Annotated in this window: 48 protein-coding genes and 1 pseudogene (1 of these 49 running past the window's edge); 41 read left to right on the plus strand and 8 right to left on the minus strand. The window is 42.8% G+C overall.

The window, feature by feature from the left end:
- Both L5M17_RS14505 and L5M17_RS14510 read left to right on the plus strand, forming a co-directional pair.
- Positions 1–231 (plus strand): annotated as a pseudogene (locus L5M17_RS14505) (IS4 family transposase); the annotation flags it as partial.
- Between the two features lie 261 nt (positions 232–492).
- Positions 493–1,257: a tRNA-uridine aminocarboxypropyltransferase gene (locus L5M17_RS14510; protein ID WP_105253122.1), complete on the plus strand. Its 765-nt coding sequence runs from the start codon at positions 493–495 to the stop codon at positions 1,255–1,257.
- A 148-nt stretch (positions 1,258–1,405) separates the two neighbouring features.
- Here the strand turns inward: L5M17_RS14510 and L5M17_RS14515 are convergent, their stop codons facing one another.
- Both L5M17_RS14515 and L5M17_RS14520 read right to left on the minus strand, forming a co-directional pair.
- Positions 1,406–3,463, minus strand: coding sequence for a PhoX family protein (locus L5M17_RS14515; RefSeq protein WP_263148237.1), 2,058 nt, complete (start codon positions 3,461–3,463; stop codon positions 1,406–1,408).
- A 421-nt stretch (positions 3,464–3,884) separates the two neighbouring features.
- On the minus strand, positions 3,885–5,000 hold the full coding sequence (locus tag L5M17_RS14520; protein ID WP_105252541.1) for a tyrosine-type recombinase/integrase: 1,116 nt from the start codon (positions 4,998–5,000) through the stop codon (positions 3,885–3,887).
- A gap of 590 nt (positions 5,001–5,590) precedes the next feature.
- Between L5M17_RS14520 and L5M17_RS14525 the strand changes: the two genes are divergently transcribed.
- The 4 genes from L5M17_RS14525 to L5M17_RS14540 all read left to right on the plus strand — a co-directional run bounded on the left by L5M17_RS14525 (position 5,591) and on the right by L5M17_RS14540 (position 9,228).
- Positions 5,591–6,118, plus strand: a complete 528-nt coding sequence (locus tag L5M17_RS14525; protein ID WP_263148238.1) for a hypothetical protein — start codon at positions 5,591–5,593, stop codon at positions 6,116–6,118.
- A 167-nt stretch (positions 6,119–6,285) separates the two neighbouring features.
- A complete protein-coding gene (locus tag L5M17_RS14530; RefSeq protein WP_105252539.1) occupies positions 6,286–6,624 on the plus strand; it encodes a hypothetical protein in 339 nt (112 codons plus the stop codon).
- A 347-nt stretch (positions 6,625–6,971) separates the two neighbouring features.
- Entirely contained in the window at positions 6,972–8,960 is a 1,989-nt protein-coding gene (locus tag L5M17_RS14535) for an ATP-dependent DNA helicase RecQ (RefSeq protein ID WP_263148240.1), read from the plus strand.
- Positions 8,953–9,228: a hypothetical protein gene (locus tag L5M17_RS14540; RefSeq protein ID WP_028759892.1), complete on the plus strand. Its 276-nt coding sequence runs from the start codon at positions 8,953–8,955 to the stop codon at positions 9,226–9,228. The genes L5M17_RS14535 and L5M17_RS14540 overlap by 8 nt, the downstream gene beginning before the upstream one ends.
- Positions 9,229–9,314: 86 nt before the next feature.
- On the opposite strand, the gene eco is transcribed toward L5M17_RS14540, so the two are convergent.
- Positions 9,315–9,866, minus strand: a complete 552-nt coding sequence (gene eco, locus L5M17_RS14545) for a serine protease inhibitor ecotin (protein ID WP_028759893.1) — start codon at positions 9,864–9,866, stop codon at positions 9,315–9,317.
- A 641-nt stretch (positions 9,867–10,507) separates the two neighbouring features.
- Between eco and L5M17_RS14550 the strand changes: the two genes are divergently transcribed.
- From L5M17_RS14550 to L5M17_RS14570, 5 genes are all read left to right on the plus strand, one after another.
- Positions 10,508–11,818: a cation diffusion facilitator family transporter gene (locus L5M17_RS14550; RefSeq protein ID WP_263148243.1), complete on the plus strand. Its 1,311-nt coding sequence runs from the start codon at positions 10,508–10,510 to the stop codon at positions 11,816–11,818.
- Complete coding sequence (locus L5M17_RS14555; protein ID WP_173244777.1) at positions 11,819–12,298, plus strand: MarR family winged helix-turn-helix transcriptional regulator; 480 nt, start codon at positions 11,819–11,821, stop codon at positions 12,296–12,298.
- A gap of 211 nt (positions 12,299–12,509) precedes the next feature.
- The gene (locus L5M17_RS14560; protein WP_263148244.1) at positions 12,510–14,603 is read left to right on the plus strand and encodes a prolyl oligopeptidase family serine peptidase; all 2,094 of its coding nucleotides are present in this window, start codon (positions 12,510–12,512) and stop codon (positions 14,601–14,603) included.
- A 268-nt stretch (positions 14,604–14,871) separates the two neighbouring features.
- Positions 14,872–16,497 carry a phosphoethanolamine transferase gene (locus tag L5M17_RS14565; protein WP_219234141.1) on the plus strand — a complete coding sequence of 542 codons (1,626 nt, stop codon included), beginning with the start codon at positions 14,872–14,874 and terminating at the stop codon, positions 16,495–16,497.
- 188 nt (positions 16,498–16,685) lie between these two features.
- On the plus strand, positions 16,686–17,714 hold the full coding sequence (locus L5M17_RS14570; protein WP_263148247.1) for a GGDEF domain-containing protein: 1,029 nt from the start codon (positions 16,686–16,688) through the stop codon (positions 17,712–17,714).
- 131 nt (positions 17,715–17,845) lie between these two features.
- Here the strand turns inward: L5M17_RS14570 and L5M17_RS14575 are convergent, their stop codons facing one another.
- Entirely contained in the window at positions 17,846–20,551 is a 2,706-nt protein-coding gene (locus L5M17_RS14575; RefSeq protein WP_263148267.1) for an acetate--CoA ligase family protein, read from the minus strand.
- A 276-nt stretch (positions 20,552–20,827) separates the two neighbouring features.
- Between L5M17_RS14575 and L5M17_RS14580 the strand changes: the two genes are divergently transcribed.
- Genes L5M17_RS14580 through L5M17_RS14625 form a run of 10 tightly spaced genes read left to right on the plus strand, consistent with a single transcriptional unit; the run spans position 20,828 to position 31,583 of the window.
- Complete coding sequence (locus L5M17_RS14580; protein ID WP_263148268.1) at positions 20,828–21,970, plus strand: methyl-accepting chemotaxis protein; 1,143 nt, start codon at positions 20,828–20,830, stop codon at positions 21,968–21,970.
- A gap of 14 nt (positions 21,971–21,984) precedes the next feature.
- A complete protein-coding gene (locus L5M17_RS14585) occupies positions 21,985–22,269 on the plus strand; it encodes an STAS domain-containing protein (RefSeq protein WP_028759900.1) in 285 nt (94 codons plus the stop codon).
- 8 nt (positions 22,270–22,277) lie between these two features.
- The gene (locus L5M17_RS14590) at positions 22,278–24,011 is read left to right on the plus strand and encodes a SpoIIE family protein phosphatase (protein ID WP_263148270.1); all 1,734 of its coding nucleotides are present in this window, start codon (positions 22,278–22,280) and stop codon (positions 24,009–24,011) included.
- Positions 24,012–24,014: 3 nt separating this feature from the next.
- Entirely contained in the window at positions 24,015–24,380 is a 366-nt protein-coding gene (locus L5M17_RS14595) for a response regulator (RefSeq protein WP_028759902.1), read from the plus strand.
- 17 nt (positions 24,381–24,397) lie between these two features.
- Positions 24,398–26,551, plus strand: a complete 2,154-nt coding sequence (locus L5M17_RS14600; RefSeq protein ID WP_263148271.1) for a chemotaxis protein CheA — start codon at positions 24,398–24,400, stop codon at positions 26,549–26,551.
- A 10-nt stretch (positions 26,552–26,561) separates the two neighbouring features.
- Entirely contained in the window at positions 26,562–27,074 is a 513-nt protein-coding gene (locus tag L5M17_RS14605; protein ID WP_049821692.1) for a chemotaxis protein CheW, read from the plus strand.
- A gap of 5 nt (positions 27,075–27,079) precedes the next feature.
- Positions 27,080–29,077 carry a methyl-accepting chemotaxis protein gene (locus L5M17_RS14610; protein WP_263148272.1) on the plus strand — a complete coding sequence of 666 codons (1,998 nt, stop codon included), beginning with the start codon at positions 27,080–27,082 and terminating at the stop codon, positions 29,075–29,077.
- A complete protein-coding gene (locus L5M17_RS14615; protein ID WP_263148273.1) occupies positions 29,078–29,923 on the plus strand; it encodes a CheR family methyltransferase in 846 nt (281 codons plus the stop codon).
- On the plus strand, positions 29,910–30,530 hold the full coding sequence (gene cheD, locus L5M17_RS14620) for a chemoreceptor glutamine deamidase CheD (RefSeq protein WP_219234147.1): 621 nt from the start codon (positions 29,910–29,912) through the stop codon (positions 30,528–30,530). The genes L5M17_RS14615 and cheD overlap by 14 nt, the downstream gene beginning before the upstream one ends.
- A gap of 3 nt (positions 30,531–30,533) precedes the next feature.
- Positions 30,534–31,583, plus strand: coding sequence for a chemotaxis response regulator protein-glutamate methylesterase (locus tag L5M17_RS14625; protein ID WP_263148274.1), 1,050 nt, complete (start codon positions 30,534–30,536; stop codon positions 31,581–31,583).
- 108 nt (positions 31,584–31,691) lie between these two features.
- On the opposite strand, the gene L5M17_RS14630 is transcribed toward L5M17_RS14625, so the two are convergent.
- Positions 31,692–33,326, minus strand: a complete 1,635-nt coding sequence (locus L5M17_RS14630) for a diguanylate cyclase (RefSeq protein ID WP_263148276.1) — start codon at positions 33,324–33,326, stop codon at positions 31,692–31,694.
- A gap of 391 nt (positions 33,327–33,717) precedes the next feature.
- Between L5M17_RS14630 and L5M17_RS14635 the strand changes: the two genes are divergently transcribed.
- The 5 genes from L5M17_RS14635 (at position 33,718) to L5M17_RS14655 (ending at position 37,511) form a co-directional block, all read left to right on the plus strand.
- The gene (locus L5M17_RS14635; protein WP_263148277.1) at positions 33,718–34,398 is read left to right on the plus strand and encodes a class I SAM-dependent methyltransferase; all 681 of its coding nucleotides are present in this window, start codon (positions 33,718–33,720) and stop codon (positions 34,396–34,398) included.
- Complete coding sequence (locus tag L5M17_RS14640) at positions 34,388–35,449, plus strand: HNH endonuclease (RefSeq protein WP_263148278.1); 1,062 nt, start codon at positions 34,388–34,390, stop codon at positions 35,447–35,449. The genes L5M17_RS14635 and L5M17_RS14640 overlap by 11 nt, the downstream gene beginning before the upstream one ends.
- A gap of 281 nt (positions 35,450–35,730) precedes the next feature.
- Positions 35,731–36,159: a hypothetical protein gene (locus L5M17_RS14645; protein ID WP_219250807.1), complete on the plus strand. Its 429-nt coding sequence runs from the start codon at positions 35,731–35,733 to the stop codon at positions 36,157–36,159.
- 21 nt (positions 36,160–36,180) lie between these two features.
- The gene (locus tag L5M17_RS14650; RefSeq protein WP_263148280.1) at positions 36,181–36,765 is read left to right on the plus strand and encodes a hypothetical protein; all 585 of its coding nucleotides are present in this window, start codon (positions 36,181–36,183) and stop codon (positions 36,763–36,765) included.
- A 119-nt stretch (positions 36,766–36,884) separates the two neighbouring features.
- Entirely contained in the window at positions 36,885–37,511 is a 627-nt protein-coding gene (locus tag L5M17_RS14655; RefSeq protein WP_263148281.1) for a Fic/DOC family protein, read from the plus strand.
- A 3-nt stretch (positions 37,512–37,514) separates the two neighbouring features.
- Here the strand turns inward: L5M17_RS14655 and L5M17_RS14660 are convergent, their stop codons facing one another.
- Both L5M17_RS14660 and L5M17_RS14665 read right to left on the minus strand, forming a co-directional pair.
- On the minus strand, positions 37,515–37,670 hold the full coding sequence (locus tag L5M17_RS14660) for a hypothetical protein (RefSeq protein WP_173913200.1): 156 nt from the start codon (positions 37,668–37,670) through the stop codon (positions 37,515–37,517).
- A gap of 206 nt (positions 37,671–37,876) precedes the next feature.
- Complete coding sequence (locus L5M17_RS14665) at positions 37,877–39,487, minus strand: ABC-F family ATPase (protein ID WP_131524739.1); 1,611 nt, start codon at positions 39,485–39,487, stop codon at positions 37,877–37,879.
- Between the two features lie 675 nt (positions 39,488–40,162).
- On the opposite strand from L5M17_RS14665, the gene L5M17_RS14670 reads away from it, so the two are divergent.
- The 8 genes from L5M17_RS14670 (at position 40,163) to L5M17_RS14705 (ending at position 48,858) form a co-directional block, all read left to right on the plus strand.
- Positions 40,163–40,771, plus strand: coding sequence for a VF530 family DNA-binding protein (locus L5M17_RS14670; RefSeq protein WP_263148282.1), 609 nt, complete (start codon positions 40,163–40,165; stop codon positions 40,769–40,771).
- Positions 40,772–41,377: 606 nt separating this feature from the next.
- Positions 41,378–41,596: a hypothetical protein gene (locus tag L5M17_RS14675; protein ID WP_263148284.1), complete on the plus strand. Its 219-nt coding sequence runs from the start codon at positions 41,378–41,380 to the stop codon at positions 41,594–41,596.
- A 711-nt stretch (positions 41,597–42,307) separates the two neighbouring features.
- Entirely contained in the window at positions 42,308–43,276 is a 969-nt protein-coding gene (locus L5M17_RS14680; RefSeq protein WP_105253121.1) for a helix-turn-helix transcriptional regulator, read from the plus strand.
- The gene (locus L5M17_RS14685; RefSeq protein ID WP_173496905.1) at positions 43,273–44,466 is read left to right on the plus strand and encodes an EAL domain-containing response regulator; all 1,194 of its coding nucleotides are present in this window, start codon (positions 43,273–43,275) and stop codon (positions 44,464–44,466) included. Before L5M17_RS14680 ends, L5M17_RS14685 begins: the two co-directional genes overlap by 4 nt.
- A 3-nt stretch (positions 44,467–44,469) precedes the next feature.
- A complete protein-coding gene (locus L5M17_RS14690) occupies positions 44,470–44,769 on the plus strand; it encodes a hypothetical protein (protein WP_263148285.1) in 300 nt (99 codons plus the stop codon).
- Positions 44,759–46,663, plus strand: a complete 1,905-nt coding sequence (locus L5M17_RS14695) for a hybrid sensor histidine kinase/response regulator (protein ID WP_263148286.1) — start codon at positions 44,759–44,761, stop codon at positions 46,661–46,663. The genes L5M17_RS14690 and L5M17_RS14695 overlap by 11 nt, the downstream gene beginning before the upstream one ends.
- Positions 46,664–46,850: 187 nt before the next feature.
- Positions 46,851–47,885, plus strand: a complete 1,035-nt coding sequence (locus L5M17_RS14700; RefSeq protein ID WP_263148288.1) for a GGDEF domain-containing protein — start codon at positions 46,851–46,853, stop codon at positions 47,883–47,885.
- 184 nt (positions 47,886–48,069) lie between these two features.
- Positions 48,070–48,858: a CLCA_X family protein gene (locus L5M17_RS14705; RefSeq protein WP_263148289.1), complete on the plus strand. Its 789-nt coding sequence runs from the start codon at positions 48,070–48,072 to the stop codon at positions 48,856–48,858.
- Positions 48,859–48,998: 140 nt separating this feature from the next.
- Here L5M17_RS14705 and L5M17_RS14710 read toward each other — a convergent pair whose 3' ends face one another.
- A complete protein-coding gene (locus L5M17_RS14710; protein ID WP_263148291.1) occupies positions 48,999–49,961 on the minus strand; it encodes a hypothetical protein in 963 nt (320 codons plus the stop codon).
- A gap of 461 nt (positions 49,962–50,422) precedes the next feature.
- Here L5M17_RS14710 and L5M17_RS14715 point away from each other — a divergent pair, with 461 nt between their 5' ends.
- The 7 genes from L5M17_RS14715 to L5M17_RS14745 form a co-directional block, all read left to right on the plus strand.
- Positions 50,423–51,592: a PepSY-associated TM helix domain-containing protein gene (locus L5M17_RS14715; protein ID WP_263148293.1), complete on the plus strand. Its 1,170-nt coding sequence runs from the start codon at positions 50,423–50,425 to the stop codon at positions 51,590–51,592.
- Positions 51,592–52,068: a hypothetical protein gene (locus tag L5M17_RS14720; RefSeq protein ID WP_105252512.1), complete on the plus strand. Its 477-nt coding sequence runs from the start codon at positions 51,592–51,594 to the stop codon at positions 52,066–52,068. Before L5M17_RS14715 ends, L5M17_RS14720 begins: the two co-directional genes overlap by 1 nt.
- Positions 52,069–52,340: 272 nt before the next feature.
- Positions 52,341–54,512 carry a TonB-dependent siderophore receptor gene (locus tag L5M17_RS14725; protein WP_173496912.1) on the plus strand — a complete coding sequence of 724 codons (2,172 nt, stop codon included), beginning with the start codon at positions 52,341–52,343 and terminating at the stop codon, positions 54,510–54,512.
- Positions 54,513–55,149: 637 nt separating this feature from the next.
- Positions 55,150–55,608 carry a hypothetical protein gene (locus tag L5M17_RS14730; protein WP_263148295.1) on the plus strand — a complete coding sequence of 153 codons (459 nt, stop codon included), beginning with the start codon at positions 55,150–55,152 and terminating at the stop codon, positions 55,606–55,608.
- 182 nt (positions 55,609–55,790) lie between these two features.
- Complete coding sequence (locus L5M17_RS14735; protein WP_263148297.1) at positions 55,791–56,420, plus strand: DsbA family protein; 630 nt, start codon at positions 55,791–55,793, stop codon at positions 56,418–56,420.
- An 806-nt stretch (positions 56,421–57,226) separates the two neighbouring features.
- Entirely contained in the window at positions 57,227–57,412 is a 186-nt protein-coding gene (locus L5M17_RS14740; protein WP_028759929.1) for a CsbD family protein, read from the plus strand.
- 142 nt (positions 57,413–57,554) lie between these two features.
- On the plus strand, positions 57,555–57,671 hold the 5' portion of the coding sequence (locus L5M17_RS14745) for a DUF3309 family protein (protein WP_311981184.1). It continues 36 nt past the right edge of the window; 117 of the gene's 153 nt are visible here — the first part of the coding sequence; it begins with the start codon at positions 57,555–57,557; its stop codon lies beyond the right edge, outside the window.

Genomic DNA, 57,671 nt, shown 5'->3' on the forward strand with positions numbered 1-57,671 from the left:
TTCAATGCCTGTTGGTTGTGGCTAGTTGGTTTACACGCACAGCAACAGGGCTGGGATAAGCATTTTCAGGCCAATACCATTGGGCATCGAACGGTACTCTCAACGATTCGCTTGGGATTGGAGGTACTCAGGCGGCCTGATTATCAAATCACGGAGAAAGAATTGCTGGCGGCCTGGGTATTATTCGCCAATCAGTTGCTCAAATATGGCTATGCTATGGCTGATTTATGAGGGGATCCTTCAGTACTAAGTGGTAACACAGATTAATACATTACAGTTGTTTTAAGAGATAATTGCTCTGTGCTCTTAAATTATCTCACTGGCGTTAGGCTGCATATGAAACCATCAACCACTGACACCGGCCTTTTATCACGATAATGTATTACGCGATTGCACCATTGATGGCCAAGGGATAAACTGCGCCACCGCGATAAAAAAGTGCTAAATGATGTGGTCGCGATCCTTAATAAGTTTGATAGAGAATTGGTTTTTATGGCTTTAGCCCCCCATGCAGTGCACCATTTATATCAGTACCGTAAGTCTATTTCGACTAAACCCTTTGGTGCCCGCGGTAAAAAACTGATCCGCTGTCCATTATGCCTCTTAGGTGAGCAGTTCTGTACCTGTGCGCTACGCCGTCAGTTAGATACTCACGCCAGTTTCCTGCTGATTATGTATAACGATGAGGTGTTAAAGCCGACTAATAGCGGACGACTCATAGCGGATCTTATTCCTGATACCCACGCCTATATTTGGTCACGTACAGAACCTGAAGCTGAGTTGCTTGCTTTGCTTAATTCGCCGCAATATCAACCCTATTTAGTGTTTCCTGCCCAGTATGCAGAGCAAGGGCAAACCGTACTGAACCAAGTGCCAATGTCGACATTGGCCGAAGGTAAACGGCCGCTGCTTGTTCTGCTTGATGGCAGTTGGCGTGAAGCGATTAAAATGTTCCGTAAGAGCCCTTACTTACACTCACTGCCGTTGCTTTCCTTCGATCCCGACACGTTTGCGACCTATGCATTGCGTAAAGGTAGTCATGATTTTCAACTTGGTACCGCCGAGGTGGCATCATTGGCTTTAGGAGCGATTGGCGAAGCGGCTAATGGCAAAGCCTTAAGTACTTGGTTTGATTTGTTTGTTGAATCTTCCTTACTTGGCCGCAATCGCCGTTGCCGTGAGGACCTTCTGCCAATTACAGATTTTACCGATGCTTTTGAACTGGCCTTTGAACAAGCAAGTCGTAGTAAGAGTTAATCGATGTTGGATTTAATCTATTTTGAAAAAGGCTAGTTAACTATCTTCTTAAATAAAAAATCCCCTACAGTGAGGGGATTTGTTATGTGTAGCAATTAACTTATAGGAACTTCATATTTAAGAAGATACCTCGCACAAGCATAATTGTTTATACCGCGACTTCTTTACCATCTAACTTACGGATAACGACCGTAGCGGCGCGAGGGCGTAATGTCGTGCCCGCAGGCGTTTTTTCAGCGGCATTGGACGAATAAGGCCAATTACCGGGATGCTGAATGTTAGCAAAAACAGATGTGTAATCAGGGCTAATAGCAAAACCCGTAACCTCACAGTCGTTTGGTCCAACAAAGAAACGCTTTAATTCCATTTGGTTATCAGCCGTTACGCCGAGCTGTTTCTCTTGGCCATCAACAAGCGTTGAAGGCACTATTGCTAGCATCTGATCGTTGGTTTCTTCTGCGACCTCCTTGGCTCCATTGTCGGTTTGAACCCACAAAATACCGCGTTGATCGAAGGCTAAACCGTCTGGGCTGGCAAATTGGTTAAGATCTGTTAGGCCTGATAAGTTTGTCTCTGCGTTACCATCACTTGGTGATCCAAATACGAAGATATCCCATGTAAATTCAGTATCTTTGTCACTTTCATCCCAACGAATAATATGGCCAAAGTGGTTTTTCAATCTTGGGTTCGCTGGATTGGTTTCAGTTCGTTTCGAGTTGTTGGTCAGGGTCAAATAAATTGAACCTGTGAAAGGATCGACAGCACACCATTCAGGGCGATCCATAGGTGTTGCACCAACAAGATCCGCTGCGCCTGCTGTGTTCAAAATAATCTCGGCTAAGCTAGCGAAAGTATTCCCTAGGGTTTTTCCGTCCGTAGTCTGGCTATCTAAGGTTAAAGGCAACCAAACACCACCACCATTTGCATTAAACTTAGCTGCATATAAAGTACCTTCATTCATATACTTATCGCCAGTTTGTATGCGATTGCTGCTGTCAGCATCTTTTGCATCCCACGCCGCGGCCGAGACAAATTTATAGAGGTATTCGAATTGTGAATCGTGGCCAGAATAGAATACTACTGGCTTACCTTCGGTTAACTTGCCAAAGGTACAACCTTCATGGCGGAAACGACCAAGCGCGGTACGTTTTACTGCGCGCGATGTTGGATTGAAAGGGTCAATTTCAACAATATAACCGTGACCATTCGCTTCATTACGATAGTCATCTTGAGCACTTGCACCTTTTGGTGTGACATCAAAACGCGCGAATTCATCGAGACGTTCCTCATCATGACCTGCAAGATCATCCCAGCCATAACGTGTGCTGGTTTTGCTGATCCCAATGCGATTTTGCTCGGCAGTTAACGTACCACGGTTTGCGAAGTAGCCTGGCCAGTTTTCTTCACAGGTTAAATAAGTGCCCCAAGGCGTGTAACCATTGCCGCAGTTATTTAATGTACCGCGAGCCTGACTACCGTCGGGAGAGTAGCGGGTTTCGAGTAGAGAAGAGTAGGCGAGAGGACCGCTAATATCCATTACAGTTGCACCGGTGAATCGGCGGTTATGGTTATCATTGCTAACCACTTCCCATTGATTATTAACCAGTTTTATACGTACAACCGATACGCCATGGGCGTTGATTTCTTTACGTACCTCATCGATAATCGTGCGCAAACCTGAAGTAGGATCAAAAGTTTGTCCTGCAGGATGTAATGCAACTTCATCAATATATTCATGGTTAATGCAAAGTAAACCGTCATTACCCGTATCATTTAATGGAAAGAAATGCATGCCATCGTGGTGCATACCGACTGAGTTCGCTTGGTCATCGGCAGTGTTACTACCATCACTTTTCCATGGTGCTGCTTTTGCATTTAATGGCGTACCCCATGGTGCAAGTACCTGCGCTGTATAGCCTTCTGGCACAACGACGGCATCTAAACGAGAACCCGCAACTGACGTAAAGTTTAGCTTGGCGGTACTTTTTGTTGGTGGCAAAGGTGTCACAGGATCAACAGGTTTTGTAACAGGTGTGTCATCTGATCCGCAAGCAGTTAAACCTACACTGGCAAAAGCTGTCATAGCACTGAGGCCTAAACCACTTTTGACGAAGTTACGGCGAGATAAATGTTTATCCAACACTTGGTTAAATGGCTCGTTATTACTTTTATTATAAAGTGTAGGATCAAAGGTGGCCTTACTCATATATTACTCCGGCTAGTACGATGGATTAAATTTCGTGACTAAGGCTAAAGTATCAATATGACAATAAAGATGATTTTATATTACAATAATACTGCAGTGAGCAATAAACCCGATATGCTATAAAAATGTTAACCAGCAGTTTGCTATGGTCTAAGCTGCTGAGGTCAAAGTAGCTCAATTAGGATTTTTATTCTGCTATGATGTCAAATCTTGTATCCAAGATAAAAATATATAATGTGAAATTATTGTTTTAATTATTTTTAAAATTAAAAATTGGAAATAATTTTAATATAAATTACTGAATATCATTTTTATTCATAAACATGATAGATTTATATTTAACATTAAAATTGCTATTTTATTTTAGGTAAAAGACTAACTGATTCTTATCGAGTCATGATCTAGTTTAGTCTTTTGGGTTTTAGTCTCTTGGTTTTAAATAATGGCGAAGTGAGCGCGGATCGGTATGGCCAGTTCTAGCCATAATGTATAAATGATCTTTATCATTTTCATGGAGTTGAGTGACACAACCACTACGCAAACTGTGGGCACCATAAAACTTTGCAGGTAGGCCCGCTTTTGTGCAATATTTTTTAATGATGCGATAAATATCGTCTCCCGTGAGAAAACCACTATTTTTATGTAAACTTGAATTAGCTTCAGAGTGATGTTCTACTATTTGATAAGGGCGTAAATATTTCCCATCACGGGAAAGCGATCTAAATAAATGTCCATCCTCTATATTGGCGAGTGATAACCAATTTTTTACCGCGTTGAGTGCTGCAAAAGGTTCATGATCCGGCAGGTCTTTCCATTCCCGTTGACCTTGCTGATTACTCTTCGAATAAGGTAGGCGCACTTTTAGCTTATTGCGTAAAAAACTGACATATTGAACTTTTATATCTGCAAGTTCAGAACGGCGAAACCCACCTTGTAATCCTAACTGAATAATGGCTTTGTCTCTTGCTCGGGTTAATGGCTGCACTTGTTCATCGATAGCTTGAATGAGCATTTCCACTTCATCATACATAATCGGTTGTTGATCATAATCACTCACATGGCGAGATTGATTTCTGCTTAAACCGCGCATCACTCTGATCACCAGTGGATGTTCGGTAGGCGAGTGGAATCCTGCTTGAATATGATGGTAGCGAATGGCTGCCAACCTTGTGGTTAATGTTTGCTTTGAAAGTTGAACGCCAGTGCTTTCTTGGATCAGTTCTTTTTGATGACCAATAAATGAAATTACGCTTCTTGGATCTGCGGGCAGGGCCTGCAGTTGGTGTTCGGCACAATAACGGCTAAATAGACTAAAGCTCGTATTATAAACACGGCGGGTGTTGGCTGAAATTTCATATTCAGTTTCTTCGGCAGCACTTAAATAATCACTTCGAACAGATTGTGGCAGGAAAGTCTCTTCAAAAAAACGTGGCTGTTCAGCACGGTTATTATTGTGATGATCTGATCCTGTCACTCTTTCATTCGTTACATTGGTGTTATTTTGAGCATTACTATTTGTCCGGATCATTTTAGACATGCCGTTGAAGTCACCTGATATCGAATTAAGAAGGCGTAATTATACGCAAATCACGCCTACATCTACCAGTGATAATCGCCATTATCACTGGTAGAGTGCTTATTTGTTTAAATAATCTTCTTTTATCAGAGGAGGGGGCATTAAATAACATTTAGCTGGATTATTTAGTTTAAAAAACAGCCAAGATAAACCTATTCTAACAATGGCGATTAATTAAGCGGATATAAAATTAAAGGCAATGATAGTATGAAATTCGTACTTTCTCTATGCAGTGGTTTCGAACTTAGTTAGTCACAGATGCATAATTTTAAAGAATGGTTTAACCATTTTATTGGTTTTCTTGAATGGAATGCCGCTAAACTAGGCTTGCGTGTTGGGTGAAATTTAAGCTAATAACGACAACCGCTTATCGGGTTCTTAGCCTGTTATGAGTTGAGCTATTTCTGCCAAAGGCAAAATGAAGCATAAGGGATCGATTCCCAGTCAATAAAATGGTTGAACCATATATTAATACTTATCGATTTGTACTAGCATGAGGTCCCATTTATTTCATCCGCATTAAACGCATGCTTAACTAAAGAAACGTATTTATGGAACCGCAAGCTTGGATATATCAACAAGACAAACCGACAGCAGGAAGAAAATTATTATTGCTTGAGGAAGCCGAATTAATTTTTGCCTTACCCTTAATTTATCGCCTTATCAATCCTGAAGCTGTGGCATCTAAACCAGATTGGTTTTGTGACGCTGAGTTACAAACGGTTTCCTATACTAAGTTGGTGACACAACTAAATGAATTAGTCCGATTACGCAAAAAGGTACTGCGGATCGACAACGAGCTTACTAATGTAAACAAAATGCTCAATCAGTATTTTACTGATTTTGGCTGGCGTATGGTTCGCAAAGAATTATCTCAAATAAAAAAACGACAAAAAAAGTCTCATATTGAGCTGAGCAGGGATATTATTTTGAGGTTAAAACGTTATATGGCAACTCAAAAGTTAGACAGTTTTGACCAAGCCATTGATACCCTATTGTCAGAGCATAATGAAAATATTTCGCTTAATGTTTTACAGCATACTGATGAGGATGTTGTAGACGATATTGTTGATGAATAGAACAAAAAAACGCGGCTCTATGTTTTGAAGAATATGATTTTACAGTTGTTCTATTGCCTAAAATGGATTATCTAATAAGGGTAAGTTAGCCGTGACTTATCTGTGCAGACACGTAGAATTACTGTTAAGATCTTATGTTTACGACTAGATAACGTGGGGCATTAGAGATGAGTTTAAGTATTGCAAACGATAGGAAAATTGCGGTTTTATGCCGAATTGAACCTGGCTGTCTCGGACCTGATGGCGTAGATCATATTGAGGCTTTTTGTGCTTTAGCCCAGAAAGCGATGCAACATTTTGACGTCGATGTCGGCACTTGGGTGTTGATCCCAAGATATGATAAAACCTTAGAAGAGATGCAATATAGTCTTGCAAATAAGCTGCTTTCGCGTGAGCAGGCAACTAAATATTTAGTCTCTATAGGGCGTGACATTGATGGTTTTGAAGAAAGATTTCAGGACAAACTGACGTCGCTGATCAATCTATATCTTGCTAGAAAACCTTAAATGCTCAATTTATCGGAGATGTATTTTTTGCTGAGATTCATCTGATGTCTTGTTTTTTCATAGAAGATATCGGATCGAATTTTTACAAATCGGTTTTATTTTCATATTTAATTGCTGACTAAAAAATTAAATTAATTATATATTAATCATCGTGTTGCAATGAAATCTGCACCTATAATTACGCTCCTGATAAGCAGTTAAGTTGGCTTGAAAACTCAGTTGTTGCTAATTAACTCCGTAAAGTACGTCAAAATTTGCTAGACTAGTCGACTCACTTAATGCTGAATCTTTTTCTTGCGGTATGCCCGAATTTTGTGGGTGGTAAGGATAAGTGTAAAGGACGGTTGATGTTAAATCCCATTCCGGAAACCAATCCATACGTTAGTTTATTGCAGCAGGATTTCGATTTTTCTGAATTTCGCCCAGGCCAAGCACAAACGATAACACAACTTTTAGCAGGGAAGTCGAGTTTAGCGATTTTCCCGACGGGTTCTGGTAAATCCCTTTGTTATCAATTTACAGCATTGCAGTTACCCCATTTGAGTTTAGTGATTTCGCCTTTACTCGCCTTGATGAAAGATCAGCTGGAATTTTTACAATCTAAGGGAATTCATGCGGCCAGCATAGATTCAACCTTAAGCGCCGAGCAGAGTCAGCAAGTGATGACAGATGCGCGCTCTGGCAAACTGAAAATTTTAATGGTGTCGGTGGAACGTTTCAAAAATGAACGCTTTAGGCAGTTTATTCAATCGGTTCCGTTGTCTATGCTGGTCGTAGATGAGGCACATTGTATTTCAGAATGGGGTCACAATTTTCGGCCTGATTATCTTAAATTACCTGATTATCGGCGCGAGCTTGAGATCCCGCTGGTATTGTTACTAACGGCCACTGCGACACGTAAAGTGAAACTGGATATGGCCAAGCGCTTCGATATCGCGCCCGAACACATAGTACAAACAGGATTTTATCGACCCAATTTAGATTTGACTGTTCTGCCCGTGTCGACTCAAGAGAAAAATGCCTTACTGGTTAACCAGATAACATCATTCTCAGGTGCTGGTATTGTGTATGTGACGTTACAGCAAACCGCCGAAATAGTCGCACGACTCTTGAGCCAACAAGGCATAGTCGCCAGTGCCTATCATGCTGGATTTGAAGATGAAAAACGTCAACAAATTCAAAATGATTTTATGCAGGATAAGCTGCAAGTGGTTGTTGCTACCATCGCCTTTGGTATGGGAATAGATAAGAGCAATATCCGTTTTGTGATCCACTATGATTTGCCTAAATCCATTGAAAACTACAGTCAAGAAATCGGCAGAGCAGGGCGTGATGGTGCCTTATCCCATTGTGTGACTTTAGCCAATCTTGACGGACTCAATACCGTTGAAAATTTTGTGTATGGCGATACGCCTGAGCGAGAAGGTATAGCGCAAGTCATTGAAGCTATTCGACTTGAACAAGATTCTGGTCAGTGGGAATGTCAGCTTAATGGCGTGTCGACGGCGAGTAATATTCGCCAGTTGCCGTTAAAAACGTTACTTGTACAGCTAGAGATTCTAGGTGTGGTTAAGCCGTTATTTGCTTACTACGCCGATGTTAATTACAAATTTTTAGTGGATAAACATGTCATTCTGAGCCGCTTTAATCCAGAGCGGCAGGCGTTTTTGACGCAAATTTTTAATCATACGCAGATGAAGAAAATATGGGGCGCGTTAGATTTTGATGCCTTGTACAGTGCGACGGGCCATGAACGCAGTCGCGTGTTGGCCGCGCTGGAATATTTAGCAGAACATCAGTTAATTGAATTAGAAACCAAACGAATTACCGATGTGTATCGGGTGGATGTTGCCGCATTAGCGCGTCCGGAACTCATCGATGAGCTATACCATTATTTTATCGATAAAGAGCAGAAAGAAATTGCGCGAATAGCGCAGTTAGTCCGCTTTTTTGAGCTTGAGACGTGCTTAAGCCACAATTTATCCCGTTATTTTGATGATAATGAGACGCCGGCTGTCTGCGGTCATTGCAGTGTCTGCCGCGGTTATTTCGCTAAGTTGAGTTATTCAACGGAACCGACTTGGCCGACAGATCAGCAGATATTGGCTGATTTACATGAGTTGAAGCACCATTTAACGGCCAAAGGCATAGATGCTTTATCACTTGATACCTATTGTCGTTGCCTCGCTGGCATGTCAGTTCCTTTGGTGAGTCGTTTTCAAGTGCGTAAGTTGAGTGGTTTCGGCCGCTGTGAAAAATTGAGATATGCTGAAATTAAACAGAAAGTTGAGTCACTGTTGTCGCAACTAGATGATAAAAGAGTTGAACATGAATAAGGCCGTAAAAAAGATGTTAGCCACCCATGAACATTTGGTTCACTCTGAAGGTGTGACTGTGGTTTCGCATATGCAAAGGGAAAAGGCGGAGTGGATACAACATACTGTTATGATTGAAGATTGTGACGTGCCGTTTAAATTTAGACGGGTCAAAAAGTATCGTAATCTGCAAGGGCAAAAGATCAATGTCATCTATTACCCAGAGACAGAAACTGTGGCAGGTTTTGAAATAGAAATTATGCAAGTCGTTAGAATTAAACGATTCTAGTTAATGCGCTTCGAGTCTTTGCTTTTATCAATCAGCAAAGACTCGAAGCGCATTTGATTGATGACGCAAGAGTTAAATTTGGCTATTTACTTGGAATATTGATAGGTTGAATCTACTTTCCAAGTTCTGAAACGCAGTTCAGCGCCTTCTGGTAGATAAAACACCTTAGGCAAGCGACTGTCATAGCGCATTTTTAGTTCACCCGGAATACGTACAAAAGCTTCTTTCTTCGCCAATTCGAAACAGGCCATCATAGTGCTTGGGCCTTCAGCGATTTCATCCACTTGATAGTAGTTATAACCCCAACCTTGCACTGTCAGTTCCTTCAATTCCCCGTTTAATCCATGCTTATTGCAATCAACCATTTGAGTCTGACCAATTTGGATTTCGACCATGTAGTCATCTTCGTTTTCTAATTTAGGTAAACTTAAAATGTGCTGCACCATACCTGCTGCCGGAGCAGGGAACATCTTAGTGGCTTCCTGTGCGCTGTAATCTTTTGGATCGAAACGTTGAATACTGATCATAGGCGCATTTAACCCTGTTGGATGTGGTGGGCTCACCGCCGCGGCATTGAATGACAATAGTGCAAATGCAAGGGGAACAGTGCTAACGCTAAATAAGGTCTTCAATTTCATTTTGTTTCTCCTAATCGAACTGAATTGATGTCGATAAATTTGTCTGTGTTCTGCTCCCTATAAACGCAGCAGAGGTAAAAAAGGGTTAAATTATTCAATAAAAAATCGATTTTTTATTCAAATAATCTTTATCAATCTGAATAATAAGGGTTAATTACACTTTCCAATGACTTATTTTGTTAAGTTCGCAGCTATTTCAATTCTTTGCTGTGGCTGTTTTATGACTCATATCATGCGAAAAATATACGAAATAGCCTAGATAAAAACCTTAAAACTTGGATTTCAACTTGCACTGAAAAGCCACCGCTGTGTCTGTCTATAACTGCATAAGGCTGTAATAAAGCCAATCTAACTCAGCTATGTGAGCTGTTTTTACTCATAAATCAAGCGCTAATCCATTAAACCTTGCCTGATATCCTTTGCCTAGTCTAGCTGCCTATCTTAATTTACATATCAGTGTCTCGACTGATGGCAGGAGAGCAGATGCATTATGGGGATTCAAATACACGTTTAAAAGTTTGAAAACAGTATATCTTGATAAATAGTTAATTTGATCTTCATATATTTTGATTTTCAAACTATAATTCAAGCGACGAGTTTTTCACCATTAATAGCGATAGAAATGGAGCAGGGGCCATACAATGAAATCAATGACAGCCGAGCAAGCGACAGGGCATCAAGCTACTACGGGAAGCCGCCAAGGGCACTCACTCGCCCAGTGGCAGCACGCCCATGAGTTTTCGAGTCATAACCGCGATGGCGAGAAGAACACTCGCTATGTACTGTATTTAACCGTGATCACTATGGTGGCTGAAATTGCTGCCGGAACCATCTACGGTTCTATGGCACTGCTCGCCGACGGTTGGCACATGGGAACCCATGCCGCGGCCTTTATGATCACGTTATTCGCCTATTCGTATGCCCGTAAACATGCTAACGATCCTGCATTTGCTTTCGGTACTGGCAAAGTGAGTGTGCTTGGCGGTTATACCAGCGCAATAGCGCTAGGACTTGTGGCACTGGTGATGTTAATTGAATCGGGAATGCGACTGATTAACCCTGAGCAAATCCATTTTAACGAAGCCATATTTGTGGCTGTCATAGGTTTGAGCGTTAATGTGCTGAGTGTATTTTTACTCAAAGATCACCATACCCACGACCATGGGCATCACCACGGGCACGCTCATGGTCATAGTCACGATCATGGACATCAAGATGATCATGAAGACGAGCATGCTCATCACAGCTGCGAAGCACACTCCTCCCATGACGATCACGTCCATACGGCTCATTCACATGGTGCGGGTCCACATTCACATGATGACTCACATGCACACGATGAAAGTCATCAAGATCATAACCATTGCCATCATAAACAGGAGCACCATGCTGCTGAGCATGAGCATGAGCATGAGCATGAGCATGAGCATGAGCATGAGCATGAGCATGAGCATGAGCATGAGCATAAGCATGAGCATGAGAGTCAGAAGGCACACGGTGGTCATGATCACAACCTACGCGCCGCCTATTTTCACGTATTAGCAGATGCGTTAACGTCAGTGCTCGCCATTGCGGCCTTGTTGTTTGGTAAATACATGGGACTGACTTGGCTCGATCCAGTTATGGGTATCGTGGGTGCTGTGATTATTAGTCGTTGGTCATGGGGTCTCATTCAGCAAACGAGTCCTATCTTACTTGACGGTGGTGTTAAAGCGTCATTGCAGCGTAAGGTCGTGGAAACTCTTGAGGCCGTACCGGATCATCAAGTGGCCGATTTACATCTTTGGCGAGTGAGTGCCGATCACCATGCTATTATGGTGTCTATCGTGTCCCATTCACCGAAAGATGTCAGTTATTTTAATCTGTTACTGTCACAATTTCCTGAATTGGCCCATATCACTATTGAACTCCATACTTGTCGTCAGCGCGAGTGTATGGCTAAGGAAGCCTAAATGACTGTTGAACATCATCATTCATCAAACCTGAATTTAACGACTGCTCATTCAACGGCCGCACATTCAACAGATCATGCATTAAATCATGTGATTATTGAATTTTATGAAAAGCTGTCGTCTTGGGAACACGCCATTGTGCGTGACAAAGGTTTTAGCCTATCGCAGGTGCACACCATTGAGTTACTCGGCGTGCACGGCGCTATGAGGATGAAAGAACTGGCGGATAAAATTGGTGTCACAACAGGCACACTAACGGTCCAAATCGACAAAATGGTAGAAGCTGAGTGGGTTGTACGTCGTCCCCATGAAACCGATCGTCGTTCGATTCTGGTGGAGTTAACCGAAAAGGGCCAAACTTTGTTCCTCGAACATGATGCATTACATCTACAACTCACTACAGATCTCACCGCTAAAATGAGCAGTGAGGAACGAATCGTACTGCTCAATTTGTTGTCTCGTATGAATAACGAGTTTTAATTTACCCTATTTCATCCACTAAAAAGCGTCCCTCGTGGACGCTTTTTTATAGCATGACATTTTTAAAAACGCGATTCATTCTAGATTAATCATCTGCTATTACAGTACCTTACCTTTTGTTACATTCTTGTTGGATTAATAGTTGAACTGGATATTAATTAAGGTAATGTAAGGGCAGATCTCAAGATGGACTTTGTTTAAAAGGAATAGAATGAATAATAAATTACTGCCTTGGTGCATTGCAGGAGTGCTCGGTATGAGCGGTCAACTTCACGCAGAAGAAGATAAATACATTTGGTTAGAAGATGTTGAAGGCGCAAAGCCGATGGAATGGGTGAAAACCCAAAATGCTGCATCTGCCGCCGAAATTAAAGCGTTTAAAGGTTTTGATAGCTTAGTGACGAACAGTCTCGCCATCCTGAACGATAAAGAACGCATTCCCTACGCGACCCACATTGGCGACAAGTTATACAACTTTTGGAAGGATGACACCCATGTGCGCGGTATTTACCGCCGTACTACCATGGAAGAATATGCTAAACCCGATCCCAAATGGGAAACCGTGCTTGATATCGATGCCCTAGGTAAAGCTGAATCCGTCAATTGGGTATTTAAGGATATTAGCTGTCAGTATCCCGAAAATGAGCGCTGTTTTGTCTCACTTTCCCGCGGCGGTGCCGATGCGGTGGAAGTGCGAGAATTTAACTTAAATACTAAATCCTTTGTTGCCACCAAAGATAAGCCATTCTTTTTGAAAGAAGCCAAATCAAGTCTGAGCTGGATAGATAAAGACCACGCCTTTGTCGGTACTGATTTTGGTGATGGTCAAAGCATGACTGACTCAGGTTATCCACGGGAGGTGAAACTCTGGCAACGTGGTACAGCACTCGAGCAAGCGAAACCGATTTTCACTGGCGACAAAACCTCAGTTGCTGTATCAGGCTGGGTTTTATTCGATGATAAAACGCCGCTGAGTTTAGTCACTGAGGCACATACTTTTTATACCGCCAGCCAATATGTCTATCAAGATGGCAAACTCATTGGGTTGCCATTACCTCAAGATGCTGAGATTAAAGGTTATTTTAAAGGTAAGTTATTTATTGAGTTAAAGAGCGATTTAACCAACAAAGACGGTAACTTTAAGCAAGGCGCGGTCGTGTATGCCGATGTGGCGGATCTTATCGCCCAAAAAGCCAAATTCAGTTTATTTGTGAGCCCGACTCAGACCGCATCGATAGCGCAGCTTAGTTTTAGTCAGAGTGCGATTTTCGTGAATTGGCTCGATAATGTGAAAAGCAAATTAGTGCGGTATGAGCAAGACGAAAAGGGCGCTTGGCAAAGCACCCAAGTCCCATTCGAAGCGAATGGCGCCCTGACGGTAATGGACGTTGAGCAAGACAGTGATGATTTTTTCGTGAATTACACCAGTTTTCTTGAGCCTTCAAGCCTCTATACGGTTAATGCAAAAACCTTAAATCCGAAGAAAATTAAAGGTATGCCGCAACAGTTTGCTGCGGATAAGTTTAAAACTGAGCAATACTTTGCGACGTCTAAAGATGGCACTAAAGTACCGTACTTTGTGGTGATGGCTAAGGATCTTAAGTTAGATGGCACTAATCCTACGCTACTTTATGGCTATGGTGGGTTTGAAGTCTCACTGCGTCCATCCTATTCGGCCACCATTGGCAAGAATTGGTTAGAGCAGGGCGGCGTATATGTGTTATCTAACATTCGTGGCGGTGGCGAATATGGCCCAGCTTGGCATCAAGCGGCGTTAAAGCAAAATCGACATAAAGCCTATGAGGATTTCGAGGCAATAGCGGAAGATTTGATTGCCCGTAAAATCACGTCAAGCAAACATTTAGGCATCCAAGGTGGCAGCAACGGTGGCCTGTTAATGGGGGCGGCATTTACCCGCAGGCCTGATCTGTACAACGCTGTCGTGTGCCAAGTACCTCTGCTTGACATGTTTAGATTCAATAAGTTACTCGCCGGTGCCAGCTGGATGGGCGAATATGGTAATCCGGATATTCCTGAGGAATGGGCTTACATTAAAACGTACTCTCCGTACCATAATCTGCATAAAGACGTGCATTATCCAAAGGTCTTTTTCACCACATCGACCCGTGATGATAGGGTTCACCCAGGTCACGCCCGTAAGATGGTTGCTAAGATGAAAGACATGGGAATTGATGTCTTGTACTACGAAAATATTGAAGGTGGCCACGCCGGCGCTGCAGATAATAATCAAGCTGCGGAACTTAATTCAATGGCGTTTGCCTACTTATTACAGCAATTAAGATAATTACCGCTGGGTTAGCATGAATTGTTAACTCTTCACTGGTAAAACCGAGCAAGACCCTAATAGGTTGGGGAGCAGAAAACGGTCGAACTTATTGAGGTTCGGCCGTTTTTTTAAGTTTATTATTTAATGTTAACAATACCCACAGATAATTTGAGCCATTGCCAAGAGCTTGCTACTATTGCGAAAAATTTCACTGTCAAAGGCCTAAGACTACCTTAAGAATACTAAGTTATTCTCGACAAACAACTAATTTGAGTGAGAGCTATCAGTGTTAGCAAGATTTAAGACTCTATCGGTGAATCGATTCACTTTTATCACAGCGTTATTTTACGTCTGTATTTTCAATATCCCATTGTTTGGCATCATTAAGAAAGGCATTGAAAAACAACCTGATGTCGATCCTATCTTCATCGCTACTGTGCCGTTGTTTTTAACCTTTGCACTCAGTTTTGTATTTTCCTTATTTACGGTAAAGTATCTCGTTAAACCGTTTTTCATCTTACTCACCTTGTTATCATCGAGTGTGTTCTTCGCTGCCTATCAATACAATGTCGTCTTCGATTACGGCATGATAGAAAACACTTTCCAAACCAATCATGCCGAAGCGTTCATGTATGTGAATTTTGCTTCGATAATGAATATGTTACTGACAGGGATTTTACCCGCGTACCTTATCTATAAAGCGGATATTCAGTACAAACCTTTCCTAAAAGAACTACTGCATAAAGTGCTTTTTATGCTAGCGATGTTGGCAGGACTGGGCATTATTGCTTTCTTCTATTTTCAAGATTACGCGGCCTTTGGCCGTAACAACGACGAGCTAAAACGTTACATCGTGCCGACATATTTTATCGGCGCTGTCTCTAAGTACATCAATGTGCAGTACTTGCAAACGCCAATGGAATATCAGCAACTTGGCCTCGATGCAAAAAATGTCAGTGCCAACTCAAATGGAAAACCGAATTTATTAGTCCTCGTCGTGGGGGAAACCGCGCGTTCAATGAGTTATCAGTATTATGGCTACGACAAGCCAACCAACGCTCATACCCAAGACCAAGGATTAATAGTCTTTAAAGATACCCATTCATGTGGCACGGCAACGGCGGTATCTTTGCCTTGCATGTTTTCTCGCATGGGACGGGAAGATTACGATTCACGCCGTGCCTATGCTCAAGACACCGCCGTTGATGTGTTGGATCATGGCGGTATTAAAGTGCAGTGGTTTGACAATGATTCTGGCTGTAAAGGGGTGTGTGACCAAGTTGAAAACATAACCATTGATTTGAACAGTGATCCTAAGTTGTGCACTGGCCAATATTGTTTCGACCAAGTGTTACTGAACAAATTAGATGAAGCCTTAGCCAACGCAGAACGCAAAGATACCGTGATTGTATTGCATGTCATTGGTAGTCATGGCCCAACTTATTTTTTACGTTATCCAGCAGAACACCGTAAGTTCACACCGGATTGTCAGCGCAGTGATATACAAAACTGCAGTGAAGATGAGCTGATGAACACCTATGACAATAGTATTTTGTACACTGACTATATTATTAGCGAAGTGGTTAAAAAATTAGAAAATCAACAAGATAAATTTGATCCAGCCATGTTGTATCTGAGCGATCATGGCGAGTCTTTAGGCGAAAAAGGCATGTATTTACATGGCGCGCCTTACAGTATCGCACCGATTGAGCAGACGAGCATTCCTATGCTTGCTTGGGTGTCAAAAGATTTTAGCAAAGATAATCAATTGGATATGGATTGTTTGGCTGAGCATGCGGCGAAAGGTGGTTTCTCCCATGACAATTTATTCGATAGTCTATTGGGACTAATGAATATCAAAACTGAGGTATATCAGCCTGAATTAGATATCTTTGCTCGCTGCCGCGGTTAATTGTGGACTTAATTGTCGCGAGGTTTAGCTCGTTCTAGTTGGTTCGACACCATGATGAGGAAGAGGATGGCAACATCCTCTTTTCTTTTGCTCCCTGTCATAATAATTGATTTCTCCCATATCCAAATCGAATCAGTTGGGTTAACTTAATATATACAAAAACATAACAAATCTATGGTTCGCGATTTATGTCTTCTACTGCAGAAAATAAAGAACTTGATTCTGCCGCGCAAATTTTGCGTTTGGCCGTGCCGCAAATGTCTGCCCTCGATATTCCTGTTACTCCTGAAAATTACACTGTTTGGTATGAATATTTTGCAGGTACAAATCTCGATTTAAATCGCGCGATTGATGGTTTTTTGGCGAATTCGGTCTCTTTTACCAAGGAAGTTAATACCAGTCTTTATAAAACCTTTATCCAAGAACAGTCACCAGAAGTGATTGAAAATGTTCAGATTGAAACACAAATCTTGATCAATAGCCTGTTGAATAAAATCAGCCAGTTGAGTCAAGGAACCGCGGCATTTTCTGGCTCATTAGCCGAGTTTGGTTTGCGATTACAGACTAATCCCGATATCAATACCTTGAACGAGCTGGTTGATGGTGTGGTCGATGAGATACAGATGCTACTTATCAACAACCGTGAGATGGAGCAAAGTCTGTGTACCATGGGCCAAGAAGTACAAAATCTTAAATCTGAAATGGAAAATCTTAGCCTCGCAGCGATGACAGACCAATTAACGTCTCTGCATAATCGCCGCGCCTATGAGCTGAGTATTCAGGATCAAATCTACCGTTCACAAGATCACCAGATCCGCTGTAGTCTCTTACTGATTGATATCGATAATTTTAAAGCCTTTAACGACACCTATGGTCATTTAACGGGTGATAAAGTATTGGCCTATGTCGCATTAGCCTTAAAGCAATGTGTGCGTGGGGATGACTTTGTTGCGCGTTATGGCGGCGAAGAATTTGTGGTGGTGCTACCTAACACCCATTTTCACGACGCATTGCAAGTGGCTGAAAATCTGCGTGAACGTATTTCTGAGCGGCGCTTAACGGTAGGGAAAGACAAAAAGCTTTCCCTTGGCGCGATTACTGTCTCGATTGGGATGGCCTCATTGCAACAGGGGGATGATGCTGAAACGCTGTTTAGTCGCGCCGATAAAGCACTGTACCAAGCTAAGTCCGAAGGCCGTAACTGTGTTAGAGGCTGAGAATGTGGGTGCGAGTGTCGATGTTTCAAGGCGTTAAGTATTAGCTCGGTCGCTATTTTGTTAAATAATCAATTGCTTAGGGTAAAAAACGCCGCAATGATTTGCGGCGTTTTTGTTCGTCTGGGTAGGAGCTATTGATCACTGGGCGGTTTTAAATCCATGTGCATTTTGATCAAATGTTCCTCCATATCGAAGGTCACTTTAAAACCGAGACTCTTGGCAAGACTGGCCATATTGCGATTCTCAAACATGGTAAAGCCGGTGAGCACGGGCGTGTCGTTGGCCTGATAATATTTGATCAATTTTTCGAGTAACAATTTGCCTAACCCTATACCTTGATGATCGCCACGCACCGCCATGGCAAACTCGGCCTCGGTATTATCAGGGTCAATAGATGCACGCACGGCACCTAAAGTGATGTCATCGCCATCGGGTCCCTTAGCCGTGGCGATAAAGGCCATCTCACGGGCGTAATCGATTTGAGTTAATACCGCCATTTCTTCATGGGTCATTTTCGAGCGCACCCCAAAATAACGTTTGTATCTGTCTTCATCGGATAACGAATTATCGAAGGCCAAATGTTTAGGCTCATCTTCGGGCAAAATCGGCCTTAGCATTACCTTAAGGCCATTTTTAAGCTCAGCGAATTCTTCTAATTCCTTCGGATAGGGCATGATGGCCATCCGCGATGAACTGTCGGCATTGGCATCATGCAAACGGATATTCACATCGAGCAGAGTGATGTTTTCACCCGCGGCCAGTACTGGGTTTAAATCTAACGAGGCGATTTCAGGGCAATCGATAATAATATGGGATATTTGCGTTAACATCACGCACAGGGCATTCATGTCTAGGCCCAGTGGTAAATGTCTGTCTTTTAACTTATGGGTCTTTAACGCTTGGATCACCATATAACGCGCCAGTGCCATATTCAGGGGAGGCAGGGCAACGGCAGCATCATTGGTGGGGTCCCATTCTGAGCCACCTTCGCCAAGGCAAATCGCCGGACCAAAGACGGGATCGCTTATCACGGCCACGCGGATTTCCTGCGCGCCAGCGGTCAACGCCATTTTCTGCACTATCATGCCTTCAATAATGGCTTCGGGATTGGCTTGATGCACCCTCTGAGTAATCGCATTCGCGGCGTGGTGGATATCTTCAGCCGAGGTTAAATTGAGCATCACTCCGTGCACATCGGACTTATGCAAGATGTTAGGGGATTGCACTTTTAACGCTAAGGGATAGCCCGCTTCATTCGCAATGGCCACCGCTTCATCGGCATCTTTCACAAACCAAGTGTCTATGGTGTTAAGCCCATAAGCACGCAAAATAGGGCTGGCCTCATGGGTTTCCAGTACCGATTTTCCTTTAGCTTGAGCCGCTTGCAGTAATTTGCGCGCCGTGAGGCTATCTGTCGGAATATTATCGGGGATCGATTGCGGCACTTCTTGCAGCAGTTTTTGGTTACGACGGTATTCAACCATGTGCATAAAAGCACCCACAGCACCTTCGGGTGTACGGTAGGTGGATATACCGCCCTTAGTGAAGCGTTTTCGTGCCTGATAAGCCGAGTCTTCACCGCTCCAGTTAGTCAAAATATTGAGGCGATTCTTTTTGGGATGCGCGTGGATCACACTCACCAAAGCATCAGCTATCTCAACACTTTCACCGAGTGCTGAAGGGGAGTGCAAGACCAAAATAGCGTCAAGTTCATTGGAATCCATCAAGATAGTCAAAGCTTTAGCATATCGTGATGCGTTCGCATCACCAATAATATCAATGGGATTTTGCCTTGACCAAGTATTCGGTAACACAGCTTCTAATTTGGCTATGGTATCTTCTGATAACTCCGCCAGTTTACCGCCGCGCATAATGAGTTCATCCACAGCTAACACCGCGGGGCCGCCACCATTACTGATAATCCCTAAGCGCTCACCTTGCAGCGGATTGGAATGCGCTAAACTTTCAACCGCGGCAAACAGTTCAATTAAATCGTTAACCCGCAACATACCTGCACGGCGAAACGCCGCTTCATACACTGCATCGTTACCGCCAACACCGCCCGTATGCAATTTTGCGGCGCGGGCACCTTCGGCGCTACGGCCCGATTTAATCACTAGAATTGGTTTATTGCGTGAAGCGGCTCGAGCGGCCGAGAGGAAATGGCGCTTCTCATTCACCGAGTCGATATAAAGCATGATGGCGCTGGTGCGGCTATCGCGGCCGAGGTAATCGAGCAGTTCGTCAAAGTTAATGTCGGTGGCATCACCGAGGGAGATAAAGGAGGAAAAGCCAATACCTTTGTTATTGGCCCAATCGAGTACCGTTGTACAAATAGCTGCCGATTGAGACACAAAGGCTATTTTGCCCGGTAGGGCGCTGGCGTGGGCTAAGCTGGCGTTTAATCCCAATGGGGGTAATAGCATTCCTAAGCTATTTGGCCCCAGAATGCGCATCCCGTAACGCTTAGCATTTTGCATGGCAAGGTCGAGCAGGCTCACGCCATCTTCGTTAAATTCCTGCGCCATCCCTGCTGCCATAATAATGGCCACCTTACAGCCAAATTGCGCAAGGGTTTCAACGATGGCGGGCACACGGCAAGCGCGGGTACAAATAACCGCTAAATCCGGTTTGATGGGTAAGGCTTCAATATTGGGATAGGCGAGCACACCCATCACTGCCCGATACTTAGGGGTGACTGGCATGATAGGCCCAGAAAAACCACTCGATAGTAGGTTTTTCATCAGCACATTACCCGCGCGTTTTTCGGTATTCGAAGCGCCGATAATGGCAACGGAAGTCGGTTTAAATAAAGAGTTTAATGTACGTTGACTCATAAGCGATTCCATCCCAATCCATGACGCTTCCAGTGTAACCTAGGGTATGAGGACTGCACAGTTAAGTTTCTGGTTCCATTAAGACAAGTTTATTAGCAAATCATGAATTTACGGCAATTTACTGAGAATTAGCGCTCAATGCTGAGGATTTATATCGCGATAACTGCATTTTCCGCATTGCGACACGTAACAATGTGAATAATTTCACTTTCGTGTTTGAAAATCACCCAATATGAAACTACTTTTTAATCACTGTACAATTATTGTGAAGTCCATATGACATACAAGGATGGGGTCGTTGCGGTGCTCGCGGCAGGCGTTGGATATGCGCTGAGTTTGATGACATTGTGGGCTATTGGTCCGGTTATTTCTGTTTTGATTATGTTGCTGTGGCAATTTTATCAGCACCAGCAAATGCAGTCAGTTCAACAGCATGATGATAAGTCCTTCAACAACCAACTTGCCGCGGATTGGCAAGCCCATATCAATCTGTATCAAGAGTCAATCACGACACTTAACGGCTGCGAGGCTAACATTGACAGTGTGCTAGCGGTGCAAGGTGACGCAGTCAATTTGCTCGGTGAGTCATTCGATGGTTTAGGGCGGTTAATGACGGAGCAGACAGGATTTATTTCAGATCTCGTTAAGAGTACTGATGATGCTGAGTTATTCCATTCAGATCAAATGAAGCAATTTGCCAACAATACCTCAATGACGTTAGAGCGCTTTATTCAATCCACCATAGAGATGTCGGCATCAACTATGGAGTTGTTGGAAAAAGTGAATCTCATCTACGAGTCTATGCCTCAAGCAATGAAAGCCTTGCAAGACATAGATCAAATCTCGTCCCAGACTAATTTGCTCGCTTTAAATGCGGCAATTGAAGCGGCGCGGGCGGGTGATGCGGGTAGAGGCTTTGCCGTTGTGGCAGATGAAGTGCGCGCTTTATCCACTCGTAGCGCAGGTTTTAGTGAAAGCATACAAAAACAGCTTAAATCAATTCAAATTCAGATTGAACAATTAACCGTACACGTGAGTAAAGTCGCCGCTCAAGATATGACTTATATTATTGATGCAAAAAAGGATATAGATACTGCACTAAGGCAGATTATCGTTAAAGCAGAGAAGGATTCTCAAGTGATTGAACGTATCGATTCATCGGCACATGAACTAGAACAAGCCATCTCGGATACTATTCGGGGATTGCAGTTCAGTGATATTACTTCCCAAAGCCTGATTTACACAAATCAGTCCCTAAACCATTTAAAAGAATCGCTCAATCGCGTCACCACTATGTCACAACAGGAGTTTGGCATTAAGGGTGATGACATCACAATACAAATGAGTCGCCGACGTCAGGAGACTCATAATCCCGTTTCAAGGGATCAAATTACCTGTGGTGAAATTGAACTCTTTTAATTAGGGATAACACAATGTCAAATATTAAAGTTATTTCATTGCCAGAGCGCTTTGACTTTTATTACCACAAGAAATTCACCAGTGATTATCAAGATATTTTAACGCTTCCAGAGGTTAACCATATTATTTTAGATTTTAGTCGAGTGCTTTACCTCGATAGTTCTGCTTTAGGCATGATGGTATTGCTGCATCGTAAGGCGCAGGAGTTACATATTTCTACGTCTGTAAAAGGTGCACATGGTCAGGCGAATGAAATCCTTAGTATTGCCAATATGCAGAAAATCTACATCATAGAGTAACACTCATTATGGTATCGCTTACTCAGCCGGAACATTTTATTTTAGTTATCGATGATGACGCTATTGCGAGTCAAAGGATAAGTGACTTTATTCATAGCAAAGGTTACAACGTCATTGTCTGTAGTGATCTAGAAGAAGGTTTATTTGAAATAACGCAAAATACGGTTGATTTAATTCTGATTAACTATTGGTTAAAGGATGGTACCGCACTGGCGTTACTGGACAAGTTAAATAAGGATAAAAAAGAAACACCTGTTATAGTCATGAGCGAGACAAAAGAAAATCAATCCGTATTAGCCTGTTTTAGAATGGGGGTTTTGGATTTTGTTGTTAAACCGATAAATGTTGAAATATTTTGGTACAAGGTTGAATGTTTACTTACCCGGGTGCAACTTCAGCATAAAGTAGAGCATCAAAGAATTGAACTTGAAAAAATGCTTTATGAAAAGGCCCGAGAAGAACACATGGCCCGGCATTTATTTGAGCACTTAGTCAATATTGATAATACTGACTTTTATTTTGTACATACTTATTGCCAAGCCAGTGCCAATTTTAGCGGTGATATTATCCTCAATGGCATAGCGCCTAATGGCAATTTCTTCTTAATTCTCGCCGATTCAACGGGTCATGGCCTGAGTGCTGCCATGCCCATCATGCGTGTTGCCAGTACATTTAGGGCCATGGTTTCAAAGGGATTTTCTTTAGTTACGTTAATTTATGAACTGAATGCTAAGCTCCATCGAGAAAACCCTGAAGACAGATTTGTTGCCTGTATTATTTTAGAAGCCGATTTTAATCGTAATAAATTACATATTTGGAATGGTGGTATGCCCCCCGTGTATATTCAAACGGGGGGGATTGACTGTTTAACAAACCACAATATTAAAGAAACTGACCATTCTCGTTCAGTCAGTAATCAATCCATTGATAAATTTAAATCGACAAATATGGCCCTTGGTATTTTACCTCCGCATACTTTTATAGCGGATATTGTTACGGTTGATTTACCATCCCATGGACATGCTTGCCTTTTTAGTGATGGTTTAATAGAGCAATATACCCATGACGGCAATCCATTTGGCATTGATAAATTAAAAGATCTATTTATTCATTTGTCCGGTGGTCTAGTCAAATATTTAGAGAACAATATGCATGAGTACTGTCCTGCTGAAAATATTGCCGATGACATCACTATTTGTACCTTAGATTTTGAACGATTAAACACTTGGCATCAAGATCGTGATGTTAGTCGTATTAAAGCCATTATGGATGGTGAGTTCAGCTGGGATGTCAGTATTGCAGGGCCTATGTTACTCAGCGCTGATTATTTAAGTTCATTGAATCAGTTTCTCAGCATATTGGGATTTGCGACTAATTTCTGTCAACGGGTTTTTACTGTTGTCGCAGAGTTATTTAGCAACGCCATTGATCATGGTGTACTAAAATTAGATTCTCGACTAAAAAATGATCCAGAAGGCTTCGAACTGTACCATAGTATTAGGGACAGTTTTGCAGATAGGCTCACGGAAAATGATTGGGTAAAAGTGAGCATCATCTGGCGTTCATCGCAGGATGAATTACATATTAGCGTGGCTGACAGTGGCAAAGGCTTTGAGGGTGATGAAAATTTGATGGCGGACATTCCTCAGTTGTCTGGGCGCGGTCTCTCACTGGTGAAAACATTATCTAAGACCTACGAATTAGTACCGCCAGGGAATATAACTAAAGTCATAATGGAATAGCGCATGAGTAAAAGAATATTAATTGTTGATGATTCCGCAGCGATTCGACAAATGGTCGAAGCGACCCTTAAATCGGCTAATTATCAAGTGGTACTGGCCAAAGATGGTCGAGAAGCACTCGATATCTGTAATGGGCAGAGATTTGACTTCATTCTGACAGACCAAAATATGCCTCGAATGGATGGGCTGACCTTAATTAAATCCTTACGTGCTATGTCGGCATTTATGCGTACGCCGATCATTATGCTCACCACGGAAGCGGGCGATGACATGAAAGCCCAAGGGAAAGCCGCGGGTGCGACGGGATGGATGGTAAAACCCTTTGATCCTCAAAAGTTGTTGGCTATTACGGCTAAAGTGCTGGGTTAACTGCAACGGGGTGCGCTATGTCCATCAATATGGCCGAGTTCCATCAGGTCTTTTTTGAAGAAAGTCATGAACATCTTGAAAATATGGAACAATTGCTATTGGCATTGGACCTTGCTTCTCCCGATCCTGAAGAACTGAACACCATTTTCCGTGCTGCACATTCTATAAAAGGCGGCAGTGGTATTTTTGGTTTTACCGCATTAACCAGTGTCACCCATGTGATGGAAAACCTGCTGGATAAAACCCGTAAGGGTAACTTCCAATTAACGTCATCCATTATCGATTTACTGCTGAGTACTGTGGACACGTTATCCCATATCTTGAGCTTGTACCGCGAAGAAGAGCAGATTGATTGGCAGGAGGTCGAATACAGTAAAAGCCAGTTGGTTGCAGCGTTAAATGGTGAGCCTTTTAGTTCATCAGTTGCGATACGTAATGGTACAGACGCCGCTAGCACTCCCATCATAAATGCAACACCCACCGCACCAGTGGCGGCAGAAGATCTGGGTTTTGGATTTTTTGAAGATGAAATGGCACGTGATATTGCCATCGAAGGTGAAGACTTTGGATTTTTTGATGAGGCTTATCAAGCGGAAGACATCAGCGCTGACAGTGTGGCAAATAATAAAGAGTGTATTGCTGAGCTGTGTGATGTGACAATTGACGATGATGAGTTAGGCTTTGGTTTTTTTGAAGCATTAACGCCAGAATCCTTCGCTAATGAAATCGAGTTATTAAGTTCAAAACCGCTAGTGCAGAAGGTTTATAAGCCAGCGACCACTCGAGCACATCAAGCCAAGGAAACTGGAAGTAGCCAATCCAAAAACATCTTATTTAAAGCCAAAGCGACTGAGTCCACCGCACCTGATTCAACCGTGCCCACGAGTCCTTCTGTGAAAGCAAGCTCACCTGCAATACTGAGTTCAAACGCAACATCAAACTCATCCGTTGCCCCAAAGCCCAATACCACAGAGGTGAAAACAGCGACTAAAAAACCAGCCACGCCGGCTCAGGATGCCACCTTAAGGGTCGAAACCTCTAAGATAGATACTTTGGTTAATCTCGCGGGCGAGCTGGTGATCACTCAGTCCATGTTGACTCTCATTGGTAACGAGATGACGGGCGATTTAGGCGAACGCCTTAAGACTGCGCTCAATGAATTGGAACGTAATACCCGTGAGATGCAAGAAGCTGTGATGTCGGTACGTATGCTGCCGGTATCTTTTGTGTTTAACCGTTTCAATCGTTTGGTGAGGGATCTTTCTGAGCAACTGGGTAAAAACGTCAATCTCGTGATTGAAGGTGGCAACACAGAAATTGACAAGGGAATGATTGAAAAGCTCGTCGATCCGCTGACCCACTTAGTGCGCAATAGTTTAGATCACGGTATCGAAAAACCTGAAAAACGGCTCGCAGCGGGTAAATCCGAAGTAGGTGTGTTATCCCTTAAAGCCAGTCAAAGGGGCGGCAATATCGTTATCGCTGTGCACGATAACGGCGCGGGCTTAAATCGTGAACGCATTATTCAAAAGGCGCGGGAAAACGGTTTGCAAGTGGCTGATAACAGTAGCGACAAGCAAGTCTGGCAATTGATTTTTGCCGCAGGATTTTCTACTGCGGAGGAAGTCACGGATGTGTCTGGCCGTGGTGTTGGTATGGATGTGGTGCGCCGTAATATTGAAGCCTTAGGTGGACGCATTGATATTGAATCCACTGAGGGCCAAGGCTCAACCTTTGAAATCCAGTTGCCACTCACGCTCGCCATTGTCGATGGTATGACGGTTTCCGTGGGAAATCAGATCTACATTCTGCCCTTAGTGCACATCATAGAATCTATTCAGCCGCAAACGGAACAACTTAAATTTCTCGCCAAAGAAAGACTCTTAAAAGTACGTGAAGAGTACTTACCTCTGCTCAATCTTTATCAGCTGATGGAAATTGAGCCCAATGCCCGCTGCCCAGAAGAGGGCATAGTCGTATTGCTCGAAAGCAACCACAAGCGCTTTGGCCTGTGCGTTGATGCCTTAGTTGGCCAGCAGCAAGTGGTGATTAAAAGTCTTGAAAAACATTATCGCAGGATCCCCGGTGTTTCCGGCGCCACCATCATGGGCGATGGCAGCGTCGCGTTGATCCTCGATGTCGAATCGCTCGCTCTGCACATTAAAAATTAAGGAAATAGCCATGGAGAGTCGATCAACTATGACCGCCAAAGTGGAATACAACGCCCATGATGAGGTGGAGTTTTTAAGCTTTATGTTAGGCGAAGAGCACTATGCCCTCGATATTATGTCCGTCAAAGAAATTCGCGGTTATGAGTCGGTCACTAAAATCGCCAACGCCCCCAGTTTTATAAAAGGCGTGATTAATTTGCGCGGTGACATAGTGCCCATAGTGGATTTGCGGATGAAATTTGCTGTTGGAACCGCCACTTATAACGAGTTCACTATCGTTATTATGCTCAACGTGTTTGAACGTATAGTCGGCATAGTGGTCGATGCCGTCTCCGATGTGATTAAGCTGTCGGCGGAGGAAATCTTACCCGCCCCAGAATTTGGGGTGGCGTTCGATAGCCGCTACCTCAAAGGCTTAGCCACGGTCGAGGATAAGATGATCATTTTAGTAAATATTCAGGCTCTGATCAGCAGTGATGAGCTGGGTCTAATTGATGCAAATAGTCTGACTGATCAGGAGTAACAATAATGAGTATTTTCAATTTTTTTGGCAATGATGAGGCGCGTGAGCAAAGGGATGAAGAGCGTCAGCGCTATTTTCAGCTACTTGATAACAGTGGCAACAGCTTTATGATCGCTGACAGTCAGCGCAATATTATTTATGCGAATAAAGCCGTCGTCCGTTTACTGCAAGAGGCAGAGGACGATATTCGTAAAGAGTTACCTCAGTTCTCGGTTGCCAAACTGATCGGCAGTAATATCGACATTTTCCATAAAAATCCTGCACATCAGCGCAATTTATTAGAACGTCTAACCCAATCCCATACCGCGCAAATCACCATAGGCAAACGTACCTTTAGGTTGATTCTGACGCCGATTATCACCGCTGAAAATAAGCATTTAGGCACAGGTGTTGAGTGGATAGACCGCACCGAAAGTATCGAAGCCGAGCGAGCAACCCAGCGCATCCTCGAAGCGCTCAATAATACCAGTACCAACGTCATGATAGCCGATGCTAACCGTACGATCATTTATATGAATCGCTCGGTCGAAACTATGTTGCGCCATTCTGAAAGTGAGATCAGACAAGCCTTACCGCATTTTTCCGTGGATAAAATCCTCGGCAGCTCGATGGATATCTTCCACCGCAATCCTGCCCACCAAGCAAGTTTACTCGATAAATTAGACCGTAAATATGAATCGCTTATTAAGGTGGCCAGTTGCCACTTTCGTTTAACCGCTAGCCCCATAGTGTCTAAAGAAGGTGAGCGCTTAGGGACTGTGGTTGAATGGCTCGACCGCACCATTGAAGTCCAAACCGAACAAGAAATTTCCCGCATAGTCACAGCCGCAGCGGCAGGTGATTTCTCCCAAAGGGCGGAAACAAATGGCAAGCAAGGTTTCTTTTTAATGCTGGCGAACAATTTAAACTCGTTAATTGAAACCTCGGAACGTGGATTGCAAGATGTGGCGCGTGTGCTGATGGCGCTAGCGGATGGCGATTTGACCACTCGCATTTATAACGATTATGAAGGCACCTTTGATGATTTGAAAAATTACTCAAATCAAACGGCTGAAAAGTTATCCTTCATGATCCAAGATATTCAACGAGCTGCGGATACCATCAATACCGCTTCGGCAGAAATAGCCCAAGGTAACGCAGATTTATCCAGCCGCACCGAAGAGCAAGCTTCGAGCCTAGAGCAAACCTCGGCCAGCATGGAGGAACTCACAGGTACAGTGAAACTCAATGCGGATAACGCCAGTCAAGCCAATGCCTTAGCCTCTAAAGCGGCTGAAGTCGCAGTGGATGGCGGTGAGCTTATCCAGCAAGTTGTCCAGACCATGGCATCGATTAATGAATCGGCGCGTAAGATTGCCGACATTATTGGTGTTATCGATGGTATTGCTTTCCAAACCAATATCTTAGCGCTTAATGCCGCCGTTGAAGCTGCGCGGGCGGGTGAGCAAGGCCGTGGCTTTGCTGTAGTCGCATCAGAAGTGCGCAGTTTAGCCCAACGCTCGGCCAATGCCGCTAAAGATATCAAGGCATTGATTTCGGATTCGGTGTCTAAAATCGAGAGTGGCAACAGCCTTGTCGGTAAGTCCGGCGATACCATGAAGGAAATCGTCATCGCCATTAAACGGGTGAACGACATCATGGCGGAAATCGCCTCAGCGTCTAATGAGCAGGCCATCGGTATCGATGAGATCAGCAAAGCCGTAGTGCAAATGGATGAAATGACGCAACAAAATGCGGCATTGGTTGAAGAAGCGGCCGCCGCAGCTGAAAGCATGCAATCCCAAGCGCAGCAACTCTCAGACAGTGTCGCCAGTTTTCGCGTGGAAGACGAAGATGAAGCCCCAAGACGCAGCAACGCGAGATTAGCGGCGCCCAAAGCGAAGGCGATGAAGCCCATCAAACAGCAGCTTCAACCTATGGCAAGAGCCAGAGTGACAGAGAAACCTAAAACCAATGCGATGAAGCCCATTAAGCAAGATCAAGATGAATGGGAAGAATTTTAATTGAGTGAAAACAAACCATTGGAACGAGAGTTTGCCTATACCTCGGTGCACTTTAATACCGCGAGGACGACGCTGTACCGCTTAGCGGGGATCAAACTCGCTGATAGCAAGGATGCTATGGTGTATAGCCGTTTAGTGCGGCGGATCAGAACATTGAAATTAGCCGGATTTTCGGCTTATTTTGAGTATCTGTTAAGCCATGAAAATGAACACCAAGAATTTATCAATGCGTTAACCACTAATCAAACGGCATTTTTTCGGGAGCCGCATCACTTTGAGGTGTTAAAACAGTATTTAATCGATAACCCTGACACTCGCAGGATCTGGTGTGCGGCCAGTAGCACAGGGGAAGAACCTTACTCGATTGCGATTGTCGTCGCTGAACATTTCAACAGTTTTAAAACGCCTATCGAGATCATTGCTTCCGATATCGACAGCGGCGTGCTTAAAAAGGCTGAAATGGGCATTTATCCCTTAGACAGGATCGATACTGTCAGCGATATCCGTAAGAAACGGTTTTTTCACCGCGGACGCGGTTCACAGTTGGGTAATGTGCGCGTTGTGCCTGAATTAAAGCAGATGCTCAAGTTTACCCGCATCAATTTACTCGATTCATTTTGGCCGCTAAAAACGCCAATCGATATGATTTTTTGCCGTAATGTAATGATTTATTTCGATAAAGAAACGCAGGAAGTCATATTAAAACACATGATGAACTCCCTTAGCGAGGATGGGCTGTATATTGCGGGACATTCGGAAAATTTTAATATGTTCCCGCAAATCATCACTGCCGTTGGTCAAACAACCTATCGGCCAGTGAAGGGGCTCATGAGTGCTAAAACCTAATATCGAATATGCTATTGCAGAGCCGAATCGCTATCACGATCATCATTTTGGTTGCGATGCGGTAAAAATATTACCCGGCGAGTATTTTGCGACCCGTGAAGATACCATGATAGTGACAGTGTTAGGCTCTTGCGTCTCAGTGTGCTTGTATGATCCTAAGCTCAAAATTGGCGGAATGAATCACTTTTTATTGCCAAGTGACAATAGCAATTGTACTGGGGTGCTCGCCGATTCTGCCCGTTACGGCGTGTATGCCATGGAGTTGTTAATCAACGACTTGCTCAAGCTTGGCGCGCAGCGTAACTCACTCGAAGCTAAGGTGTTTGGGGGCGGCAATATGTTACGCAGTTTTACTGTGCACAACATTGGTGAGCGTAATGCTGAGTTTGTGATTGAATATCTCAATCTGGAAAATATCCCTATCGTTGCTGCCGATTTACTCGATGTGTATCCGCGCAAAGTGTATTTTTTTCCCCATACGGGAAAAGTGAAAGTCCGCAAAATTAAATCCATGCATAACAGCACAATTCTTGACAGGGAAAGTGAGTACCGTTTACGGGTTCGTAATTTACCTTCGGGCGGCGACGTTGAACTATTTGGTGATTAAGTTATGACGATCAAAGTGTTAGTTGTTGACGATTCTGCGCTAATGCGCAGCTTGCTCGGTAAAATGATTGAGGCTGACTCTGAACTGTCTCTGGTTGGGCTTGCTGCCGATGCCTACGAGGCCAAAGATCTGGTGAACCAATTTCGCCCCGATGTGATTACCTTAGACATCGAAATGCCCAAAGTAGACGGTTTAACATTTTTGGATCGCTTGATGAAAGCCAGACCCACTGCAGTAGTGATGATTTCATCGTTAACCGAGCAGGGCGCTGATGCGACCTTTAATGCCTTGGCCTTAGGCGCGGTGGATTTTATCCCTAAACCGAAATTAGACTCGCCCCAAGGTATTCATGATTATCAGGATTTGATTTTAGATAAGATCAAATCTGCCGCGAAAGCCAAAATCATCAAGCCGCAGAAATTTGTTGAGCCAGTACGCCCTGTTTCAAGTAAGCGGCCAATATTGGCCAATACAACCCTGACACAGCATTTAGTCGCGATAGGCGCATCTACTGGCGGTACTGAAGCCATTCTTTATGTATTACAACATTTACCCGCGGCTATGCCGCCGATAGTGATCACCCAACATATGCCAGCGGGGTTTACCCGCACTTTTGCGGAACGTTTAAATCGACAGTCACGGATTACTGTCAAAGAAGCCGAGCATGGGGAACGACTCTTACCCAGTTATGCCTATGTTGCCCCTGGCGATCATCACCTTGAGATCATCAAAGTGGGTGGTAGTTATAAAGTTAAATTAACCCAAGATGAAAAGGTCAGTGGCCACAGACCTTCGGTCGATGTGATGTTTACGGCCTTGGCCCAATGTGCCGCGCCCAATATGAGCGCGATGATTTTAACCGGTATGGGCAAAGATGGCGCCGAAGGCATGGTGGCGTTACACCAAAAAGGCGTCACTACATTTGCCCAAGATGAACAAAGTTGTGTGGTATTTGGCATGCCACGAGAAGCAATAAAGTGCCGTGCAGTAGATTATGTAGTGGAGTTATCGCAGATGCCGAGCAAGCTCATTAACCATTTAAGCTCACTGTGACCGCCCACGCTGAGTGGGATTAAAAAGTAACGAATAGAACGTGAGTCTCGCAGGAAGAGCATTACGCCGAACTGATTTGTGCGCTGCAGTGGCTCATTCTGTTTAGGGTTAGTCAGTCGTAGAAACCACGAGTTGATTTCTACCTAAACGCTTAGCTTCGTAAAGGTTTTTATCTGCCAGTAACAGGCAATCTTGAAATTCCTCACATTGATCCGAAAAGGCTAAACCGCCGCTGAGCGTCACCTTAAATTCGACGCCATCTTCAACAAATACGATATGGCTAAAGCTTTCACGGATCGCATTCAACTTGGCAATCGCCAGTGGTTTTTGCATATCTGGCAGCACTAACATAAATTCTTCACCACCGTAGCGGCCGGTAAAGTCAGTTTGACGTAAGGATTGTTGTAACAGGTGGGCAAATGCCAACAACACCTTATCACCACCGGAATGACCATAAGTATCGTTGACCTTTTTGAAGTGATCTAAATCGAACATAGCGATACAAACTTGAGAGTTAATCCGTTTCGCTACGTTAAAACAGCGTCTCGCAGCCACCAGAATTTGGGTATGATTTAGCAGCCCAGTTAAGCTGTCGCGACTAGCCGAACTGCGAATATCATGACCCCGTTGCGCACGGGAAATCACCTGCGCGACGAATAAACTCGGCGCGGTTTGCTTTGAAATTAAGTCATCTGATCCCGCTTGTATGATGCTGACTTTATTCTGCATCGTATCATCAGAGCTCAACACGAGAATTGGGCTCGAGGTGTATTTGTCCAATTGACGGATCATCTTTGCCAGCTCAAGCCCGTTCACTTCGGGCATGTACAAATCGAAGATAAACAAATCAGGCTCAAATTGCTCAAGGGCAGGCAAGACTTGCTCGGCACTCGATAACCCTTTTACCATCAAACCGTGACTGCGTAACAGACTTGAAAAGTAATCCACCATAGATTGTTGATCATCCACCAGTAACACCTTCAAGGGTTGTTTCTCTGACATTTTGAGGGATTGATGGATTTTGCGCACTAATAAAGTGGTCTCAGCGGGTTTGACAAAATATTCGCTGACATTGGCACGAATGGCCAATAGCCGCATGTCAAAATCTCCCCGCGAGGATAAAACAAACACTCGGGTATTATTCTTCTCAAACTCAGTGGCGGCTTCGAACAAGGCCTCTTCAGTCCAATCGGGTAGAATTAAATCTAATAAAATCAGATCGAAGGGCGTTTTATTTTGCACCACCAGAAAGCTCGTGAAATTCAAAAAATGCTGCACACTAAAACCGAACTCTCGCAGCTGCTTTGTGATCATAGCGCCGACATTCCCATCGTCTTCTATGATGGCAATATGGTGCTCATGCCGCGCCTTAGCAGGTTTATAGGGACTTTGCTGCATTTGCGCCTCCACCACAGGCGGCGACGGTTGACCGCGCATATTGTTTTGCAACAACTGGTGGAAGAGGGTATCTAAGCCTTTGATAGTATGAAGTTCGGGGGTTGGCGCATTGAGCAACCCTTTAAGCTGCAGCTCAAGTTTATCGACTATGTGTTTGGTATCCGACAATCCAAAGGTCTCGCTCGACCCTTTTAAGTTATGCACCTCGCGATACACAGCCGACAGCATGTGTGCATTCCAATTCTTACGCAACGAAATCCACAGGGTAATGATTTGTTTCTTTTTATCCGGCAGTGCATGTAAAAACTGTCGTTTAAGTTGCTCTAACGAATCTTCAAAACTCATAGGCAATAGATATCCTAAATAATTGAGCCCTAGGTCTTAATCTCTATGTAGACGCTACGCCAAGACGTTAAAACCCGTTTACTCCAACACTAAAATAGAAACTGCTCTGGAGAAGCATGTAACAGATTCAATCAATTGCACTTATCTTTACACTCACTCATAGAGTGTAAACCACTGCGACAAAAACGACGGGGAAATGCTGAGATTGCATAGGTATTGATAAGAATATTGGGTCGAATAGCCGAAATCAGCACAGTGATCGCGAACAACATAATGCTAAATATTTTATGCAAAACAGCATGATAATGATGACATGTATTTTTTATCAAATACGACTGTGATAAGTTAGCGTCTGTAAAAACAATCACTTGTTGCAAAAGGATCGTTGTCAGTGAGCACAGTGTTTTATAATGACCACGCCGAAATACTCGCGGCACAGTATTTGTCTAAAACCTTTGAAGAAGTGCATTCGAGTTGGTTGCATCATCTTTTGCCTCTACTCACCAAAAATACATTGTCGATATTGGATGTGGGAGCTGGTTCTGGCCGGGATGTGTATTATTTAGCCGAAAAAGCACAGGGCAAAGAGACACAAATTATTGCAGTCGAACCTGCGGTTGTTTTAGCGAAAATGGGGCAGGTGTTAACTAGGGATCTACCCGTGCGTTGGATTGAGGATAGTTTACCTCAGTTGCAAAAAGTGGTTGGCCTAGCGCAACAGTTTGATCTGATTTTACTCAGCGCTGTGTGGATGCATTTATCTCCCTCAGAGCGCCCACTTGCACTAGTAACACTCTCACGCTTACTCAATTCGACTGGACTTTTAGTCATCAGTTTGCGCCATGGCCCAAGCCACGATGCGCGCGTTATGCACCCAGTCAGTGCCGATGAACTGCTCACACTTGCTGCAGATTGTCAGCTACGACTTTTAGATTTGAGCCAAGATGAAACCGATAAACTCGGTCGCTCACAAGTGCATTGGCAGACGTTAGTTTTTACACCCAAACTGATGCCAAACGTAAATGCACCTGAAGCAAGCGTTATTATTCAGGAGCGACTGAATGCCGATTGATGCGAGAAGACAAGTTGAATTTATTAGCTATTTACAACGTCTGTTAGTTGAAGGGGATTTCGTTGCAACTTACAAATTTGCCTTACTGCATGCGATCGCCGATATCTGTATCGAACGGCCATTAATACTCAATGCCGATCCTGCGCTGAAAACCGCCATCAGTATTGATGATTTGGTAGAGAAGTTTATTGAACTTTACTGGCAACACTCTTTGCCTTTTGGTGCCAATGATGGGTATTTTGTCTTGATCCAAAATAGTGGAAAGCAATCAGCCTTGATCAACAGTTTGATTGAACTACGCCATCAAGGTGTTAACAGTCTATCCCAGTTAAAAGCGCATCTTAGTTATCCAGCTTTATTGCGTAAAACGCGCGGTACGTTTAAAGATGGCCCCTTATGGCGCTTACAAAACTTGTCACGTAATGAAGAATGTTTTCTTTATCCCCATGATAAAACGAAAAATTACATCGAGTTGAATCCGGGGATCGCATTTTGCTTCAGGCGATTTCACGATTTAGTGGTGTCATTGGCTCGTACTCAATGGGTACAAAAAATCGCCGAGTTTCCAGCAAATCAGGTCATTATAGGCAGTAAAGGCAATTTAAGTGAGTTTCTGTTTGGTAGCGACAGACAGACGATCACCTATGCTAGACCTGTACTGCTTGATATCCAAAAAGGCCAATGCTTCTATTGCCAAAAATCATTAAAAGAAACAGGCGAAGTGGATCATTTTATCCCTTGGGCACGATATCCTAATGATTTAGGCCATAATTTTGTCCTCGCTCATAGCAGTTGTAATAATCAAAAACGCGATCATCTTGCCGCTCAGCACCATAAAGATAACTGGTATGAGCAAAATATTATCCAGCATGGCCAAACGTTACACTCTGAACTCAGTCGATATTTCGTCTGTGAGAGTGATCGCTCTGAAGCCATTACGACTTGGGCTTATCAGCTTGCAGGACAAAATCGCTCGCCTCTCTGGCTCGATAAAAAGACCTTTGTGCCTTTTAATGCATTAGACAATGACCTGTCAAATACAGCAATTTAGAGCATGCTCACAGTTTTATGGCACTTATTTTTAGCACTCGCCAAGGTAAGCAACTGTGCTGCAATTGAATGAGCAACGCTGCCAAGCTAAAGTAATCGATGAACTATTTACACGTTATCCTGATGGTATCAAACAACTGGATCATGATCGGAAAACGTGGCGTTGATTCAGTTTAAAAATCTTAATTATCTATTTTTAAAGGAAAGGTATGACAGAGTTACTAAAAGGGATTTTTTCAATTTCACTTTTATTGATAATACATGTCTAGTTTTGGAGGTTCGATGATGAAATCGATTTTCTTACTGCCCATATCTGTGCTTGTGCTGATAGGTTGTACAACGCCTAAATCGCCGAGCGAAGTCTATGACGAGTACAATGCTAAGGTACAGCAGGGGATGAGTTATCAAGAGGACAAGGCTTACTATACCCAACGTAAGCAAGCGGATGTTGAGTCTAAGTTCCCACAGTATATGCAGCAGATGAAGCAGTCCCGCGATGAAGTGATCGCATCTTATCTTTCATTTTCAAAAGCCGCTGCCAAGTGCAAAGCACTCACCTTAGTGTCGCAGGTGATAGAAGGGGATACGGCCGTTCTTGAATATGCACAAAAAGATCTCTGTGGTAATGCATCGGAGGCGAATGAAAAACAAAGAATTAGCATGATAAATGAAGGTGGTTGGAAAATTGATGAGCTCCAAATTAGTCTCTAAATCATTTGGAATGTCGTATCTATGACAGGATTTTATGAGTTTTTTAGCCTGCCAAACGGAGTTGAAGTTACTTGCCCCCATTGTGCTGGCTGCGCCACTTTTACCTTTGCCCATGTTTTTCGTTTAGAGAAAAAAGATGTGCATTTATTTGAGGGTAGGCAGTTTGAGATCAAGCTGTTTAATCAAAGATTTGCCCATAAATGGCCTGGAGTACTGTTTTTCCCTCCGCTATTGGATGCTTCTTGGCGGGAAAAATTGCCAGAAAAATACCAAGGTACTTCGACTTGGGAACATAGGGCAAACAGTGCTTTTACAGATGGTACAGATCTTGGTCTTATTTGTTGTTATCAGTGTATGGCAAAACAGAAACATCGACTTGAATGGCCCAATGACGCATTTTATTCCCTTGAGTTTAAAGGTCATTCACTTTGGGCATTTAATAAACAGATGATGCTTCAGATCCGTGATTATATTCAGGCCAAAGATCGCAATGCGGTATTCGAGTCAGAACCGATAGTCATTCGACATTTGCCGACAATTTTTAAACTGGCTAAAAATCGTGAGATATTGGTTAAAAAAATTAATAAGCTAATTTATAGCCCATAGTTTCTACATACCTATTTCAAAGACTTGTGTGGTCAATCTCATCGAGTAGTTGTGTTAAGTTGTCTGTGACTCGGATATTTGCTTTTCTATTAGTTATTACAGTTAGCGGGTCTATTATCATGTCGAAATATCATATTGGCACTACCGAGGATGAATTCGAACCCGGTTCCGGCGGCCATATACTTCGTAACAAACTCGCGATAACCGATGAAGAGGATATGGCAGAGGTAGAGACTCAGTTGTTACTAAAGCTTTATGAGTACGTGTTTCAATCTGGTGTTATTGAAAGCGAGCATCTATCGGTTGGTATGCTCTTTGAGTGGCATCGAAAATGGCTCGGTAATGTTTATTACTGGGCTGGTGAGCGGCGTACAGTCAATATGGGAAAAGGTGGTTTCGAATTTACGGCAGCGGCTCAAATACTTAAGTCTTTCACTCAGTTTGAAAAGGAATATTTAAGCAAGTTCAATGGTTTAAATTCGTTTTCTAGAGATGAAGTTGTGAGTTACTTGGCTGAAAGTCATGTGGAATTTATCCTAATTCACCCATTTAGAGAGGGAAATGGACGTTTGTCACGTTTGATACTCGATGTGATGGCAGTAAAGGCGGGTTATCTCCCACTTGATTATGGGATTTGGGAACAAAATAGAGATTTTTATTTTAAGTCAATTCAAGCAGGGTTGGGTGGGGATTATCAACATATGGCTCGTTTGGTAAACGATGTGCTCAGCGCTAAAAACGAATGAAGTTTAGGCTAAGGTCAAATGACTGAAACGGCTTTTTTTGGCCTTCAATTTTGCTTCAACTTCAGCCGTAGTTTTACCCGTCTCAATAGCGGTTGAACTGGCCACAGCGCGATAGAGTCGATTTTGAGTCACTTGTGTATTTTTTGATTTAGTTTTCATAGGATCAACCTCAATTAAGTGCATGAATTATAGCACTCTAGATAACGAATAGACAGCTGTGTATCCAAGGCCCAAAGCAGCAATACTTCATGTTTTACCAATCATATCGCTCTTTAGATATCGATAAAAAGTCGTCAGTAGGCTTTCCAATGACGACTCTTTTAATCAAGCTGACATAGCCGATTAAGGTTTATCAAAGCACAACATTACGCGCTCTTTCTCGCTTCCATTTCAGCTTGGCTTGAAAGGTACTCATCGAAAGTGCCTTGGAAGTTAATCACTTTTTTATCTTTAATATCAATGATACGTGTTGCGAGTGACGATACAAACTCACGGTCATGACTGACGAATATCAAAGTGCCTTCAAAGTCTTTCAACGCATTATTGAGTGCTTCGATGGCTTCCATGTCCATGTGGTTAGTCGGTTCGTCCATGATCAGCACATTGATGTCTTGCATCATTAACTTACCGAATAACAAGCGGTTTTTCTCACCACCTGAACAGTTACGGGCTTTCTTGTTCGCGTCATCTTCGGTGAACAGCAGACGGCCTAACATGGCGCGTACCATAAGATCGTTATGTTTGGGTTGGCGCCACTGTGACATCCAATCCATTAATGTGTAGTCATTATCAAATTCGTCACTGCTGTCTTGTGGACAGTAGCCGATTGATGCGTTTTCTGACCACTTGATCACGCCTTTATTATGTTCTAAATCATTGACTAAGCAACGTAGGAAAGTGGTTTTACCCACGCCGTTTTCGCCGATAATCGCTAATTTTGCACCGGCTTCGAGGATTAAGTCGCCGCCTTCGAATAACAGCTCGCCATCAAAACCGTGGGCTAAATCTTCTAAGATCAGTGCTTGGCGATGCATTTTTTTGCCCGCATCGAAACGAATAGAAGGGTGGATACGGCTGGATGACTTCACTTCATCGAGTTTGATCTTGTCCATTTTTTTCGCGCGCGAGCTGGCTTGTTTCGCCTTAGAGGCATTGGCACCGAAGCGGTTGACGAAGTCTTGCAGTTCTTCGATCTCGGCACTCTTCTTGGCGTTACCCGACAATAATTGTTCACGGATCAAAGACGATTGTGCAAGGAAGTATTCGTAGTTACCAGGGTAAATGCGCAGTTCGCCGTAATCGATATCGGCCATGTGGGTACAGACGGCATTCAAGAAATGCCTATCATGGGAAATAATGATCATGGTGCATTTGCGTTTGTTCAACTCGGCTTCTAACCAGCTAATGGTATGTATGTCCAAGTTGTTGGTTGGTTCGTCGAGCAGCAAAATATCTGGGTTGGCAAATAGTGCTTGTGCCAACAGTACCCGTAATTTCCAGCCCGGTGCCACTTGTTGCATTAGGCCGTAATGGAAAGATTCTTCAATACCCGCTTCGAGCAGAATTTCACCGGCGCGGCTTTCGGCGCTGTAGCCATCCATTTCGGCAAATTCACTTTCAAGATCGCCAACGCGCATGCCATCTTCTTCGGTCATATTCGGATTGGCGTAGATTGCATCGCGTTCCTGTTTGACTTTCCACAGGGCAACATCCCCCATGATCACCGCATCGATCACACTGTATTGTTCAAACGCGAACTGATCTTGGCTTAGGGTACCGACTTTTAAGCCGGGCGTGATGGACACATTGCCAGAGGTTGGCGCTAGCGCTCCGCTGAGGATCTTCATAAAGGTCGATTTGCCACAGCCATTCGCGCCGATCAAACCATAGCGGTGACCGTTGCCAAATTTCGCTGAAATGTTTTCAAACAATGGCTCAGGGCCAAACTGCATCGTGATGTTCGCGGTAGAGATCAAAGGAGCTTTCCTAGGTATTTGCTAACGGGGATTGTGACAAACAAGCCTCAAAATGAAACATGCGCTTCACCCACTCTAAGCCAAAACATTAAAGTTGGGATAATAAGGTCGCGGAGTATACAGACTAAGGGCGAAAGATGCGAGCAAGGATGTGATGCGCAGCTATAAATCGAGCCGTTTCAGTTGCGTTTATTTTGAGGCTGACCCAAGGCATCAGCGGATCATAGGTAAAATTTAGAAACGGGTTTGAGCTTGATGCTGAGTTCATACCTGTTAGCGTGATATCGCGGATATGTAGATTAAAACCGTCAGCTGCGGCGTATTTTCTTTGCCCTAAAGCCGATACCAAACCTCGCTAGCGCAAATAAAAGAAGGCGTTTAGCTTATTTACCGTTATTATTCCCGCAGTTTTGTCGAGCAGCAGATTTTACGGCTAATATTTAATGGCTCTGTTTGGAGGCTTTAGGCCCTTAAGATTTAAGATCTAAGCATCACGAGTAACAAGGCTTAACGCCCTATGCTATTGCCGTAACAACGTCAGTGGCTCATGACTTCATAACTTGAGTGATTTCTCTAATCGCGAGTTTTAGTAGCGAATTGAGTCACTCGTTTAACAACTCAAAACCGTAAACTAATACAGTAAAATCAGCCAATAGGGCTGAACTTGGAATTCCCATGATTGAAGAGCAACAGAACAACCCATTACACGGCCTCAAACTCGAGACAATGATCACTGAGTTAGTCGATTTTTATGGCTGGAAAATTTTATACGCGGCATTAAAGCTAGGTTGCTTTAACACCAACCCGACCATTGAGGCCTGTATTATTTTCCTCAAGAAGACTGAGTGGGCGCGGGAGAAAGTGGAAAACTTTTACCTGTATCGATTCAAGCGCATGCCTAAAGCCGTCGGTGAGCAGTTTGATCTTAAGCCACGCGAACGAGGTTTTGCCTCAGGTATCGCGCCGCGTAAACCGATGGAACTCACCATAGAATCTATCGCTAAAATGCAGGCACAAGCCAGCGCCGAGTACGAAGCGGGTAATAAACGTCCCAACTCTGGTTATGGCTCAGGTAAGAGCTTTGGTAGTGGTTCAGGTAAAAGCTCTGGCAAAAAACCTACGGGTGGACGTGGCACCGGCTCTAGATATGCTTCATCGAATAGCAACTCACAGCGTCGCAGCGAACTCCGAAACGAGCCAAGAAACGATTCAAGAATGGCTGAACGTTCCGGACCAAGCCCATCGACGGATGACAACGATCCGTGGGGCACTAAACGCGGCTAATCTCATATCTGTCGAATTGTGTGGGCATGGTTTTTCACAGGCGTTAGTTTTACATTCGTTATTTACAGTGACGAGCCTCAACTTGCTATTTTCGTACCCGTAAAAAATTAGCTCTGGTATGAGTTAGCTTTTGTAAGAGTCGTTTTGAAGTCATGGCTCTAGTTGTATGATAGAACATCTGATTTATCGCCTGATTTAAAGAGAAGAGGTTAGCTGTTGAATACAGCTAACCTCTTTTTTATGATTAACTATTCACTTTATTGCATTAAGGTGAGAAAAATCTCGGGGATTATAGTTTTAGATTTGCATATCATGTGCATAACCAGTTAATTCATCAATTTGCAATCAGATGGTGCCGGTTGCTCATGTTTACGACCAATACCAGCGCCTTCTCTAACACCTGTGCTTTATACTTTGTGCCTTTTGTTCATCTTAGTCTGCTAAATGCCGAGAGTTAACGTCAAGGTGTTTGACGATACAGCTCCAAGGTAACCATTTAAATGTTTGATTATCATTGGGGTAAGTTGTTTTAGCCGTCTTGCTCCACCAGCATTCTCTGTTGCCAAACGCCGCTGCCGACTGGCTGATGCGTAATGGCCAAACCACATGTTTCGCCGCTACCGTCATTCAGCGCCAAGGGATATGTCAATCACGACTATATGCGAACTGCAGTTAGGCTTAGTGGTTGATATTCTTTTGTGTCTAATGCGGGATAACTTTAGTTTGTCTGACATAGCTGAAAAACTGACAATGAGCCCAGCCACCTTAAAACGGCGTTTGGCCGAGATGGATTTAAACTTTGGCCAACTTGCCGATACTTGCTGATGAGACCCGTTTAATCAAAGCACGCTATGACTTGGCGACACCTGCGCAAGATGCTCACAGTATTCTTCTTTATGCTTCAGCGACGCCAGTGATTATAGGCGTTCCTTTAAACGCTGGACTGGCCCATTACCCACTTATTTTCGCAGCTGGCTTGCTTAAGCCATAAGCCATTAAAAACTATCCTAGTAATATCTCTAAGCTGATACTGTCGCGGTTTGCCTATTCCAAACGTGAATAACCATGCGTTAAAAACGTGGTTCAGTGAGAAAAATCCCGAATTTATATCCAACATTTTGAATATTTAACGCATAAATAATCAATTTGGCATTTTATGGCCTTTGCTGGTGAATCTTATATTTTATGCGGTTTTATAGGGGGTTCTGTTGATTGCGGTTTTATCTATGATGCAATGATTTAACCGAACGAATAACTAGACACTTTTTTCCATCGCTTTTTTGACTGTGCCATGGTCTCAGATAAACAATGGCATTTATACTCGTTTTCCTATTGCAAAAAACGTGGTGAATAAAAGGCTGAGATGGAGGAACTGAGTGATGAGTGACGAAAAAATCACTGGACTTTATTTCATCGAGAAACTTCAACGCATTTGGATTACTTTTACATTTAGACATCCAGAGCCAGTAGATGACATCGACCATAAGACGTATATGGAGCTGCTAGATAAAATAAAAAATTCAGATGGAACGCGATATGATTTGTACACCTATCTCCTATCAAAGCAAAACAAGTGCACAGACATTCTCCAATTTCTTAAAACACACCCGCAGTGAGAATAATTTATCTCAAGAAGATTTATGTAGTCTGCTCAGGCAAAAAAGCTGCCTGTTCGATATGTTAGATTCCATCACTATTAGCCGTTGGGAGCGGGGAGTTAACATTCCATCCCTAGCTAAACAGTCTGAAATCGTTGAAATATTTGGCTCTGAACTGTTTGATATTTATCGGGAGGACAAAAAATTCATCAACGAAGGTTTAGCGTTAATTAACCTTTTTGAATCGACCATAGAACGCAGTGATCATCCGTACTACCGTAATACTCCTTATCGTGTCGAGTTTATCGAAAGCCACCATCAAAACTTTATGACCCTGCTGCAACTTAGTTTGGTTTATGAAAGTAACCCGCGTTTATCTTTTGTGAGCCGTAAGTTATCTCAACCTTTTTTTCGTGGACTCTCATTGGTGGTGGCTTTTAGCTTTGGCGATCAAATCATTGGACATAGTCTATTCTGTCGCACTCAAGGCAAAATTGCCCTCGAATTTATGAATGATGAGGTGGACTTGTTTGAGGTCATTAACCATAACAGTCAAGCTTTGCCAGATACCTTAATGGTGTTCTCCTCCTTTGGCGTAACGCCTTATATTGAAAATTATATGATGTCTGTTTATCTCAATGAATTGGCCACGAGTCGCTCACTTAAGTTTTTGAGTTTTAATATCTGCGATGAGTCACTAAAACGAAAATTGACGCAATTTAAGTTGCCCATATTTAAAGTAAGAACGATAGAAGGCGGCTTCAAACCAGTCAAAAACTATTCGTTTTTCTCCAGTCGCACAGAAGTCATGGCGAATCGTAATTTACTCAAGCTTTCTGTCATCCCTACATCCAAATCCCAGACGATCGATCCCATTTTCTTTATGCAGTTAGAGACCAATATATGAATATTCTCATCATAGATGATCAACGCTTTATTAGAGAAACCATGAAAGCTGATATCCATAAGTACTTAGCAGAGGACAATGTGGAGATCTATGAAGCCAGTAATGGTAATCAAGGAATTGAACTGATTTTAGCTGTAGAAGCAAAACTTGATTTAGTCATTTTAGATTTAAAAATGGATCAAGGTGACGGTATTGCAGTGATTAATATGTTGGCCTCCGAGCCCCGATTTACTGCCATTCCGATTGCGGTGATAAGCTCCTCGGATAAACGGACTTTAGAACTGGTGGATAGCATTATCACGGGTTTGAAGCTCAACTTGCTTGGCGTATTTGCTAAACCTATCAATGTGAATGATATTTTAACGCCATTGCTCGACGCCTCCGACGATAGAAACCGTGCCCATCAAGATGAGTCTATCGTGCAAGACATGGCGGCGAATATCAATGTGCGGCAATTGCTCAAAAATGAACAATTAATTTTGTGTTATCAACCTAAGATTAACCTTAAAACAAAGGAGATCATCGGTTTTGAAGTGCTTTCGCGGCTTTGCGATCAATCCAATGGCTATATTTATCCCGACGTTTTTCTGCCACTGGTGAATCAGCAGGGGCTAAATAGCTTGTTTTCGCGGATGGTTATTTCCCAAGCATTGCAATGTTGGTCGCGCCAACCGTTATTAATGGCGTTTGCCCTGTCGATTAACATTACCGCAGATGATCTGACCTGTGATGAACTCATTGAGTACATCATCGAATGTGGTCGTGAGTATAAACAAATCCATTTGATTTTAGAGCTCACCGAATCACAGGAAATCATTAACCAAGATAGAGTGCTTAACTCAATTGCACGGCTGATCATCAATAATATTGATATTTCCCTCGATGATTTCGGTAAAAGTTATTCTACCTATGATCGTCTTGATGCCATTCCCTTTAAAGAGATCAAAATTGATAAAAGTTTTGTCTCCGATATGGATATCAATCACCAACATTATCTCATCGTAGAATCCACCATCGCGCTTGCGCAGAAGATGCACGTAAAGGTGGTTGCAGAAGGCGTTGAGACAAGTGCAATAGAGTTAATTCTCTCTGAGTTGGGGTGTGATGTTGCCCAAGGTTATTTGTACAGTCCCCCGATTGAAGGTCGTTATCTTATTGATTGGATTGCTCAATATAATAGGAGTGCCTAATGTATGAATGCTAATACTGAGTTACCCAAGGCCTTATCTGTATTCTTTGAGCAATACAGCCAAGAACAGCAATCGCGACTGCGATTGACACTGATTGCTGAATTACAGCGAATGCGACTTGAGCTAGAACAATATGAGCCCTATGACAGTATCGAAGGCCTGAAACATCAATTTACGGGTATTGCGCGCTACTTGCAGCTTAAAGATATGCTGTCTGTCATGGATGTTTGCGAGCGAGAGCAGTTTGAATATCAGTTATGCAGCTTGCTAAAGGCCGTAATGGATTACGCTAATGAGCTTTAAATATAGCGCTTGTATCAATATGTTCAGTGGCTTATGGGTCACTCTGTTGGTGCTGTGGTTAACCTTGTCCCACTCACGTTATGAATTTGACTCCATTTACAATAAAAAAGCAGAAGCGGTTTTTACTTCTTCACGGGATATGTTCTTACAACATGAAATTATGTTGGATGCGCTAAAATCGTTTTTTTATGCTTCGAGTGAGGTAACGTCACAGGAATTTGAGGTTTTTGCTAAGGACTTACTGAAGATCAAATCTGCTGTCGCTTTTACACTGACCCCCGAACTTGAACTGGCCTATATATCTGATCAGACAATGGCGCGAGAACTTAAGCCACTTAAATTAGTCAAGAATAGTAAAGGGGAACTTCAGGCTAGCCTTGCCGATTACACGTTAGCGGTTGTTAATATCGATGGGCCTAATATGCTTTATTTAGTCTATGCCATTTCTCATCAGCGGATATTAGCGCGGATTGAGCAGGAGCAGGGTGTATGTATTAGCTATCAATTTGAACAATCGTTATTGCAAAGTTCATCCTGTAACCATGAGTTTTCCACAGGCATATTTTCAATGTTTAGCTACTCAGATAGCCGAACTTTGGATATTCCTGGATACCAAACCCGTGTAGATTTACGCATAGAATATCAAGTGCCACAAAAAGAGGTTGTCGAGCTAATCGTGATTATCTTACTGATTGCTTCTCTTGGTATTACTCTGTCTTTTCTTTTGTACTTTAAGTCTAAAAATCAGCATATTGTAGAGCAGATTAAGCTCGATAATCGATCTAGATTAGCAGTACTTTCCAGCATAAATCATGAGATCCGCACTCCTATCAATGCCATTCTTGGCTACAGTCGCATGTTAAAAAAAGCACGTTCACAACCACAAAAACTGGACGAAATTATCGATAAAATGACCTGGTCAGCTAACTTACTTTACTCGGTTGCCGAAAATACGTTGAATTACAGTAAGGCTGAAGCTGGGCAGTTAAAATTGAATCGGCATTTAGTCAATTTACACGAATATCTGAGCAATATTGAGGATTACTATCGTGCTTTTAGTGCGACATCGGGTAAACGTTTACAGGTTGTCGTGAATGAGTCTCTGCCGAAGTTTATCGAGCTCGATGGGACTAAGTTATTCCAACTCATGACGAACATTATCAATAATGCCTTTAAATACAGTACGGGTAGCGAAGTGCATTGTTATATGGACTTACGCCTTATACGTAACCATAAAGACCATAGTCCTATGCTTAGGGTACTGATCCGCGATTTTGGCGAGGGAATGTCAAAGGAAGCGCAGCGCGCTTTAGTTGATCCCTTTATGCACGTATCTAACTCATATACAACAACATCGGGCATGGGATTAGGACTCTATACTTGTAATCGATTGCTTGAGCAAATTGGCGGTAAGTTTATGTTGCGCAGTCAAAAGGGCAAAGGCACCACAGTGCTGTTACATTTTCCTTGCCAACTTACCGAGGTGAAAGAACGATTAACGATTCAATATGATCAACAAAAAGTGTTAATCATAGATGATAATCTGTTTAACCTTGAGATTTGCAAAGCCATGCTAGAGCACTATCATTTTCAAACCTTCAGTGTTGATAACGCAGTGCAAGCACTTAAGATGTTGATTCACTCATTGCCACATATTGTTATTGTGGATTACCGTTTACAAGATATGAATGGCTTGCAACTTATTAAACAGATGCAACAAACATTACAAAACCTTGCCAGTGATACCCAGCTTGAGCATCACTGTCACTTCTTTTTGCTTTCAGCTAATGATAGCGATGATATTCCTGAGTTAGCATTATTCCCTGAGGTACATTTCATGCAGAAACCTTTTAGTGCTGAAATATTTCTCAGTAAATTGGCCGTAAAATCGTAAATTATCAAAGCATTGGATCTGGTTTTTAAAGCTTATTTGCCGAATGTGTGGGATTTACATCGCGGTAGAGTCAATCCCGTTGCGGTAATATGGGGGTAAAGACAAAGACGCTGTGATTAGTGTAGAACGCTGCTAATCTGAACATGTCGGAGATCTTCTCTAAAAGCGTCATTGCTAGGAATAATCGATGGAAAAAGAATCTCTTGAGTCTGTTTACCCCTTTTTAACTGAAGCCTTACGGCTAAGCGAGAATGGCCTCGCTGTTTTGGACAAGCACAATCATTTTATCTTTTATAACCATACCTTTGCGAAAATGTTTGGTTTTGTTGATCAAGACATGGCTGGCCGGCATTTTGACGACATGATGCACTTTGCCTTTACCCATAAGCAAGGGCCTAAAATTGATCATGAAACCATAGAGGAATGGCTTGAACTTATTCATGCGAATCAACGTAAATCAGCTTTTCGACGTTTTGAAGTGGATCTGGTCGACGGTAGCTGGTTGCAACTTTCTGAGCAGGTTTATCACAATGGCGATATGGTGATTGTTTGCACCGATATTACCCAGTTAAAACAGGTCGAATTTGCCCTAAGGAATGCGCAGACTGAGTTGAATCGACTCGCACTCACCGATGAATTAACTGGTATTGCCAATCGACGGCATTTTTTCCAGCAGTTAGAGCATGAAATCAAACGCTTGAGTCGTCTACAGTTACCTTTGTGCCTTGTCATGATGGATATCGATTATTTTAAACTCGTTAATGATCGCTATGGGCATCAAGTGGGTGACAAGATACTGCAGCATTTTACCCAATTTATCAGTGCTCGCACGCGCCCATACGATATCTTTGGTCGCTTCGGCGGTGAGGAATTTGCGCTATTACTGCCAGAAACGTCGGTCGATGTCGCGCAGAAAATTGTGACGCGTATGATGTCAGCGCTTGCGAATGAAGATCTTTCAGCGATAGTCGACGATTTTCACTATCAATTTTCGGCAGGAGTGAGTGCGTTAACACCTGTGATCACTCATCATGCCATCGAAGAATACAGCGGTATTTTAGCGCTTCAGTCTGTGCCTTCACCGATTGAAATCGGGAGTCAGTGCCGTTCAGATGCTGAAAAGCTGGTGGCCGAGGCCGATAAAGCCTTGTATTACGCTAAAACTACGGGGCGAAATCGTGTCGTGGTTTGGGATGATGTGATATTAACGGCTAAAGCTTAGCGAACCCAATGGTTGACGAAATCTAGGCATCGCGATCTAAACCGAGAGAAAACCAAGAGTAAGCGCTGCTTGGCTCCTATTCTTAACTTGATATTGCACTTAATGCAGCGTTTTGTTCCTGTGCATTTTCACCTAAAATAGCCAGCTTAATGTGTCTCTCACTGCATAGGGTTCAAGGTAAGCCGTGTTAATCAATCAGCAATATAACCGTCATGGACCCGATTATCGATTTGGTGAGCAAGTCACTTTTCTTGATATTAAACAAACCTTTGGTTTTAGCCATGTCCGTGTTGGCCGCTGGGTGACGCGGGATGAATCGCGGATTGCTGCGGATTTAGTATTTGATTCGCTCGCCGATTTGGCCTTTATCTTAAAATTGCCACCTTTAACTTTAGGGCTGCGGGAAACCGTCAGCCTGGCCTTTGGTCATGGCGGCCAAAAGGGCGTTCAGGCCCATTATGCACCCGCGACCCGAGAGTTGGCATTGGCTAAAAATGCAGGTGCTGGTGCTTTAGCCCATGAGTTTTGGCATGCGTTTGACCATTATATTGCCGCTAAATCATTCAAACCCACTAATAAGCGGTTTCAGTGTGCGAGCGATCTTTGGCTATCCGATCTGCCCATCATAGAGCATCCATTAAATGCTCGATTATCTGAGATCTTCAAAGTGACATTGTTGAGTGGACAGGGTGATGAGCCCCATGATTATGTTCGCCGAGCAATTGTATTAGATAAAAAACATGGGATGCAGTACTTCTCTCGGCCAACGGAGATGATGGCGCGAGCATTTGAAGCCTGTATTGAATCCTATACTGATATTTCGAATCCGTATTTAGTGTCGGGAACTCGTTTTTCAGCAATGGCAAAGGAGGGGGCTTATCCCGATGAGGCCCACAGACAAGTGATTTTTCAGGCACTGATCAATTACTTTGAACCGCTGGGGATCGCATTGGGTAAAAATCCCCTTAACTAGGGTGTGTTGACGTTTTGAGTCATGCATTTGAACAGAGGTTAATTTAGCGTCGCTAGAGGGCAAGGCAAAATGTAAAACGACATTCGCCTTAGGTATTTTGAATGTGTTTTGAATGCGAATGGCAGTGGACAGGGGGAGGGTCAAGAGTCGTTTGAAGGCTGATTGCCAATTAAGCTCGCGTGCTTAGTTGACAACGTTTGCCAACAATAGGCCAAACTATGGCGAATCGCATCAAGATATTGAGATGCCTGAATATCCATTAAATACCAATAGCTGGGTTTTGATTCTGGCATGTGGTTGAAAAATAAAGCTTCAGCATTGATGAGCTGGCTAGGATGAGCAAATTGCTGCCAAATGTTGATGGGTGTATGCGCCAGTGTGATTAGCCATTCAAGTTGCATCTGCCGCGTGGCTGGATTTAGCGCATCTGCGATTAATAAGCTCGACTCTTGTAAACGCTCAAGTAAATCAAAGGGATTACCTGCGTTTATCCTAGGTGCGACTTGGCATGGTTGCATTTGGTTTATTGCGGATAGGCGAGGTAAAAATACGGACGCTAAGCTAAATTCAGGCCAGTCGAGCGATGGTACCAAAGCCTGGGCAATTCGCCGCTCGCCTAACCAATTATGCACCATGCAAGGTAAGTGGTCTTCAAGCGGTAAATCACTTGGTCTTGATAAACTCGGAAACAGCGACATCCGCTGCACTTGCACATGCTGAGACAATTGCTGCATCAAGACTATTGTGGTTAACCCAGATGAAGGCCAGCAACCAAGCTGAGGCGTTAATTCAATCGCAACTTGCGTCAAGGCTTGGGTAAGCAGACCACTTTGTGGATGACCTTGTACTACAAAAGCATATTTTGATTCAGCAAAACCACCGTTGGCGATATTTACTATCTGATTATTTGCATTGCTGTTTTCAGCCCATTGAGTACCGTTAAAAATAAATGTCGTACCTGTGGTCGCAGGTTGCCAATCGCCAGAAGCATTACCAATAATGGTCACTTGCTCAAAGGCAAGGGTGCCCGCTAGAGCTTGCAGATCTAATTTAGCATGTGGCATCTGCAAATGTTGATGCATGTGGGTGTGAGACTTAGGCATAGGCGGAACATCTGTTTTACGAACTCAAAATGGACTTCATTGTAATGGATTATCCCCCTGAGCCCAAAGGGTTAATCCATTGAAGTTTACCGGATGCTGTTTTAACGCAGGATAGTTTAGCTTTAGGTATACCGCGCATAAAAGTGATGCGCGGTATTGGCGATTAACAATTAGACTAAAAATTATAGCTCAGGCTAAGTTCGACATTTCGCGGTTCGCCGAAGAAACCTTGATTATAGAAATCGATACTAGAGTAGTAAGAAGCTATTTGGCGTTGGAACTCGGCGCTAACAATAGGCTCGAAATGAGCGCTGCTAACAAGTTTTTATCCATCATGATTCCCCATCATAGTATTTTGTGACCGGCATTCTAATTGAAAACAATTCCTAGTACATCGTATTGATAACAATTTGCATTACCTTTACACTCGCGAAATACGATAAGTGTTAGGAAAGTCACAAATGGCGAAGATCAGTAACCGATTCTGGTTTATGTTGCATGGTTGGGTGTCGCTCCCAATTTGGTTGTTATTTTGTTTTATCTGCTTGACGGGGACGATTGCGGTACTGAGTCATGAGATCACTTGGTTAACTAATCCTGCATCGAGGGCGTTGAACCCTAATGATTTACCCGTAAAACCGGTTAGTGAATTAATGACGATTGTTGAGGAAGCCTACCCAAGTGCGGCAGTCTCTGGCGCTATGACATTAGAACCTTATATGGTCAATGTGATCATGTTCAGTGACGCGGATAAACCCTATGCCATGGCCTATGTCAATCAATACACAGGTGAGATACAACAGATTAATGAAGGCATGACATTTGCCGGTTTTATCAGATCTTTACATGCTTGGTTATTATTTCCTTGGCAAAGCGGTTACAGCTTGGGTTATTACCTTGTCTGTTCGATGGCGCTGTTTATGCTCGCGTCTTTAGTGACGGGACTCATTGTTTATAAACGTTTTTGGCGAAGTTTTTTTGCTCCGAAATTGCGTGTGAGTCAAGGTAAAAAGACACTATTGGCCGATTTGCATAAATTGTCTGGTGTGTGGTCTATTTGGTTTATCACGATTATGGCCGTTACCGGATTATGGTATTTAGTCCAAGCCATTTTTTGGCATGCAGATATTGATATCGAGCCACATGCGCCATTGGTTGCTGCTGAGCAATTGCCCTTTATCCAAAAGGGTGATGTGAATCCCGCAGATCCAAGCGTGACATTTGCACAAGCCTTAACATTAGCGCAAACGCACTTTCCAGACTTTCAACCAAGCTATGTGATGAAACCAGAGCATAATCGTGACATGTATCATCTGAGTGGTAGCGGCGATCACATTTTTTACGATCAGTATTCTTATAACCTCAGCATTAACCCTTGGACGGGGGAGATTGCAAAAACGACATCACCCGAGACGATGACAGGGATACAAACGCTAATGCATATCGCAGATCCTTTGCATTACGGTACCTTAGGTGGTATCTGGACAAAAATCATTTGGTTTATTTTTGGGGTGATCCTATCGGGTATGTCAATCACAGGATTTATGATGTGGGGACTGCGTAATGTGCGTGCAATTAAAAAAATGGGATCCCCCAGTACTGTGGCAGATAGGTTAGAGGAGGTACGTTAATGGCTTTCATTCATTCAACTTTTTGGCAAAAAAATAAATATAAACTGAGTGGGTTTATTCTATTGCTCCCCCTATTGTTTTTGTATCAGTCGCTAACACCTACATTTCCACCGGCCTGGCAGGCTCAAGAGTTAGGTGAATTTAAAATAGCCCCTTTACCCTTAGATCTAAAAGCACCCTATGTACATCATGATGACTATGTGAAAGATTTTATGTTGGTTTTTGAAAAAGGTGAGGTAGGCAATATACGCCAAGGCTATGCCAATATTGGAACGCAGGCTTTGCCAATAGCAGATTTACAGCGCAGCGAGAATGGTATTTTGCACGGTAATAAGCATGGCCAACACGTACACGCCATCGCAACTAAGACACTAACCTCCGCAGATAGTCTGTGGATATCGATAGAGAATTGGCAAGGTGAGTGGCAAGTGGCAAAGTGGCCTCTGCCTGCCGAGCTAATAGTACAGACACACTGAATGAGGTAAAAGCTAAACACTAATGGCGATCCTATGGAGTAATAATTTCAGGGTCGCTTTTAGTGGCGTAGATTAAGAATGATTAACCGAATACGGGTAAAGAATAACCTTTTTCGCCGTAAACGCTCACTTTTGAAGGCATAAACACAACGGGGACGTTTATTCCTCATTAATAAATGATGAATTTGTTATATACATCACCAAAATACAAATGAAAGTGATTCGCAATAGTGTTACCGTATGTTCATCCTAAATAAACTCCCTAAATTACTATGCGCTTTTATCTACTACCTCTCGCGTCTGCCATTACTTTGGCATTAAACCCTTTGTCAGTCTTGGCTGCAGAGCCGTCTTCTGCTGCAGATGCAAATGATCAAAATATTGAAAAAATAACAGTGATGGGCAAGTACACTGTGAGTCGAACCATTGATACCGCCACAGGCTTAGGGCTGTCACTGCAGGAAACGCCACAGTCAGTGAGCATCTTGACCGCTGAACGGATCCAGGATCAGGCACTCAATACCGTTGTTGATGTGGTTAATAACACAGTAGGTTTGTCTTCATCTAAAACAGATAACGTTCGAAATGGCTTTATGGCCCGTGGTTTTGCGGTTCAGAATTACCAGATTGATGGCGTACCTTTATCTTGGAGTTTGGGGGGCGATGCAGGTGAGACTGTGTCTGATATCTCTCTGTATGAGCGTGTAGAGGTGGTGCGTGGTGCAACAGGCTTACTAACGGGGGCAGGGGATCCTTCTGCTTCAATCAACCTAGTGCGCAAACATGCCGACAGTGACGAACTTAAGGGCTATGTTGATGTTGCTACGGGTAGCTGGGATAAAAAACAAGTTACCGCAGATGTTTCTAATGGCCTCAACGACAGTGGCAGTGTGCGCGGTCGCATGGTCGCGAAATATGTCAATAGCGATTCTTATCAGGATCTTTATCAAGACCGTAAGACCATTCTTTACGGCGTAATTGATTCAGACATTACTGACAACACTATGCTGCGCGTTGGCGGTAGTTACAATAACAACAACCCCAAAGGAGCGATGTGGGGTGCATTACCAGCAGTATTCAGCGATGGTTCGGCTACTGATTGGGATGTTTCTACTACAACAGCGGCAGATTGGAGCCGTTGGGAAACGACTAACATCAACTATTTTGCTAACTTGAACCATTATTTCAGCAATGGTTGGCAGTTGGTGGCGAACTATAATCGCATGGAATATGAAACCACCACCAAAATGATCTATATGTCTGGCTTGCTGAATAAAGAAACCGGTGCAGGTTTGAGCGGTCAGCGTTATCACAGCCATGGTGAAAGTAACTCTGATAATTTCGATTTTCAGTTGAAAGGCGATTACCAACTCTTTAACCGTGAGCATCAATTTGTGACTGGTGCCTTATACAGCAAACAGAAATCCTATGCTGATACCTATGAACCCATCCGTGAGAATATGACGGGCTGGGACTCAAAGGCAGTTGAAAACTTTTATGATTGGCAAAGCAATGCCTTTGAAGAGCCTGAATGGTCAACAAACGCCAATCGTCAGTTGAATATGGATACCGAGCAGAAAGGTTTCTACGCAGCAACTCGGCTAACAATTACCGATGATTTAAAAGTGATTGCCGGTGGCCGTATTTCTAGTTGGAACCGCGAAGGGGTCAGCTATGGTACTGATACCAACTTTGGTGATGATGGCGTGTTCGTTCCTTATGTTGGCGCCTTGTATGACATAAACGAAGAGCATCGTGTTTACGCCAGTTATACCGAAATATTTAATCCGCAGAACAGTAAGGATATTAACGGTGATTATTTAGAGCCACTCGAAGGTAAAGCCTATGAAATCGGTTTAAAGAGCGCTTATCTAGATGATCGTCTGCATACCGCAGTGGCACTGTTTAAGATTGAACAGGATAATCTGGCAACACCCGCTGGAACTATCATTGTTGACGGTACTCCAACCACTTATTACAAAGCTGCTCAAGGTACTGAGAGTACAGGCTTTGAGTTAGAAGTAGTGGGGGAGTTTATCGATGGGTGGAATATCACGGCTGGCTATTCGCAGTTTACAGCGGAAGATGCTGACGGGAAAAAAGTGGCGACTACTAGCCCTCGCAAACAGTTTAAACTATTCACAACTTATCAGTTTGTCGATTACCTGCCTGAGTTGACCGTGGGTGGTGGTATTAACTGGCAGAGTGATAGTTACTCTGAAGGGGGGACAGTAAAAATCGATCAGGATGCTTACTCTTTAGTCAACCTGATGGCTCGTTATAACCTCACTGACAACATGGATCTGCAACTTAACGTAGAGAACCTATTAGACGAAAAATACTATGCTTATATGTCTGCCTCTGCCTCAATGTCCGAAGCATATAGCGTGTATCATTACGGAACCCCACGTAATGTGACCCTGAGCTTTAATTACCGCTTTTAAATTGTCCACTAAATAAAAGGAGTAGCCGATTTATCAGCTACTCCTTTTTTATCTTCTATTATTGTTATTCCCAATATTTTGATGGCTTGTTTCGTGCGTATTAACGACTCAGTACTGATATCGGTAAATATTGAGCTAGCTCACCTATGGTTCGTTCCTAAATATAATACTGTTATTAACTGAAAGCGGGAAGATGATGCCCTTCAATCTAGTTATGAAAGGGCAACATATTGTATTGGTAGTTTTCCCTCTTTCTTGTGCGCATTGTATTGTCAACAATCAGTGCGGCAACGAACAGAGTCAATAGAAAAATATAGGTATACTCATGCCATTAGCCTTATTACAAGGTTGTGGCTTATCGCTAGCTTTTTAAGCTAAAGACCAGATGTTACATAGATTAAGCCGTTGTTGGACTTATAAAGTATTTTATGTTGATGACAAGATGTCAACAATTCATATCAATAATAGCCATCAGCTTGACTATTTAGTCAATAATCATTTCAAAACTGCGTTTTTAATGAGAAATAATGCCATTGTAAATATGGGCTTGTTTAGTAAGTTTACTTTCATCAATGCATAGAAAAGTGATTCATTTTTCACAGTAAAGACCAAGGACTCCCGTTTTGAGGAGAATAATATGCAAATAGAAACGCTTTATGATGTTATGCAATGGACTAGAAATATACACCAACAGCTGCATGCATTTGCGGCACATTGCGCACTTACAAATGATAGCGAAAGAAGCGGATTACTGTTGGAGTATATTTCAGCCCACGAGCAAAAAATGGCACTGGTTATCAGACAGTTCGAAGATAATGGCAATAGCAATGCACTTAACACTTATTGTCGGCATTATTATGAAAAAACCGCTATTCCTTTTAACACCATAGGTGAACATCCATTTAAGAGGATGGATACGGATGAAATAGCGATGGCCACACTTGAGTATCATAAAAATATTGTAGGGCTGTTTGAATATCTACAACATTGCAGTTCTGCACCTTCCGTAACTGAATTTCTTAGCAATATACTGTCCCTTGAAGAAGCAGAAAAGCGATTGCTGGCACGTAATATGAAACAAATCGATGACTTCTAGTATGTCTGCTAAAAATCACATCCTTGTACCTATTGCTCGGTGTAGCTTAGGTATTTATTCAGTAGTTCAGATATTGAAATCTTGACTTCTGTGGTAACAAGTAGAACTGCCATCACAATAATTATTGATTAGCCTTGAAACTAGAGTGTATGACTTAAACTGCCACCTTATTAAGGATTAACATGAATCAACCCCTGATCATTGATTACTACTCTGATATTCTTTGTGTGTGGGCTTGGGTTGCACAACAACGTATTGAGGAGTTAAATCAAAAGTTAGAAAATAAAATTCATTTTAAATATCATTATCTTGATGTATTTGGTGATGTTCACACAAAAATTGAGACACAGTGGAAACAGAAAGGTCAATATAATGGTTTTGCAGAACATGTACATAAATCTGCATCTATCCGTGATGACGTTCCCACGAACTCAAAAATATGGACAGAAGTCAGACCGACAACGTCGGCCAATGCTCATTTAGTGCTTAAAGCCATTGAACTTATCTATGACAAAAACACCAGTATCAATATGGCATTGAAATTTCGGAGTGCATTTTTTATCGACGCATTGGATATTGGTAAGCTTGAAATACTCTATGATCTGGTTGATTTCTATGGGCTGGAACAGAAAAAAATCATCTCAAGCGTTCATGATGGTTCAGCTATAGCCGCATTAATGAGCAACTATCAAAAGTCAACACAACAAAATCTACAAGGCAGTCCAAGCTATATTATCGACGAAGGTAGACAAATATTTTATGGTAACGTAGGTTATCGTGTTCTTCTTGCGAATATAGAAGCATTATTGTAAAAATCAGCAGTCGAGGCTAATTGGTGCTAAACAACCTTAGACTACCAGCTGTGGTTTTCTAAGCTCTACAAGATGCTATAAACACCTCTAGATCATTTTAACGTTTTAGAGTTATACCTCTTAGTTCCTTCTGAGCTTATTCACTGAATATTCATATGTTTAATGGCATCTATAATATGTCAAAATGTAGCTACATTAGGTATCAGCTGATGTTTCATTGTGTTTTAAGTTAAATTGCGGATTAAAATATTTATAATGTGTACGCTATCGCACAGACACACTTTTAGATAAATTATAAATTGGATACAGAGTTTAGATTGATATGCCTTTAATGGGTAATCTTTGTCTTAATAAAATATTTTATGTTATTTATCTTGATGTTGCGGCTCATCATTAGGATGTCGCTTTAACTGAAAAATCACTAGATAATTAAATAATGGAATTCAGTCATGATTAATACTAAATTTTCAGTAAATAAAATGATCACCACAATATGTTTAAGATAAAATTCAAGATTGCTACAAAATATTTTCCTATTCAAATCAATGTCATATTGTAGCGTTAATACCTAAGTTGACGCGGCGTGATTGATGTAGAGCCAGTCACACAATTTTATGAAAATACCGCGGAATTAATTTTAGTCTAATTTTTATGTCGCTTTACTGATATTTTACCAACTAAGATATTTACTAAAAATATTTAGATGTTTGCTAAACGCTATTTACTAAAATGAAAAATAGCTCATAGCTGATTGTTAGCGCTCATTATTATTTAGATGTTATATCAACAACAAAAGGAAATTGACCATGAACAAAGACCAAATAGAAGGTTCAATAAAAGATGCTGCAGGCAAAGTGCAGCAAAAAATTGGTGAGATCGTTGGCAACCCGAAACAGCAGATGAAAGGGGTTCAGAAACAGATAAAAGGTAAAACTCAAAAAGCAATTGGTAATGTAAAAGAAGCGGCTAAGGATGCCGAAAAACACAGTTGATGTCAGAGGCTTTTACAATTAAGTAAGCACCTTAAGCATAAAGTTTGGCAGCTTTATGTGGGTATTTAAAAGGATCTTTGTCATATTGATTAAGATTTCTGGTTCGAGTTATATCCATAATGTCTAGGAGACTCTCATGAGTATAGGAACAATATTATTGGTGGTTTTGATTCTGATGCTGATCGGTGTGGCTCCGACTTGGCCACACAGTAAGAGCTGGGGGTACGGCCCGAGCGGTGGATTAGGTTTGGTAGTATTG

This window comes from Shewanella sp. SW24 (genome assembly GCF_025653395.1).
GTDB lineage: Bacteria > Pseudomonadota > Gammaproteobacteria > Enterobacterales > Shewanellaceae > Shewanella > Shewanella oncorhynchi.

Excerpts from the sequence above, each read along its gene's own strand:
- L5M17_RS14510 (WP_105253122.1), top strand. The coding sequence starts at position 493 with ATGGCTTTAGCCCCCCATGCAGTGCACCATTTATATCAGTACCGTAAG.
- L5M17_RS14515 (WP_263148237.1), bottom strand. The coding sequence starts at position 3,463 with ATGAGTAAGGCCACCTTTGATCCTACACTTTATAATAAAAGTAATAAC.
- L5M17_RS14520 (WP_105252541.1), bottom strand. The coding sequence starts at position 5,000 with ATGTCTAAAATGATCCGGACAAATAGTAATGCTCAAAATAACACCAAT.
- L5M17_RS14525 (WP_263148238.1), top strand. The coding sequence starts at position 5,591 with ATGGAACCGCAAGCTTGGATATATCAACAAGACAAACCGACAGCAGGA.
- L5M17_RS14530 (WP_105252539.1), top strand. The coding sequence starts at position 6,286 with ATGAGTTTAAGTATTGCAAACGATAGGAAAATTGCGGTTTTATGCCGA.
- L5M17_RS14535 (WP_263148240.1), top strand. The coding sequence starts at position 6,972 with ATGTTAAATCCCATTCCGGAAACCAATCCATACGTTAGTTTATTGCAG.
- L5M17_RS14540 (WP_028759892.1), top strand. The coding sequence starts at position 8,953 with ATGAATAAGGCCGTAAAAAAGATGTTAGCCACCCATGAACATTTGGTT.
- eco (WP_028759893.1), bottom strand. The coding sequence starts at position 9,866 with ATGAAATTGAAGACCTTATTTAGCGTTAGCACTGTTCCCCTTGCATTT.
- L5M17_RS14550 (WP_263148243.1), top strand. The coding sequence starts at position 10,508 with ATGAAATCAATGACAGCCGAGCAAGCGACAGGGCATCAAGCTACTACG.
- L5M17_RS14555 (WP_173244777.1), top strand. The coding sequence starts at position 11,819 with ATGACTGTTGAACATCATCATTCATCAAACCTGAATTTAACGACTGCT.
- L5M17_RS14560 (WP_263148244.1), top strand. The coding sequence starts at position 12,510 with ATGAATAATAAATTACTGCCTTGGTGCATTGCAGGAGTGCTCGGTATG.
- L5M17_RS14570 (WP_263148247.1), top strand. The coding sequence starts at position 16,686 with ATGTCTTCTACTGCAGAAAATAAAGAACTTGATTCTGCCGCGCAAATT.
- L5M17_RS14575 (WP_263148267.1), bottom strand. The coding sequence starts at position 20,551 with ATGAGTCAACGTACATTAAACTCTTTATTTAAACCGACTTCCGTTGCC.
- L5M17_RS14580 (WP_263148268.1), top strand. The coding sequence starts at position 20,828 with ATGACATACAAGGATGGGGTCGTTGCGGTGCTCGCGGCAGGCGTTGGA.
- L5M17_RS14585 (WP_028759900.1), top strand. The coding sequence starts at position 21,985 with ATGTCAAATATTAAAGTTATTTCATTGCCAGAGCGCTTTGACTTTTAT.
- L5M17_RS14590 (WP_263148270.1), top strand. The coding sequence starts at position 22,278 with ATGGTATCGCTTACTCAGCCGGAACATTTTATTTTAGTTATCGATGAT.
- L5M17_RS14595 (WP_028759902.1), top strand. The coding sequence starts at position 24,015 with ATGAGTAAAAGAATATTAATTGTTGATGATTCCGCAGCGATTCGACAA.
- L5M17_RS14600 (WP_263148271.1), top strand. The coding sequence starts at position 24,398 with ATGTCCATCAATATGGCCGAGTTCCATCAGGTCTTTTTTGAAGAAAGT.
- L5M17_RS14605 (WP_049821692.1), top strand. The coding sequence starts at position 26,562 with ATGGAGAGTCGATCAACTATGACCGCCAAAGTGGAATACAACGCCCAT.
- L5M17_RS14610 (WP_263148272.1), top strand. The coding sequence starts at position 27,080 with ATGAGTATTTTCAATTTTTTTGGCAATGATGAGGCGCGTGAGCAAAGG.
- L5M17_RS14625 (WP_263148274.1), top strand. The coding sequence starts at position 30,534 with ATGACGATCAAAGTGTTAGTTGTTGACGATTCTGCGCTAATGCGCAGC.
- L5M17_RS14630 (WP_263148276.1), bottom strand. The coding sequence starts at position 33,326 with ATGAGTTTTGAAGATTCGTTAGAGCAACTTAAACGACAGTTTTTACAT.
- L5M17_RS14640 (WP_263148278.1), top strand. The coding sequence starts at position 34,388 with ATGCCGATTGATGCGAGAAGACAAGTTGAATTTATTAGCTATTTACAA.
- L5M17_RS14645 (WP_219250807.1), top strand. The coding sequence starts at position 35,731 with ATGATGAAATCGATTTTCTTACTGCCCATATCTGTGCTTGTGCTGATA.
- L5M17_RS14650 (WP_263148280.1), top strand. The coding sequence starts at position 36,181 with ATGACAGGATTTTATGAGTTTTTTAGCCTGCCAAACGGAGTTGAAGTT.
- L5M17_RS14655 (WP_263148281.1), top strand. The coding sequence starts at position 36,885 with ATGTCGAAATATCATATTGGCACTACCGAGGATGAATTCGAACCCGGT.
- L5M17_RS14660 (WP_173913200.1), bottom strand. The coding sequence starts at position 37,670 with ATGAAAACTAAATCAAAAAATACACAAGTGACTCAAAATCGACTCTAT.
- L5M17_RS14670 (WP_263148282.1), top strand. The coding sequence starts at position 40,163 with ATGATTGAAGAGCAACAGAACAACCCATTACACGGCCTCAAACTCGAG.
- L5M17_RS14675 (WP_263148284.1), top strand. The coding sequence starts at position 41,378 with ATGTTTCGCCGCTACCGTCATTCAGCGCCAAGGGATATGTCAATCACG.
- L5M17_RS14680 (WP_105253121.1), top strand. The coding sequence starts at position 42,308 with ATGATTTGTACACCTATCTCCTATCAAAGCAAAACAAGTGCACAGACA.
- L5M17_RS14685 (WP_173496905.1), top strand. The coding sequence starts at position 43,273 with ATGAATATTCTCATCATAGATGATCAACGCTTTATTAGAGAAACCATG.
- L5M17_RS14690 (WP_263148285.1), top strand. The coding sequence starts at position 44,470 with ATGAATGCTAATACTGAGTTACCCAAGGCCTTATCTGTATTCTTTGAG.
- L5M17_RS14695 (WP_263148286.1), top strand. The coding sequence starts at position 44,759 with ATGAGCTTTAAATATAGCGCTTGTATCAATATGTTCAGTGGCTTATGG.
- L5M17_RS14700 (WP_263148288.1), top strand. The coding sequence starts at position 46,851 with ATGGAAAAAGAATCTCTTGAGTCTGTTTACCCCTTTTTAACTGAAGCC.
- L5M17_RS14710 (WP_263148291.1), bottom strand. The coding sequence starts at position 49,961 with ATGCCTAAGTCTCACACCCACATGCATCAACATTTGCAGATGCCACAT.
- L5M17_RS14715 (WP_263148293.1), top strand. The coding sequence starts at position 50,423 with ATGGCGAAGATCAGTAACCGATTCTGGTTTATGTTGCATGGTTGGGTG.
- L5M17_RS14720 (WP_105252512.1), top strand. The coding sequence starts at position 51,592 with ATGGCTTTCATTCATTCAACTTTTTGGCAAAAAAATAAATATAAACTG.
- L5M17_RS14725 (WP_173496912.1), top strand. The coding sequence starts at position 52,341 with ATGCGCTTTTATCTACTACCTCTCGCGTCTGCCATTACTTTGGCATTA.
- L5M17_RS14730 (WP_263148295.1), top strand. The coding sequence starts at position 55,150 with ATGCAAATAGAAACGCTTTATGATGTTATGCAATGGACTAGAAATATA.
- L5M17_RS14735 (WP_263148297.1), top strand. The coding sequence starts at position 55,791 with ATGAATCAACCCCTGATCATTGATTACTACTCTGATATTCTTTGTGTG.
- L5M17_RS14740 (WP_028759929.1), top strand. The coding sequence starts at position 57,227 with ATGAACAAAGACCAAATAGAAGGTTCAATAAAAGATGCTGCAGGCAAA.